Origin of the sequence: Pseudomonas mandelii (genome assembly GCF_006438925.1) — a bacterium.
In the GTDB taxonomy this organism is placed as follows: Bacteria; Pseudomonadota; Gammaproteobacteria; order Pseudomonadales; family Pseudomonadaceae; genus Aquipseudomonas; species Aquipseudomonas mandelii_C.
In genome coordinates, this window is record NZ_RCZA01000020.1 from 1 (window position 1) to 50,958 (window position 50,958).

Annotated in this window: 35 protein-coding genes and 1 pseudogene; 20 read left to right on the top strand and 16 right to left on the bottom strand. The window is 55.6% G+C overall.

Annotated features, from left to right (window positions below; all coding sequences use genetic code 11):
- Window positions 1-252, top strand: a 252-nt coding sequence (locus EAH74_RS30565; RefSeq protein WP_140683057.1) for a transposase domain-containing protein, incomplete at its 5' end; no start/stop codon positions are given.
- Window positions 253-678: 426 nt separating this feature from the next.
- On the opposite strand, the gene EAH74_RS33655 is transcribed toward EAH74_RS30565, so the two are convergent.
- The 3 genes from EAH74_RS33655 to EAH74_RS30575 form a co-directional block, all read right to left on the bottom strand.
- On the bottom strand, window positions 679-807 hold the full coding sequence (locus EAH74_RS33655) for a hypothetical protein (RefSeq protein ID WP_275671813.1): 129 nt from the start codon (window positions 805-807) through the stop codon (window positions 679-681).
- Window positions 808-1,217: 410 nt separating this feature from the next.
- The gene (locus EAH74_RS30570; RefSeq protein WP_140683921.1) at window positions 1,218-2,435 is read right to left on the bottom strand and encodes a hypothetical protein; all 1,218 of its coding nucleotides are present in this window, start codon (window positions 2,433-2,435) and stop codon (window positions 1,218-1,220) included.
- A 173-nt stretch (window positions 2,436-2,608) separates the two neighbouring features.
- On the bottom strand, window positions 2,609-3,970 hold the full coding sequence (locus EAH74_RS30575; protein WP_140683922.1) for a hypothetical protein: 1,362 nt from the start codon (window positions 3,968-3,970) through the stop codon (window positions 2,609-2,611).
- Window positions 3,971-4,260: 290 nt separating this feature from the next.
- On the opposite strand from EAH74_RS30575, the gene EAH74_RS30580 reads away from it, so the two are divergent.
- Entirely contained in the window at window positions 4,261-5,814 is a 1,554-nt protein-coding gene (locus EAH74_RS30580; RefSeq protein ID WP_140683924.1) for an LA2681 family HEPN domain-containing protein, read from the top strand.
- Between the two features lie 32 nt (window positions 5,815-5,846).
- Here the strand turns inward: EAH74_RS30580 and EAH74_RS30585 are convergent, their stop codons facing one another.
- The gene (locus tag EAH74_RS30585) at window positions 5,847-7,991 is read right to left on the bottom strand and encodes an AAA family ATPase (protein ID WP_140683925.1); all 2,145 of its coding nucleotides are present in this window, start codon (window positions 7,989-7,991) and stop codon (window positions 5,847-5,849) included.
- 130 nt (window positions 7,992-8,121) lie between these two features.
- Here EAH74_RS30585 and EAH74_RS30590 point away from each other — a divergent pair, with 130 nt between their 5' ends.
- Both EAH74_RS30590 and EAH74_RS30595 read left to right on the top strand, forming a co-directional pair.
- Window positions 8,122-9,252 carry a hypothetical protein gene (locus tag EAH74_RS30590; protein WP_140683927.1) on the top strand — a complete coding sequence of 377 codons (1,131 nt, stop codon included), beginning with the start codon at window positions 8,122-8,124 and terminating at the stop codon, window positions 9,250-9,252.
- A 774-nt stretch (window positions 9,253-10,026) separates the two neighbouring features.
- A complete protein-coding gene (locus EAH74_RS30595; protein WP_140683928.1) occupies window positions 10,027-10,860 on the top strand; it encodes a hypothetical protein in 834 nt (277 codons plus the stop codon).
- A gap of 288 nt (window positions 10,861-11,148) precedes the next feature.
- Here EAH74_RS30595 and EAH74_RS30600 read toward each other — a convergent pair whose 3' ends face one another.
- The 4 genes and pseudogenes from EAH74_RS30600 to EAH74_RS30615 form a co-directional block, all read right to left on the bottom strand.
- Complete coding sequence (locus EAH74_RS30600; RefSeq protein ID WP_161600345.1) at window positions 11,149-12,120, bottom strand: endonuclease domain-containing protein; 972 nt, start codon at window positions 12,118-12,120, stop codon at window positions 11,149-11,151.
- A gap of 342 nt (window positions 12,121-12,462) precedes the next feature.
- Window positions 12,463-12,621: pseudogene (locus EAH74_RS30605) on the bottom strand (PLP-dependent aminotransferase family protein); the annotation flags it as partial.
- Between the two features lie 67 nt (window positions 12,622-12,688).
- The gene (locus tag EAH74_RS30610; protein WP_140683931.1) at window positions 12,689-14,179 is read right to left on the bottom strand and encodes a hypothetical protein; all 1,491 of its coding nucleotides are present in this window, start codon (window positions 14,177-14,179) and stop codon (window positions 12,689-12,691) included.
- 575 nt (window positions 14,180-14,754) lie between these two features.
- Entirely contained in the window at window positions 14,755-15,777 is a 1,023-nt protein-coding gene (locus tag EAH74_RS30615; protein WP_123363954.1) for a zinc-dependent alcohol dehydrogenase family protein, read from the bottom strand.
- A gap of 267 nt (window positions 15,778-16,044) precedes the next feature.
- Between EAH74_RS30615 and EAH74_RS30620 the strand changes: the two genes are divergently transcribed.
- The 4 genes from EAH74_RS30620 (at window position 16,045) to EAH74_RS30635 (ending at window position 23,140) form a co-directional block, all read left to right on the top strand.
- On the top strand, window positions 16,045-16,962 hold the full coding sequence (locus EAH74_RS30620; protein WP_054614788.1) for a LysR family transcriptional regulator: 918 nt from the start codon (window positions 16,045-16,047) through the stop codon (window positions 16,960-16,962).
- A gap of 311 nt (window positions 16,963-17,273) precedes the next feature.
- On the top strand, window positions 17,274-18,527 hold the full coding sequence (gene mexE / locus EAH74_RS30625; RefSeq protein ID WP_008156373.1) for a multidrug efflux RND transporter periplasmic adaptor subunit MexE: 1,254 nt from the start codon (window positions 17,274-17,276) through the stop codon (window positions 18,525-18,527).
- A gap of 12 nt (window positions 18,528-18,539) precedes the next feature.
- Complete coding sequence (locus EAH74_RS30630) at window positions 18,540-21,722, top strand: efflux RND transporter permease subunit (RefSeq protein WP_140683933.1); 3,183 nt, start codon at window positions 18,540-18,542, stop codon at window positions 21,720-21,722.
- Entirely contained in the window at window positions 21,719-23,140 is a 1,422-nt protein-coding gene (locus EAH74_RS30635; protein WP_140683934.1) for an efflux transporter outer membrane subunit, read from the top strand. The genes EAH74_RS30630 and EAH74_RS30635 overlap by 4 nt, the downstream gene beginning before the upstream one ends.
- A gap of 223 nt (window positions 23,141-23,363) precedes the next feature.
- Here the strand turns inward: EAH74_RS30635 and EAH74_RS30640 are convergent, their stop codons facing one another.
- The 3 genes from EAH74_RS30640 to EAH74_RS30650 are packed head-to-tail and all read right to left on the bottom strand — an operon-like array spanning window position 23,364 to window position 26,671.
- The gene (locus EAH74_RS30640) at window positions 23,364-24,329 is read right to left on the bottom strand and encodes a biotin/lipoyl-binding protein (protein ID WP_140683936.1); all 966 of its coding nucleotides are present in this window, start codon (window positions 24,327-24,329) and stop codon (window positions 23,364-23,366) included.
- Between the two features lie 4 nt (window positions 24,330-24,333).
- On the bottom strand, window positions 24,334-24,534 hold the full coding sequence (locus EAH74_RS30645) for a DUF1656 domain-containing protein (RefSeq protein WP_008156381.1): 201 nt from the start codon (window positions 24,532-24,534) through the stop codon (window positions 24,334-24,336).
- Entirely contained in the window at window positions 24,524-26,671 is a 2,148-nt protein-coding gene (locus tag EAH74_RS30650; protein WP_140683937.1) for an FUSC family protein, read from the bottom strand. Before EAH74_RS30650 ends, EAH74_RS30645 begins: the two co-directional genes overlap by 11 nt.
- A 204-nt stretch (window positions 26,672-26,875) precedes the next feature.
- Between EAH74_RS30650 and EAH74_RS30655 the strand changes: the two genes are divergently transcribed.
- The 3 genes from EAH74_RS30655 (at window position 26,876) to EAH74_RS30665 (ending at window position 31,216) form a co-directional block, all read left to right on the top strand.
- A complete protein-coding gene (locus EAH74_RS30655) occupies window positions 26,876-27,931 on the top strand; it encodes a tetratricopeptide repeat protein (protein WP_140683938.1) in 1,056 nt (351 codons plus the stop codon).
- 115 nt (window positions 27,932-28,046) lie between these two features.
- Window positions 28,047-29,549, top strand: coding sequence for an ATPase domain-containing protein (locus tag EAH74_RS30660; RefSeq protein WP_140683940.1), 1,503 nt, complete (start codon window positions 28,047-28,049; stop codon window positions 29,547-29,549).
- Window positions 29,550-29,563: 14 nt separating this feature from the next.
- Window positions 29,564-31,216 carry an ATP-binding protein gene (locus EAH74_RS30665; protein WP_430539813.1) on the top strand — a complete coding sequence of 551 codons (1,653 nt, stop codon included), beginning with the start codon at window positions 29,564-29,566 and terminating at the stop codon, window positions 31,214-31,216.
- A gap of 31 nt (window positions 31,217-31,247) precedes the next feature.
- Here the strand turns inward: EAH74_RS30665 and EAH74_RS30670 are convergent, their stop codons facing one another.
- From EAH74_RS30670 to EAH74_RS30690, 5 genes are all read right to left on the bottom strand, one after another.
- A complete protein-coding gene (locus EAH74_RS30670) occupies window positions 31,248-31,625 on the bottom strand; it encodes a response regulator (protein WP_008146959.1) in 378 nt (125 codons plus the stop codon).
- A gap of 77 nt (window positions 31,626-31,702) precedes the next feature.
- Window positions 31,703-32,884, bottom strand: a complete 1,182-nt coding sequence (locus tag EAH74_RS30675; RefSeq protein WP_140683943.1) for a hybrid sensor histidine kinase/response regulator — start codon at window positions 32,882-32,884, stop codon at window positions 31,703-31,705.
- Window positions 32,878-33,471 (bottom strand): chemotaxis protein CheB, encoded by a 594-nt coding sequence (locus EAH74_RS30680; RefSeq protein WP_140683944.1) that lies wholly within the window; start codon window positions 33,469-33,471, stop codon window positions 32,878-32,880. Before EAH74_RS30680 ends, EAH74_RS30675 begins: the two co-directional genes overlap by 7 nt.
- Window positions 33,468-34,301, bottom strand: a complete 834-nt coding sequence (locus EAH74_RS30685; RefSeq protein ID WP_140683946.1) for a CheR family methyltransferase — start codon at window positions 34,299-34,301, stop codon at window positions 33,468-33,470. Before EAH74_RS30685 ends, EAH74_RS30680 begins: the two co-directional genes overlap by 4 nt.
- Window positions 34,301-37,792 (bottom strand): response regulator, encoded by a 3,492-nt coding sequence (locus EAH74_RS30690; RefSeq protein WP_140683948.1) that lies wholly within the window; start codon window positions 37,790-37,792, stop codon window positions 34,301-34,303. Before EAH74_RS30690 ends, EAH74_RS30685 begins: the two co-directional genes overlap by 1 nt.
- Before the next feature lie 261 nt (window positions 37,793-38,053).
- Between EAH74_RS30690 and EAH74_RS30695 the strand changes: the two genes are divergently transcribed.
- The 9 genes from EAH74_RS30695 to EAH74_RS30735 form a co-directional block, all read left to right on the top strand.
- Window positions 38,054-38,413 (top strand): response regulator, encoded by a 360-nt coding sequence (locus EAH74_RS30695; RefSeq protein ID WP_140683950.1) that lies wholly within the window; start codon window positions 38,054-38,056, stop codon window positions 38,411-38,413.
- 166 nt (window positions 38,414-38,579) lie between these two features.
- Window positions 38,580-40,085 carry a PhoPQ-activated protein PqaA family protein gene (locus EAH74_RS30700; RefSeq protein WP_140683952.1) on the top strand — a complete coding sequence of 502 codons (1,506 nt, stop codon included), beginning with the start codon at window positions 38,580-38,582 and terminating at the stop codon, window positions 40,083-40,085.
- A 338-nt stretch (window positions 40,086-40,423) separates the two neighbouring features.
- The gene (locus tag EAH74_RS30705; RefSeq protein WP_140683954.1) at window positions 40,424-44,197 is read left to right on the top strand and encodes a hypothetical protein; all 3,774 of its coding nucleotides are present in this window, start codon (window positions 40,424-40,426) and stop codon (window positions 44,195-44,197) included.
- A 108-nt stretch (window positions 44,198-44,305) separates the two neighbouring features.
- Window positions 44,306-45,601, top strand: coding sequence for a glycosyltransferase (locus EAH74_RS30710; protein ID WP_140683956.1), 1,296 nt, complete (start codon window positions 44,306-44,308; stop codon window positions 45,599-45,601).
- A gap of 150 nt (window positions 45,602-45,751) precedes the next feature.
- Window positions 45,752-46,615 (top strand): phospholipase, encoded by an 864-nt coding sequence (locus EAH74_RS30715; protein WP_140683958.1) that lies wholly within the window; start codon window positions 45,752-45,754, stop codon window positions 46,613-46,615.
- 126 nt (window positions 46,616-46,741) lie between these two features.
- Window positions 46,742-47,647, top strand: coding sequence for an AraC family transcriptional regulator (locus EAH74_RS30720; protein ID WP_140683960.1), 906 nt, complete (start codon window positions 46,742-46,744; stop codon window positions 47,645-47,647).
- Between the two features lie 320 nt (window positions 47,648-47,967).
- The gene (locus tag EAH74_RS30725) at window positions 47,968-49,278 is read left to right on the top strand and encodes an ABC transporter substrate-binding protein (RefSeq protein WP_140683962.1); all 1,311 of its coding nucleotides are present in this window, start codon (window positions 47,968-47,970) and stop codon (window positions 49,276-49,278) included.
- A gap of 159 nt (window positions 49,279-49,437) precedes the next feature.
- The gene (locus EAH74_RS30730) at window positions 49,438-50,364 is read left to right on the top strand and encodes a carbohydrate ABC transporter permease (RefSeq protein WP_140683964.1); all 927 of its coding nucleotides are present in this window, start codon (window positions 49,438-49,440) and stop codon (window positions 50,362-50,364) included.
- Between the two features lie 10 nt (window positions 50,365-50,374).
- A partial coding sequence (locus EAH74_RS30735; protein ID WP_140683966.1) for a carbohydrate ABC transporter permease occupies window positions 50,375-50,958 on the top strand: 584 nt, incomplete at its 3' end.

The following is a 50,958-nucleotide window of genomic DNA, read 5'->3' on the forward strand; positions in this document are numbered from 1 at the left end:
ATCGATAACAACAAGGCCGAGCGAGCGGTAAAACCCTTTGTGATTGGTCGCAAAAATTGGATGTTCAGCGACACGCCCAAGGGCGCGACGGCCAGTGCGCAGATCTATAGCCTGGTCGAAACTGCCAAAGCCAACGGCCAAGAGCCCTATACGTGGCTGCGCCACGTACTTGAACGCCTGCCACAAGCTACTTCGGTAGAAGACTTCGAAGCCTTGCTGCCGTGGAACTGTTCCCCGACTATCTCGCGCTAAATGCACACATCGGTTTTTTGCCATGTGTGGTTTATGGGTCGCTTACATTGCATCGGCACTGACACTCGTTTGCGTTGCACTTGCCCCACACTTAGTAACATTGATCGGCTGAGAGCTGCACATTGCTGCCGGTGGCGCCAGGCGGAAATCGGCCAAAAGCGGTCACTCAGTTTCTCCGCGAAAATAGGGGCAGTTCAGTCACTGGTAGAGTTGAAAAAAACTGTCCGCTGCGAGCCTGAAGGGCATCTAGAAAACCCGGGGTAATTTAACTCTCAGGCTATGCCGCAATGATGATATTCGATACGTCGTTATGGAGCTTTTAAAACGGCAATGATTGTCAGACAAAGCAAAATTACAGGCTATGCATTCATCCCCTAAGCTCTAATGACAAAAGCTACCATTGAAGTAGCTTCTGCCAGCGACAACCTATTTTTTTGAGGATTTGCTAGGTTTCAAATCGGGGTTATTCCCTTCCGTGCCTTTATTGTCACGACGACGCTTATCAACTTCGCCGGTGGATTTAGCAATTGGCTTTGGGCCAGGTTTAAGCGCCATAAGATTTCTCCTTGATGTTAATATTTATTTTGGTTATTGCAGAGCCATCTTATTGGTACTGGCGGATACTTTCAATAGAAATGAGATGCTTGATTTTAGCTATGTGAAAATTAAATTAGCTCTGGCAGCATCTATTGGTTATCTACCGGCAGGCTAGGTTGTTGGCTTACGTCCATTGGTTCAACGTTGCAGCTAGAACAGCACATCCAGCGTCATTCGAGTATCGCCCAGATATGTACTCGTGCACTGCGAAATTTCGCTGTCAAGCCGCTAGCTACCCGAGATTGAATGACTGCTTCTGGCCGATTTCTGCCATTCCTCAATGGCAGCTTCGGGTCGATGGCTGTCTTTCACGAACGGCGGTTGACGGCCACAAGCCGTCACTCAGCGTCTGCAACACCAGGGGCGATTCAATCAGCTGTAACCATTTCAAACAGGAATTGATCAGCGCGCTTTCCGGTTTCCAGGAGTGGCGCTGAAAGCTCAACTAGAAGTGAATTGCTGTGAGTTGTGAAGAACACACTGGCGATATCGTCCAAGTCGCCGCCGAGAGCTTGAACATGCAAATCGATAAGGGATCGACGAGTCGACAGCAAGATCATCGGCCCCCTGCCATCGCGAGAGTGGATGTCCAGTGCCCACATCCCTTTCGCCTGACTGTTAAGCTTGTCGCACAACGCTACCAGGTAGCTACGGGCTTCTTGCCGGATTTCCTGATTGAACCACAAGCCAATACCGACCGAGAGATCTGGGATTCCATCGGTGAGAGGCCCAATGTACTCGTAAACTTTTCCGGCAAGGGTGCCACTCCACAAAATGAATTGAGCGTCATGACATTTGGAGCCGTCATTGGTGAGTGTCAATCCACAAAAAGTTGGCCAGACGAAGTCCCCACCACTCCCCCCACGAGGAGCTCGAAGTTGCTCCAGACTAGTTCCCTGAACCTGGATTCTAAGGCAATTGTCCGCAACTCTACCAAGCTCTGTCAGTCCTTGCGTGAGTCTTTGATAGGCGGGGTAGGCAGTAATATCCGCTAGATCGATACGGGTTCCGTTCATACCGTTGTCTCCAAGGAATTTGGTCAATTGTTGAGTGAGGTAATTCAATGCACTGGAAGACGAGCTGTGATCCGTAAAACCGCGCAAGTACTTTTCAACAGCACGCCAGTACAGAGTCTGATGGGCCCAGTCTGATGGAGGCAAAGTAGAGTGTGTGATCAGAACAAGGCCGCCAAACGTCTCGTTCCGACTTCTCCGGTATGACTGATACATGGACAGCTGATCGACTCGCCCCAGCTCATCTTGGTATTGGGTAAATCCAGCTGCGATTTTGCTCTCAATGATCAGAAAAAAATTAGAACAACGTCCAATCAGATCCGGGCGTTTACCCTCCGCCCCGTGGTCGCCTGGGCCGATGACGTGCTGAGTTTCCCAGACAATGGAATTGAGATTATTCAATTCTCCAAGTTGGGCCGGTGCCAGTTTGAAGAGATCGGTCAGTACCTCTTCAACTCGACCGGCAAACGTCACTTGGCGCAGCCACTCAGCAAAGAGTTCGGTGAGAAAGTCCTCAAGGGGTGTCCGGAATTCACTCTGTCGGAACGCGAACAAACGGTCGAGAAAACTCATACCTTTCCTTGGCAGATGGGGGCAAGCGGAGATTCTGGCACATTCAGATGCTTATGCGCTGGCTAAATGCCGTTACGACATTCGGACGCGTGCTCGAAATGATCGCCCCCCCAAAAACCGACTTCCACGGCACAAAAACGGGCAATAGGCAGGCCCCGTTGGCCCGACATGGACTACTTCCAGTCCAAGTTCTCTGTAGAGAATTTTAACGCCTGGTTACCCGATTGATAGAAGCTCGCCTCGATGACCACCTCGTCGACCTTACGTAGCTGAGTCATAAATTTGCTGTAGTCGGAAATGAACAAGTACGTCGTGCTGTTATCGCTCGGCTCAGTGGCGGAAAACCGTTGAGGTTTCCCTTCCCCGAACCGCACGCTCACGCTGCAACCGTCGTAGCTGCTGCATAGAAACTGTCCACGTTCGATCTGAAGAATGACGTCCGATCCCCATCGAGGATGCTTACGCAGTTCGAGCGTTGCCCGCTGTGATCCTGAATATGGAAAACCGAAGGACAGGGTATTGATTGAGTCGACCTGCGCTGTCAGTACTTCTTTCTGGGTCATTTCATCTTTGTGAGTGTCGTATCGCCAAGCCAATCCCGTCTGCCGTTGATAGGCTTTGAGTGCAGCGGCCTCTTCCTCTGCCTTTTTCTTGGCAGCGGCTTGCGCGATCTGAGTATTGAGCTCCGTTAGCTGTTTTTTGTAGCCGGCATTGTCAGGAGCCAAGGCGACCAATTGCGTGTAAATTTTGGCTCGCTCAGAGATGTTGTCATCCTTGATAGAGGCGAGACTCTCGACGAGTTTGGATTTCTTGGCCTCAGTGGCAATGGTCTTATTCTTGAGCTCCACTTTCACAGCGATTGCATCGATATCGGCGTCTCCAAGCTCCCGATACTTACCTACGACACTCAGCGCCTCAGCAACCTTTCCCTGATCAATAAAAGCGTTCGCCTCGGCTTGGATCGCAGCTTTATTTGACTTGAGGTACTGAGCAGTTTGTTCACGCTCGGTTTTACGCTGTTGCTCGGCCTGTTTTTTCGCGAGCTCGCTGCGCTCCGCATTCTCATTGGAGGTGGCGGAGGAGAACATCATCATGTAGCAGATGAACAGGACAACCGAGCCCATGACCTTCCACTGTGCACCTACATCAAATCCGAGCATCGACCGGGCGCGTTGGTAAATGGGCGGAATGAGCAAAGCCGCACCCGCCAGTGCCGGTAGCGACACCAATGGATAACGCCAGACACTCATAGCAAACAGCATCATGAAACAGAGACCGAAAAACCACGCAAGGGCTTTGCTGGCGAGGCTGACGGATCTCGTCCCTAAATCTGTACTTGGGTGATTCGCGTCGGATTGGAGAACAAGGGACTGGGAAGGATCGAGCTCGACAAATACATCGTCGTGCAGCGCAAGGTCACTCGCAGTAGGCACTGTCACCGGCTCTGCGCAATGGGGGCATCGACCAAAGATACCGGCCTTATTGTCACTCAATCGAATGCTTTGCTGGCAGTGTTTGCATGCAAACTCAATCATGGCCTTCCCTGGTTGTTGGAACCTGAGCTTTAGCCTACGGCGGTGGCTCATTGCCAGTCAATCACGATTAACGCTCACGCGTTTGGACAAATGATCATCGATGAGTTTGCCTACTCCGACGTTGTCGCGAGCCAGGGCGACCTCAAGGGCGCAAAAGATCCTTCCAAACTATTCGATTGAAAAACCTTCGGACTCTAACCCAGTAATTCCTACGTGGTGACCAGACTTCATTGTGAGCTAAGGTTGGTTTGTAATCGTGAAAACTCATTCCGACGACGCGAGCGCACCCAATGCCATCAATGCCTAGCCGTTACAGCGAGCTGCACGCGCATCTCGATCACTTGTTGAATACCGATCCTGCTCTCGCGGTGACAAAAGCTCGGGAGATCGATCTTGATACTCCTGATCGACCTAATTGGATGAACCTACGGGCAAGCGTTCTAGTGGATGGAGGCGCACTGACTCAGCAACAGGAGGCTATCGAAGAAGGTCTAGCGTTATTTCGTGAGTTGCACAATTTATTCCCAACAGCGAACGTGACCTACAACCTTGCAAACGGTTTTATTGCTGCGACAGGCATGCCACCACGCGATTCTAGCTGGCTGGATCATCAGGAACGCACACGAGAGCATCGTGCGCAAGCGCGCCAATGTTTCTGGAAAGTCACTCAAGACGTGGACGCTAAATCAACATTGAGAACGCAAGCCTGGACGAATCTCGCGAATCAGTTCCGCAATAGTTTTCGTCTAGGTGAAGCTCATGATGCTCGGCTTGCTGCACTTGAAATTGATCCAAAAAATGGCGTCGCCGCATTTTGCGCAACCCGTGATTTACTGTGGCTTTTTGAGCAAGGGGGATGCTCAGACCTCACTCGCATTGAGGCGGTAATGTTGGCAAAGATCGCACATACGAATGAAGAGCGAGTCGTCGATTACGCGGGTGCGCAAGCAGCAAAAGAAATCGCCGCATTTGCTAACAAGCTTGGAGATCCACCACCGCGCTCACCACACTCAGATCCATTCATTCGGTGGGTAGAAACGGAACGGTTAACACTCTCTCCAGCCGTCGAGCTAGTCGATTCTTCGATGAGGAAGCTGGACTGGCTCATGCTTCCCGGAATTTTAGAACGTGAGCCTGAGGCAGGCGGATCACCACCTCCCGTATTCGCCATGTTCAACATGCTGAAAAGTGACTTTATCCTTGCTCGTGATTTGGCCTGGCGAGCTTTCGACGAAGGCGTTTGGCCGGTGACGGGCCGATTCTCAGACACTCTCGACTATGCCAACTACGGTCCGGATACATCTGCGCTCATACTCGCTCACCGGACGGCCCTTGATCTGCTCGATAAGGTAGCTGTAACGGCAAATCACCACTTTGAGCTAGGGCTGCCTCCCAATAAAATTTCCTTTAGCTCGTTTTGGCGCAAAGCCCCTGATAAATCCAAAAAAGTTGGCCCGCTCACCAATCCGGTCGATACGGTGATTCGCGGCGGCGCCGTTGCTCTCTACGGGCTTGTGGAGCTCGCTGACGACTATGGTGGTACAGAGGGTATCCTCCGGCCTCACAAAGATCTGCGTAACTCCAGCACGCACCGCTTCGTGATTCTTCATGATCTTGGCGATCCAGCTTCCAGCAGGCAAGCACCTGAGGTCGAGCACCATCATCGTGAGCAATTCACTCAGGAAGTGTTACGCGCCTTGCGTGTGGCCCGGTCAGCCATCCAGATGCTCGCGCTTGCAATTACTCAGCACGAAAAAGGCTTGGCGGAGCGAGAAGATGGCTTTGTTGCATCGCTGATCGTCCCTGACCACGACTGGATTCGGGGTCGTGACGGGGACGAGTAAATACGGCTGTGTCGAACACCGCGCTCGCGTTATTAGCTCATCATTTTTTCGTAATGTTCCCCAAAACCTGTTTTGACGAACACCTGCTTAAATCGCTCAATGAAATGCTCAGGGGCGATTTCACCAAAGTCAGTGAGATTAACAGCATCAGAATGAGACTCCCGGTTCACATATCGGTACAGGGCTCGGAATTCCGTGTCCTCGTCAGCCAATTCAACCAAAGCATCCTGCAGCTCATCCTGTTGGTGAACGAAGGCGAAGTAGTATTCAAGGATGTTTCGCATCATGTTCGGAATCACTGACGCAGAGGTACGCCCTTCCTTTGCATCCTTGATGGCCTGCCAGAAAGACTGATAATCGTTTTGCACATCTGTAGCCTTCATCGGCGTGATCGTGCTGTGTACCGCCTTCGTAATCCTGAAGAGAGAAAACTCGTCTGCCTTCCTCAGGTGCTTTAGCATTTCGTGGAAGAAAAACAGGTTGTGGGTGAGAATGAATACCTGCCTGAAGCGATCCTTTGGATTGAGTACACGACGATAAATCATCGAAGCGATGTCATAGATGTAGTTGTGGGACAGGCTCGATATCGGGTCGTCGATGACAATGATGCGGTTGCTTCTGAGCTTGCTTCCCTTGCCGTCCAGTTCGCCATTGCATACCTCCAGATAATAGAGAAAGGAGATGAGAGTTTTCTCACCCTCACTGAGCGTCTTGAAAACACCCGTCTGCTGATCTGGTCGTTGGAGCCGGTACCGAGGAAGTTCGCCCTCCTCCCTCACCACCGTGAAACCTTTAAGTCCCAGCATGCTGAGAGACGCGTTGATGCTGTCGATGGACTGATCAATGTTGGTAATTTTGGATTTGCTGTCAGTGATGATGTCCTTCTGTTCTTGTGCCTTTGCCCGAATGGTTTCCATGGCGATGCGCTTTTCTTCCCGCTGCAATGCGTAGTCGTTGTGAACCTTCTTGGCCGACGTTATCAGTGCATCGCAGCTCAATCGAAAACAGTTCCAGAAGCGGGTTTTTATGCTCTCCAGATGGGTTTTCTTGTCCCTTACCTTGAGGTTGATCGCATCGATTTTGCTTTGCTCGACTCTGACCAAGGCATTGAGGTCAGCCAGGATATCGGCCGTTGATGTGAGCATAATCGGGACAGATGGGCTTGCCGCTTTGGCTGACAGGCTCTGAATGTTTAGAAGCAATTTCGCTTCCAGGCTCGCAATGAGCGCTTGGAATGCAGGCAACTGGTATTCAGTGCGACGATACTGGGATTGCAGGCGGGCCACGCCAGCTTCGTATCGGCCTTTCAATGAAGCGAGTTGCCCAATTCGTTGCTCATACGTTTTATCGAATACCTTCCTGATTTCATCATAAAACCGGGCAGGTAGTGGCTGCTGGCAAAATGGGCAGCGTTCCTCCTCTTTGGGGACAAAACTGAAGGCTTGTTTGACCCAGTCAGAGTTGCCTAACTCGCCAATCAGAGCCGACAAATACGAATCACCCGATCCGGTGATGGTCTCTTGGAGTAAAGCGTGACCTTCTATCTCGCCCTCAGCAAAGCTCAATGCGGGTATTCCCGGCAGCACAGCATCGCTTGCCTGCAGTAATTGCTCTGCCTCCTCCATCAGCCCCTCGAAGGTATCAGCGGTCGGTACCGACTTCAGAGCAACAGCCTTTTCTGCCAGTTTTTCCTTGGTGTTCAGAGACGCAAAACAGTATTTCAAGGCCGCGTTGTCGAACGGCTTTTTCAATGCCCATATACGTTCTTGTAGCTCGGTCTTGTTGGCCTTCTGAGCCTCACCCAGTGCATTCCCTGACGCCACTACGTCCTGGTGTTCTTCTGTGAGCTTCTTGAGTGCAGACTCGGCAACTTCGAGCACCTTCTCAGCTTCAATATTGCCTTCGTTCAACGTAAAAACACCCGACTGAGAGCTTGCATGAAAATTGCTCTCCATAAAGATGTGGTTGTAAACCAACACCTCACGTTCAGCATCTGCGGGCAACGCGCTACAACGGTGGTACACCAGGTCTGCAGGGTCTTGGAGGTAGTTACCAATGGTGGTCTTACCCGTGCCATTGTGTCCGTAGAACACATTAACCTTTGTGAGCGGGCCGATCGTGGAGTTTGTGTCGGGGGAATAGCTCGACACGCCTCGTAGGATTATATTTTTTATCACGACGCTATCCTTGGCTGGGGATGTCCAAAGGTCATCCTATTCCTGCAACTGGCCGTTGGAAAGCACCCTTAGCTATCCTGGTCGCAAGCCCTTTCCTCGCTTTTGATCACACCCACGGACGCTGAACTTTATGGATGCTACCCAACCGCTTGGCCCACAAGTTCCCCACCTCCCTGGCTTTCTGTTTTTTATCCCCGTATCCAGCCTGATCACGCTGGTGTACGGGGCTACGGCACTTGAAAACGCGTATGAAAACTCAGGACTAAAAAAGCCTGAATGGCCCAGCTGGAAGAGCCTGGACAAATGGTTTCTCTCTTCGGGTACACACTCTCCCGTCAGACCCTCAAGTATTGCGTCTATCAATGCGATGGCAGAGGACACCACGGCGCTTGATCTCCCGACGGATACGGACTCCATTTGGCAATCAGAGCATGAGTGGAAAGGTCTTCTTCAAGCACAACTTATACGGGATCCGCGATCAATTGCTTATTGGAAGACTTGGCTAGAGCTCGATAAAGAACTTGGGTGCGAATTGCTTCCGGCCTGTGCTTCCTCTGGTGAGAAGGTACGCATCATGGTTTTTTCAAGGTTGACCAGGGAGCTGGGGTGCTCGGGTAGCGTTTTGAGAATGGCGACCTATGACTGGGGTAACAGTGAGCCTGACCAGCTCGATTCGCCGTTGTTTGAGCACAATAGAATCGCTGACACGTTCGCGGTCGTTTTTCGAGTCTGTGCTTGGGTTGTCGCAGAAATCAGCGTGCGAGACTGGGAGGCCCTACTCGGAGCCGGGCTAGTAGACGAAATTCTGCTGAAAAATCTGACACCCCAGTTCGATGAACAATCAGGTCATTGGAGCCGGCCCATCACCGAGCAGTTGCGTGCCTTGGCGGCGGACGCCGGCTATCACGGAGACGGTCGCCCGAGTAGTTTCTTGGGGGAAATTCTAGCCGGCGACGATTCAGACGTTTCTGATAAGCAGCGAACGCTAAGACGCTGGGAAGAGCCTCATCCTGGCAAACCTCGGGACTCTGTGATCACCAGCCTTCTGAAGGCACTGCAACCCTTGCTCAGCAAGCATGGAGGCTTATGGAGTAGCACTTCGGCACAGAACAGAAAATTCAGATTTGCTTGGCTGAATGTGGTGCTGCTGAGGGAGATGGAGAAAAAGAATTTGCCCTGGTGGCACATTCAGGAAGTGTTTGATACCTATGAGGACGAATTTCGAAAGGCTCGGGCTCTCCTCGGAAAGCCCCTTACGTAAAAGCGGGCAGTTCATGCCCGCGTCCCAGTGATAGCCCTTAGTTTTGCACGTTGCGATTTTCCGTCAGCTGTTTGCTTCGATTACCCTGATTTTTGTCCAAGGTAACATTCGTACCCGGTGTGCCCTTGTTTCGGTTGCTGATGTCGCCGTCGTGGTTGCTACGCTTTTTAGATTGCTTGGTCATGGGTAACTACTGCCTGCTGGTATAAGGAAGTCGCTGATTGCGACACCCCAAAGCTTGCGTGTCACTACCCTGAATTCACAGGACACAAAAAAGAAAAATATCTTCCGCTATGAAGGGCTGGGGTCGGCGAAGCACCCAGGCATTGAGTCATCGACAGCCGGTGCTCCAGTGGTTTCTCGACAAGCTCACGGTTAACCCCATCGTAGTCATCCTGGTGGACGCTCAGCTTTGTAAAAAACGCCTAACAATGAATTTCCTCCAGTTACGGTGTATCAACTGCATACTCAATAGCCATAAGCCACCAACTTAAAGAGTGAGTAAAATCAACGGTTTTTATCATCCACACAAATAAACCATCAAAAAGCCAGCTATAAAAACCCGTACACCCAGCAACAAAATATGCCAACTTGCTATCAACGATGCGCGACTTTCGCCATCTTTTTTAAAACGAACTAGTTGCGGAAGCTATTTCATTCATATACATTCCTCACCATCGAAAGCCCAACACCAACTGCAACAACATCACAGCGCAGTCCCTGCACAACCATTCGAATTATTCGAATACACACTATAAAAATTGAGCACCACTAATGCACACCCAAGAAAGCAAAGCACATAACCGTGAAAGTGGTACTGTCGGAAGGTACAGGGAGTTCTGGAAGATCACCTACTCCGCAGGAGTCGCGCTGGCCATTTGCACCGTTATTTTGACGTGGTTAACAAAAAAACCCAGCTACTTCAATGTAGGAGCAACCATTTGCATCACAGTCTTTGTGGCCGGATTCTGTGGTACTACCTATCCTAAAGTTCGAAGCTTTTGGGAGCACAAAGTCGGAACGTGGTTTCGGCGCGCCTTCCATGCGCTACTTTTTTTCATCGCCTTTGTTCCTGCTAGAACATTGGTTTCAGAAGTCATGGGGCTTCCTGGCCAAGACTTCGATGCTACCGTCGCAATACTTTCGCTTTGTATTTATCCTGCATTATGGTTTTTCGTTGTAGCGCTCATTTGCTCCGGCATTGGATTAATTCATCTTTTTATATTTCTCGCCATCCGACTCACCATGCTGCCGGTCGTGGATGACATGGTTAGATTCATGGGAACAGTCATAAAAAATGAGCGCCTCCGCCATTTCATATTCACAGAGAGAACTATCAACAGTTATTTCAGTCTGGCTCAGTGGGGAGGTGCGACTGCGACTGCCCTATTACTTGGACAATGCTTCGATAAAGCAGGAGCAGAAATTGCGAACAACGATCAAATCATCAAGTCGATCGCATACTACACAGACTATCAGATTGCTGGTAATTACCCAGGCATAATCAAACATCTTCGCTATCGTCTACACGAAAACGGAGTCGTATCTTATGCAATTAAAAGCAACAGCAGAATTACCATTCTAATAGATAAGGTTAAGGACTCCTAACGGAAAACCGGAACCCCCAACCTAAAAAACAAGAGCCCGATAGAGTTATTATTTAATCTAAAACAAAATTTTGTATTTACGCTGAGGCTCGACCTAGCAGCAGAGCCTCATTGAGTTAAAATAACAGCTACCTACAAGCATATCTTCACGCCCCGAGATGGTGCCATCTCTGATCGTAGTCTATATAGGTTAAAATAGATCTATTAGAGTGCGGAGAGGCTCGCTACGAATGATAAAACAACCATTTTTTTGGCTATAGCATTCTTGGCGACAGACCCGCCCAGATCGTTATAAAGGGATAGCAGATTGGGCACTCAGCCGCTCAACCTTCGCCAACTTACAAATTTCATCGATGCACCCGTTGAGATCTTTATAAATCTCAGAGCCGGTAAATCTCAAAACATTCCAGCCTTCACCGAAAAGCCATCGATCACGCTGGGCATCATGGGTTCGCTGGTACTTCGTTTTGTGATACTCATGTCCGTCTAATTCTATCGCTATCCGTTTGTTAGGAATCGCAAAATCGAGGCGGTATCTTCCTGCTTGGTACTGCGGAAATATGTGCAGATCTAGAAAAGCGAGCTCGAAAAACATCTCTTCAATAGGGGATCCGAAAGGATATGGCTTATAGTCATGCCGAATACTTGGGTCACGACCAAGCAGTTTCGAGAGAATCGCCTCGCCCTGAAAAATTGGCAGCACGATCTCTCCACTCGAATTAACTCCACCTTTATTTTGATCAATCATCTTCACGAGCTTGCCGGACGCCTCGATATAATGCATATCTTGAATTCGACAGCCGATGCAGGGGCAATTTTTGGCAATACACCCCCTAGCAATCACTCGTTGATCCAAGCTTAGCGAGGCGTAAGAATGAGTGTACGTTCCATCGTCCTCTGCTTTGATTAAAAGTACAGCGTCTGGAGTCTGGCACACATCTTCCAGCATCGCCCTATTCAGACGACCTCGATAACGCCTGTAGCGCTCAATCTTGAGCCCTTTCAAAAACATCTCCCCCTCTTCCGTGAAGGGAATGACAACCATGTTGTCCTCTAGCTCCTTTTGCGACTCCAGATCGAGGACAGGAATCTCCTCTTCGCAGGTGTGAATCGTAGCTTGGCCCAACACGCATCCCATACACTTGCACCCGATGTTTTTGCATTCCTTTGTGAGAACAAAGTCACCGTACACTTGTGAGAACACGACGAAAATTCTGCGTTTCTCTTCCGTATAAATCACGACGTACGCGGTTGGAACCACGAGCATTCCTTTCTGATAGTGGATTCATTCTGTGCGCCATTGGACGCAGGGGCAAATACGCCCGGAGTAGGGCCTAAGTCTCTCAGATCCAGCCAAGCTTCGAAATGGGGTCGTTCACCGCCAGCGGTTGAACCTCTACAGGCTCAGGGTCGCTTTCACAGCGCCTCAGCCAGGGACGAATTAAAAGTGTAAACAGGAGGGTTCAAATACCGAGTATTTTTACACTTTTTCAGGGGCGGTGACCCGATATGGACAAAAGCACCTCATAGGAATTAGTGAGTGCGGGGTTGAAGGCAATAAAAAATATTTTTTACAGTGTCGTTGACAATCGGGAGTATCTAAAGCGTACTGAATGGTCGAGATCGACACGCTCAGACGCTCCGCCAACTGTCGCAACGAAGGCAGACGGACTCGCGTGTCACTGACCGGTTCGTTGATCAGGTTAGTCAGATATCGGTACACCGCCTGATACGCGAAGTCAGTTTCTCGTGGCCCTTTCATGGGCGAGGGCCGAATGCCATGTGAACGTCATCATGCATCGTCAAGAAATCTGTCAAGCCGCGCACTTTCAGCGCCCCGCTGTCCATTCATCCGCCACCGCCGTGTCGTCGTCATAGTCGGCTGCTTCGACTTGCAAACCTGCGCCGCCGAGTTCCGGGGCGCCTGCCCTACCCTCATCCGCAGACACCGGGCCCATGCGGTAAAGCTTGCCGATCAAGCTGACAGGCAACCCGCTGACGTCGGTCATCCATTGCAGAACTTGCTCCGACACCGGATTGCCCTGCATTGCCCGGTGCAAATCAGGCATCGCCACGAGCATGCCGGGGTGGCACTCGCGCAGAAAGCGCTCAAGCGCCGCGCCATTTTCGACGAAAGGTGAAAAGAGCAGGCACACCAGTTGAGCCTCGCTCAGGCCAAGGTTTTTTTGAGCCTCGGCCGTTGCCAGCACGCGCTGCTCGGCCAATGTCGCCGGATTGCCGAACGCCTCTACCGCTTGCTCGCACAACCGTTCCGCCAGTTGTTTGCGCCGCATCATCACCAATGCCCGTTGCAGGTATTCGGCGACACCCGTCTCGTAGCCGCGGCCGTGCATGAAGCACGATTGCAAACCCCGCATGTGTGCAGAGATGGAAAGGCTGACGTACTCGTTGTCGCTGAGCTGTGCCGCCAGTTCGTCAGGTTGAAAACCGAGAAACTCTGTGAGCAGCGGCCAACGCTCTTCCAGATTGCTGACCAGCAAGTCGTGAATGTCGATGTACGTGGCGCGACGACAGGCCTCAAATCGTTCGGCCGGACGCCACGCAACCTGGTCATGCTCAGCATAAAACGCGCGGTAGCAGTCGCTGCCCAGTTCATCGAGCAGCGCGAAAAGCGCCTCGTAGCCGGTTTCGTGGTGATTCGAGGTCTTGAGCCCGGCCTTGGCGGCAGCACGTTTCAACCCGTCGAGAAACTGCTTCTGCTGACGAGGTGAGTCGCTGCTGATCAATGCATCGACACCGCTGTCCCAACGAGCTATTTGCCCATAGAACTCACCGGTGGCCAGATACCCGTCGTCCCATAGATCAAGCGGCCCGTTCCAGGCGCGACAATGGCCAACCATCAAAAGATTGAGCCGACTCGACTCACGGCCGCCTTCGGAAATCGGCGCCAGGTGGTTGAACGGCAGGACTTCCCGGTTATCAACCATCAACAATTCGACCCGAGGATCGTCGTAGAGGAACAAGGCGCTGTAGCTGCGATAGATGTTTTCCAGGGCCGTCGGGCTTGCGCCGTTCAAGCGCAAGGATGCCACTCGCAACTGGAATGTCGCTGGCGCCCGGCCGGCGATACTCAGCTGTGCAGCGCGCAGCAGCGCCAGGGTGTAACAACTGTCGCGGGACCCGGACTGAATCGCCAGTACCTTGTATTCGCCAATACGCTCCATGCCCCCGGCGGCCACCACCAGCCGCTGAATCATCAGCTGCAATGCCGTGCGTTCGGCGCGCGAGAAGAAACTCAGCAATCGCTGCAGCACTTGCTGATAGACATAGTTCATCGCTTGGTCATGGATATTGGTCATCTTCATTTACCTGATGCTTGTAAGTTCGATATCGCGCCAACAACGACATGCATTGCGCAATGGGTTGCTTGCCACGATTGAAGTACTGGACGTTATTGCCAAATGCTAGCACTTAAGCTTTTAGTAATTATTTGAAATAACTAGAAGTCTCCCCTGCCCTGTCAGAGGCAGGTGGCTGCGAACCCCTGTAGAACTGGCCTCTTGCAGCTGCGAGCGACTTCCTAGGAAATGTCCGACAGCGTCCCACAGACAATTAGCACAAGAAATAGAGAAAGAAGTCACCCAAGTTTTTTTGGCAACTGCGCAACGACGAACTATTGGTCGGATATGTATTAACAGTGTGTATTGAAAAGTATCAAGCCGACACCCAGCCATGACTCATTCCTTGAGATGAAAGTAATCATTCAATTATCAAGGCTTATATGATGATTAGAAGATACAGATTGAGAGCAAAAACCAGTTCAGTTGCTGAACTGACCCATTGACGGGGCAATGGGACGTCTCATTTTGGCAGGTGCTGAAAACAGAAGAGTCCGTGGGCACGGACTCTTGCAGAGGGGGCTTATTTGAAGGGCTTATGCAGGCTCGACCTGGAGGGCGACCCGTTCGCGGCATGGGCATTCGTCCATGTAGCGGTGTGCTTCTACAAACTCGGCAAACGGGAAGACCCGAGTCTTGAGCGGCAGCAGCACGCGGTCGGCGGTCATCTGGTTGATGTCGCGCAAGGCGCGTTGCAGTGCGACCTGGTCCTGAATGATGCCCAGTTCAGGCTTGCCGGTGAAGTTGCCGATGCAGTGCACAAAGAACTGGATGTTCTTCTGGAACGCTGCGCAGGCCGGGAACGGCGTCTGGTTGCCACCTTGCAGACCGTACAGCACCAGGCTGCCGCGAGGTGCAAGCACATCGCCAAGCAACGACATCTGTGGACCGCCGAGACCGTCGAACACAACGTCCACGCCACGGTTGTCGGTGATCTTGTTGATCTGCATCAGCAGATCCTGTTCTTCGGTGACGATGACTTTCTCGGCACCCAGGGACAGCAGATTCTCACGCTCTTCCGCGGTCTTGGTGGCGGCAATGACCCGGATACCCAGAGCCTTGCCCAGCTGTACAAAGGACGGACCGGCACAGTGACTGGCGTCGGTCACCAGGGCGAATTGCCCGGGTTTGACCCGTGCCAGATCGACATAAGCGAAGTAAGCGATCAGCAGCGGAGTGTAATGCACGCTGGCTTCGATCGGGGTGAGCACGTCCGGGTAACGGGTGAGTGCCGTACGCGGCAGAACGATCTGCTCGCCGTAGACCGGATAATCGTTGGGGCTTTCAGCCGGGAAGCTGGCGACCTTGTCGCCGACTGCCAGATCATCGACGCCCTCGCCAACAGCCGTCACGACGCCGGACATTTCATGGCCAAGGCCTGAAGGCAGACGAGCGTGGGACGAGGCCAGGTTCTGGCGCCAGAGAATGTCGTACCAGCTGATGCCAATCGCCTCGACGCGCACCTGCACTTCGCCCGGCGCAGGGAGAGCGGCCGCATGCTCTTCGCATTTGAGCACCTCGGCTGGACCAAACTTGTGAAAACGGATCGTGCGGGACATCGCAAACCTCGTCAAAGAAACCTCTAATGCCCTGAACTCTATCTGGGCTTTCTACCCAAGACTATCAGTGGCTATTAATAGTCGACATGCCTGTCATTGATTCCGCAGCGCCGGTGACATCATCAAATGCCGTAAAACCGAAGCAGCCATTTCAGGAAAACTGAATTACTCGGTGCAGAGTAGCAGCCTTTCCCCTTAATATTCATGCCGGCCATTGTTCTCATATGGTCGCTCTCGTCAAGCTTGATGACTCTGCCAGGACTCCAGATGAATCGTAATGACCTGCGTCGTGTCGACCTGAACCTGTTGATCGTTTTCGAAACATTGATGCACGAACGCAGCGTGACCCGCGCTGCAGAGAAACTGTTCCTCGGCCAGCCGGCCATCAGTGCGGCGCTCTCGCGCCTGCGTGGGCTGTTCGATGATCCGTTGTTCGTGCGTACCGGCCGCAGCATGGAACCGTCCGCCCGGGCGGTGGAGATTTTCGCCCTGCTCTCGCCTGCACTTGATTCGATTTCCACCGCAGTCAGCCGTGCGGCGGAATTCGACCCGGCGACCAGCACCGCGGTGTTTCGCATCGGTCTATCGGACGATGTCGAGTTCGCGCTGCTGCCGATGCTGCTCAAGCGCCTGCGCGCCGAATCACCGGGGATCGTGCTGGTGGTGCGTCGGGCCAACTACATCCTGATGCCGAGCCTGCTGGCCTCGGGCGAAATTTCCATCGGCGTCAGCTACACCGCCGACCTGCCGGCCAACGCCAAGCGCAAAGTACTGCGCCGCAGCATGCCGAAGCTGTTGCGGGCCGACACGGTGCCGGGGCCGTTGAGCCTGGATGATTTCTGCGCACGGCCTCATGCGCTGGTGTCGTTCGCCGGTGACCTGAGCGGCTTTATAGATGAAGAACTGGAAAAGCTCGGGCGCAAACGACATGTGGTGCTCGCGGTGCCGCAGTTCAACGGACTCAGCACACTCATCAGCGGGACCGATATTGTCGCGACCGTGCCCGATTACACGGCTGAAGCGTTGACGGCGGCCGGTGGTGTGCGGGCTGAAGACCCGCCGTTGCCGGTGCGCACTTTTGAATTGCACATGGCCTGGCGCGGGTCGCAGGATAATGATCCGGGCGAACGTTGGTTGCGGTCCAGGATCCAGATGTTTTTTGGGGATCCGGATAGCCTCGCTTGACCCTGATTGTTGTATCGGCACTGATGGCCTCTTCGCGAGCAGGCTCGCTCCCACATTGGTTTGCGGTGTTCACAAATCCTGTGGGAGCGAGCCTGCTCGCGAAAGCCGTGACTCGGTCCACCTTTGCATTCCCCGCAACACAGAATTGTCATCAATCCAATTGATAGCCGCCTAACGAAAGGTGCACACTAGAGAGGTTGGCTGGCGCTTATATCATTCCGAATGATAGTTACCTTTGCCTCATTCGATTCGTGCGATACAACCTCGCCGAGCATCATCCGTCCATTCTCAATACATTGGCGGATGCATCCATGGAACAATCACTCAAACATTTGCGCTTCCCGTTGGCCCTGTTGGCCGTACTGGTGATGAGCGCCTGCGGCAAGACTCCGGACACGGCCGCCACTATGCCCGCAGCCAAGGTCAGCGTGGCCAAGGTGCTGGAACAACCGGTTAACGAGTGGGACGAATTCACCGGGCGCCTCGAAGCGCCGGAAACTGTAGAAATTCGTCCACGGGTCTCTGGTCAGATCGATGAAGTGGCCTTCACTGAAGGCGCTTTGGTCAAGAAAGGCGACCTGTTGTTCCAGATTGATCCGCGTCCATTCCAGGCCGAGGTCCGCCGCCTCGAAGCCCTGGTTGCCCAGTCCCGCGCCAACGCCACCCGCAGCGAAAACGAATCCCAACGCGGTGAGCGTCTGCGCACCAGCAACGCGATTTCCGCCGAGCTGGCCGATTCGCGCACCAGCGCTGCTCAAGAAGCCCGCGCCGCCGTCGGTGCCCTCCAGGCGCAACTGGACCTGGCCAAACTGAACCTGAGCTTCACCCGCGTCACCGCCCCAATCAGTGGTCGCGTCAGCCGCGCAGAAATCACCGCCGGCAACTTGGTGACCGCCGATACCACCGCGCTGACCAGTGTGGTGTCCACCGACAAGGTCTACGCCTACTTCGACGCTGACGAGCGTGTGTTCCTCAAATACACCCAGCTCGCTCGCCAGGGCAAACGCGGTGCTACCACGCCGGTTTACCTCGGTCTCTCCAACGAAGACGGCAACCCACACCAGGGCGTGATGAACTTCGTCGACAACCAGGTCAACCCGAAAACCGGCACCATCCGTGGTCGCGCCGTGTTCGACAACAGCGACGGCGCCTACACCCCAGGCCTGTATGCCCGCCTGAAACTGGTCGGCAGCGGCACCTATTCCGCCGTGCTGATCAACGACGAAGCGGTCGGTACCGATCTGGGTAAAAAGTTCGTGCTGGTGATGGATGCCGACAACAAAACGGTTTACCGCTCGGTCGAGCTGGGTCCGAAGATCGAAGGTTTGCGTATCGTGCGCAGCGGCCTGAACAAGGACGACACCGTCATCGTCAAGGGGCTGCAACGGGTTCGCCCTGGCTCGCCGGTCACCCCTGAAGTGATCCCGATGGCCAGTGAACAAACCCTCGCCGCTCTGGCACAACAACGACAAGCGCTGGAAGCCAGCAACCTGCCCCAAGTCGCACCTGCCAAGGTCGCGCCGGGTTCGGTTGTGAAACTGGCTGCTGCGACTCCACGCGGTTAAGGGATCTCTACGATGAATTTTTCCCAATTCTTCATTTCACGGCCGATCTTTGCAGCGGTACTTTCGCTGCTGATCCTGATCGCCGGCGCCATTTCGCTGTTCCAGTTGCCGATCAGCGAATACCCGGAAGTGGTTCCGCCGACCGTTGTGGTCCGCGCCAACTTCCCGGGTGCCAACCCAAAAGTCATCGGTGAAACTGTGGCCGCTCCATTGGAGCAAGCCATCACCGGCGTCGAGAACATGCTGTACATGTCCTCGCAGTCCACCGCTGACGGCAAGATCACCCTGACCATCACCTTCGCGCTGGGCACTGACCTGGACAACGCACAGGTACAGGTGCAGAACCGCGTGACCCGGACCGAGCCAAAACTTCCCGAGGAAGTGACGCGCATCGGTATCACCGTGGACAAGGCTTCGCCCGACCTGACCATGGTTGTGCACTTGACCTCGCCGGACAAACGCTACGACATGCTCTACCTGTCCAACTACGCCTTGCTCAACATCAAGGATGAGCTGGCGCGTCTGGGCGGTGTCGGTGACGTGCAACTGTTCGGTATGGGCGACTACTCGCTGCGGGTCTGGCTCGATCCGAACAAGACCGCTTCGCGTAACCTGACCGCCACTGACGTCGTGACTGCAATCCGTGAACAGAACCGTCAGGTGGCTGCCGGTGCACTGGGTGCGCCACCCGCGCCGAATGCCACCGCGTTCCAGCTGTCGGTCAACACCCAAGGTCGTCTGGTTTCTGAAGAAGAGTTCGAGAACATCATCATTCGCTCCGGCGAAAACGGTGAAATCACTCGCCTGAAAGACATCGCTCGCATTGAGTTGGGTTCCAGCCAATATGCTTTGCGTTCGCTGCTGAACAACCAGCCGGCAGTTGCGATCCCGATCTTCCAGCGCCCTGGTTCCAACGCAATCGAAATCTCCAACGAAGTGCGCGACAAGATGGCGGAGCTGAAAAAGAGCTTCCCGGAAGGCATGGACTTCAGCATCGTCTATGACCCGACGATCTTCGTGCGCGGCTCCATCGAGGCGGTGGTTCACACCCTCTTTGAAGCGCTGATCCTCGTTGTTCTGGTGGTGATCCTGTTCCTGCAAACCTGGCGCGCCTCGATCATTCCATTGGTGGCGGTGCCGGTTTCGCTGATCGGTACGTTTGCCGTGATGCACCTGTTCGGCTTCTCGCTGAACGCCCTGTCACTGTTCGGCCTGGTATTGGCCATCGGTATCGTGGTGGACGACGCCATTGTGGTGGTGGAGAACGTCGAACGAAATATCGGACTGGGGCTCACACCGGTCGAAGCAACCAAACGTGCGATGCGTGAAGTGACCGGTCCGATCATCGCGACAGCGCTGGTGCTGTGTGCGGTGTTTATCCCGGCGGCCTTCATCTCCGGCTTGACCGGACAGTTCTACAAGCAATTCGCCCTGACCATTGCGATCTCGACCGTGATCTCGGCGTTCAACTCGCTGACGCTGTCGCCCGCCCTGGCTGCGGTGTTGCTCAAAAGCCATGACGCACCGAAGGACCGTTTCTCCAAGGTCCTCGACAAGATCTTTGGTGGCTGGCTGTTCCGTCCGTTCAACCGCTTCTTCGACAAGGCCAGCCATGGTTATGTCGGCACCGTGGGCCGGGTTATCCGCAGCAGCGGCATCGCCCTGCTGCTGTACGCAGGCCTGATGGTGCTGACCTTCTTCGGTTTCTCCAGCACCCCAACCGGTTTCGTACCCGGCCAGGACAAACAATACCTGGTGGCCTTCGCGCAACTGCCGGATGCCTCGAGCCTGGACCGTACCGAAGACGTGATCAAACGCATGTCCGACCTGGCCCTGAAACAGCCAGGCGTGGAAAGTGCCGTGGCCTTCCCGGGCCTGTCGATCAACGGTTTCACCAACAGCCCTAACGCCGGCATCGTGTTCGTGACGCTGAAACCGTTCGACGAACGTAAAGACCCAAGCATGTCCGCCGGTGCGATTGCCGGGGCATTGAACGGTCAATTCGCCGGGATTCAAGAAGCCTACATGGCGATCTTCCCGCCGCCGCCGGTACAAGGCCTGGGCACCATTGGTGGTTTCCGCCTGCAGATCGAAGACCGGGGCAACCTGGGCTACGACGAGCTATACAAAGAAACCATGAACATCATCAACAAAAGCCACAACGTGCCGGAACTGGCCGCCCTGTTCACCAGCTACACCGTGAACGTGCCACAGGTCGATGCGGCTATCGACCGGGAAAAAGCCAAGACTCACGGCGTGGCCGTCAGCGACATCTTCGACACCCTGCAGATTTACCTGGGTTCGCTGTATGCCAACGACTTCAACCGCTTCGGTCGCACCTACCAGGTCAACGTTCAGGCTGAACAGCAGTTCCGTCTCGAACCGGACCAGATCGGTCAGCTGAAAGTGCGTAACAACAAAGGCGAGATGATCCCGCTGGCGACCTTCATCAAGGTCAGCGACACCTCGGGCCCGGACCGCGTGATGCACTACAACGGCTTCATCACTGCTGAAATCAACGGTGCAGCAGCCCCCGGCTACAGCTCCGGCCAGGCCGAAAAAGCCATCGAGAAACTGCTCAAGGAAGAACTTCCGAACGGCATGACCTACGAGTGGACTGACCTGACCTACCAGCAGATTCTGTCCGGTAACACCGCACTGTTCGTGTTCCCGCTCTGCGTACTGCTGGCGTTCCTGGTACTCGCGGCTCAATACGAAAGCTGGAGCCTGCCACTGGCGGTGATCCTGATCGTACCGATGACCTTGCTGTCGGCTATTACCGGTGTGATTGCTTCGGGCGGTGACAACAACATCTTCACCCAGATCGGTCTGATCGTACTGGTGGGGCTTGCGTGTAAGAACGCGATCCTGATCGTCGAGTTCGCCAAGGACAAACAGCAGGACGAAGGCCTCAGCCCGCTCGCCGCGGTACTGGAAGCCTGCCGCCTGCGTCTGCGGCCGATCCTGATGACCTCCTTCGCGTTCATCATGGGTGTTGTGCCTCTGGTCTTCTCCAGCGGTGCCGGTGCCGAAATGCGTCATGCCATGGGTGTGGCGGTGTTCTCGGGGATGCTCGGGGTGACCTTCTTCGGTCTGTTGCTGACACCCGTGTTCTACGTATTGATTCGTAACTTTGTGGAGCGCGGTGAAAAGCGCAAAGCGGCCAAGGCCCTGAAACTGGAGGCGCAACAATGAGCCTGAAAGCCTTCCTGCCGAGCCTTCTGGTACTGGCCCTGAGTGCCTGTGCCGTCGGCCCGGACTACAAGACCCCAGCCACTGAGCCGGCCAACATTACCACCGCCACCGATGGCAGCGCCGGTCAGAAAAACTACGACCGCTCGCGTTTCGAAGGCATCTGGTGGCAGCAGTTCGAAGATCCGACCCTCAACCAGTTGGTGACTCAATCGCTGCAAGGCAACCGTGATTTGCGCGTCGCCTTCGCTCGCTGGAAAGCGGCCCGGGCGATTCGCGATGACGTCAGCAATGACGCCATGCCAACCATCACCAGCCGCGCCAGCAGTGACCTGGCCAAGGGTCAGATCCCGGGCCAGACTACCAAGCGGGTCAATAGCGAACGCTACGACCTGGGCCTGGACATGGCGTGGGAGATCGACCTGTTTGGCCGTATCCAGCGCAACCTGGAGTCCGCCGACGCCGAACAGCAAGCGCTTGAAGCCGATCTGTACCAACTGCAAGTCTCGATGATTGCTGAACTGGTGGATGCCTACGGTCAACTGCGCGGTGCGCAGCTGCGGGAAAAGATCGCCCTGGCCAACCTGAACAACCAGCAGGAATCGAGCAAGATCACCGTCAGCCTGCGTGATGCCGGCGTCGGCGATCAGCTCGATGTGGTTCGCGCCGATGCACGCCTGGCGTCCGTCGAAGCCAGCGTGCCGCAATTGCAGGCCGAACAGGTTCGGCAGAAAAACCGCATCGCTACCCTGTTGGGTGAGCGGCCGGACAAGCTGACCGTCGACCTGAGTCCAAAAGACTTGCCGGCGATCGCCAAGGCCCTGCCGATCGGCGATCCGGGTGAACTGCTGCAACGTCGCCCGGACATTCTCAGCGCGGAGCGCAAACTGGCCTCCGCCACCGCCCGTATCGGCGTGGCCAAGGCTGATTTGTTCCCACGGGTCAGCCTCAGCGGGTTCCTTGGCTTCACCGCCGGGCGCGGTTCGCAAATCGGTTCCTCGGCGGCCAACGCCTGGGCACTGGGTCCAAGCATTACCTGGGCGGCGTTCGACCTTGGCAGCGTGCGCGCCCGTCTACGTGGTGCCGATGCTGATGCCGAAGGCGCCCTGGCGACCTACGAGCAGCAAGTACTGTTGGCGTTGGAAGAATCGGAAAACGCCTTTAGCGACTACGGCAAACGTCAACAACGCTTGATCTCGCTGATCCGTCAGAGCGAATCCAGCCGCGCCGCGGCCGACCTCGCCGAAATTCGCTACCGCGAAGGCACTGCGGACTTCCTCGTCCTGCTCGACGCCCAGCGTGAGCGCCTGGCGGCTGAAGACACTCAGGCCCAGGCCGAAGTCGATCTGTATCGCGGCATTGTCGCGATTTACAAAGCCCTGGGCGGTGGCTGGCAACCAGAGACGGTCGCCAGCAAGTAAAGTTTTAACGAGCTCCTTTGGTTGGCCGCAACCAACCAATTCCTTTGCCCTGCGCCTCATTCGGTCGCGGGGCTTTTTTTTTTGCCTGCACGCTTGTTGAATCCACCACATTTCCCTGTGGGAGCGAGCTTGCTCGCGATAGCGATCTGTCAGCCGACATCAATGTTGAATCTCAGTCCGACATCGTCGGAACGCCGCCCGGAGCAAGCTCGCTCCCACAGGGTTAGTGGGTTGTGCTGCTATCGCGGGTTTCCATTATGGTTACGGTGGCGGTTGTCCCGGCACGCAGTCGGTTTTTGGCCGCGTAATCGGCATCGATCTGTATCCGCACCGGCACCCGCTGCGCCAGTTTGACCCAGGTGTAACTGGGGTTGATGTTGGCCAGCAGGCGACCGCCGGGCAGGTTCTCCCGGTCGGAAATGGCGAAGGCAATGCTTTGCACCGTGCCGCCGAAGGTTTCGCCGCTCATCAGTTCAATCCTGACCCGGTCGCCCTCCTCGATTCGCGGCAGCTTGGTTTCTTCAAAGTAACCGCTGACATAAAACGAGTCGCTGTCCACCAGCGCCAACAGCGCGCCACCGGCCGCGGCATAGTCACCCTGACGGGTCAGAAGGTTGGTGACGTAACCACTGACGGGCGCTTCGACCCGCGTGCGTTGCAAGTCCAGTTCGGCCTGGGTCAATGCGGCGATGGCCAATTGCACGTTGGCCTGGGCCAAACCGAGGTTGGCCTGGTTGCGCAGCAACTCGGCCTGCGCCACCGCCACTTCCGTACTGGACTTTTCCCATTCTTCGCCAGAAATGGCGAGCCGCTGCTTCAGCGTGCGCCGTCGGCGTTCTTCACTCTGACGCTGACGGAGCAGCGCTTCACTGGCGACAATCGTTGCCTCGGACTGACCAAGGGTGGCTTTCGCCACTTCCACCGAGCGCTTGGCATGCTCAACTGCCAGGACATAGCGCGCCGGGTCGATCTCCAGCAGCAACTGGCCTTTCTCCACATGCTGGTTGTCCTGCACGCCCAGACCAACGATGCGCCCCGAGACATCGGCGGACAAAGTCACCACATCGGCACGCACCCGTGCATCGCGGGTCCAGGGAGCGCGAGTGTAATGTTCCCAGGCAAACCAGCCGAGAACAAAGGCCAGCAACACCACCGCCACCGTCGCAAGTCGGGCAAGGATCTTCTTCAAAGCATCAAGCTCCCATCACCAGAATCAGCGTTGCGCAAACGCAGGCGTACAACGCGCCTTCGAACAAGGCTTCATGCCAGACGAACCGCAGCACGCCAATGCGGCGCAAGATCCAGTCCAGCAACAGGTAGATCGGCAGGGCCAGCAATAAGGCCTGGGCAATCGGCGGCAAGTAGACGCCACCCAATTCAAAATCAATGGGCAAGGGCCTGCACTCCTTCCGTTTCTGCGGGTTGAAAGTGTTTGCGATGTCGCTCCAGAAACGACACCACGATCAACAGCGCCACGCGCATCCTGAAGACCGACCACAGGTGTTCATGAACGTCTAAATGGAGGTCGTCCATTTCATCGCCCAAGACACGCAAGTCTCCTAGTAGCTGCTCAAGGTCAATTCCGGGCCGCCCGGCGATCAATCGTCCTGTCTGACGGACAGCAGCGAGCAAACGGTTTTGCTGTTCAGTACTGAGCAGCGTGTTGTTTTGCCCCTGTTGCCTGAGCTGGTTCAACGCCACACCCAGTGCCATGCACCCGAGACTGACTTCGAACAACTCGCTGGATTGCTTGTCGTTGGTGGCCGGCAACAGTCCCAACATCATGGTCAGGCGATCGACCATGCGGCTTTCAAACGCAAATTGCTGCTCATCGGTGGCCGGTGTCTTCAGCAAAGCGTAGACCTGCTCACAGTTCTCATTGAACAGTCGGCGCATCCGCAAAACGGGCCTGAACGGGAAGATCAATGCGTAGACACTGAGCGCCAGCGCGGCTGCGCAGATATAGGAACCGGCAAACTCGAACCACTGAATGGCACTGTTTTGGCCGATTTCCGTGTTTTGCGGGCCCAACAACAGCATTGTCGTTAGTCCAAGACCAATGCCTGTGCCCGTGGTTGGCGGACTGGACAACCCCACCGCGACGGCATATAGCAATGGGGTTAACAACAAGGCAAGTAACTCGAAGTCACTGATCATCGGAATCAGCAGGAACAGATACAGCGCCGATACCACCAAAGCCAGACCCAGCCCCCTGGCAAAGCTTTGGCTGGCCAGCAACGGTCGGGGAAAAGTCGCCATCAGCGAACAGAGAATCCCCGCCACGATCATCCCGCCACGCGCCCCGTCCCAACCGGTCTCGATCCAGATCAGGCCGGCCACCAGCAACGCGGTAAATGCGCGGATCGCGTTCATTGCCGCCAACGTGAAATCCAGATGGAGCGGATTGTCCTGGCCGCGGAACACGCAACTGGCTTCACGGCCTTCCTGGATCGCATCGCTCAGTTCCAGAATCTGCCCCAGTTGCTCCAGCATCCGAGCCTGCTCCCAGCGCAGTGCCCAGGCCAGTGAACGCAACGTGGCTGGCATCGTCTCGGTGAGTTGTTCGGCCTTATAGGCTTGATCATCGAAACGCTGTTGCAGCGCCACAAAATGGTGCCGCGCTTCGGTCGACAGTGAGCGCCCTTGCAGGGCCAATTCATCGAGAAACGCCAGTTCTTCGCCACGCAAACGTTGTATCTCTTCGGGTAACGCTCCTTTCCAGCGCTCGGCCAGCAGTTGCCGCTGGTGGCGTAGCGCCGTCAGCCGCGAGGTCAGCAGCACAAGCTGATTGCCCAGTAATTGCACCAAACCATTGGCGCTGCGCAACCGGGGTGCATCGAAATACAAATGCCGCCTTACGCCTTCCAGGGCGCTGATCGCGCCGAGCAGTTGCATCTGCCGCCGATGGAAATCGGCCTCGCTTTCCTCGGTTCGAATGACGGCAGCAGCGTGGGTCGCGAGCAGCTTGATGACCTGATCGATCTTGGTGAAGTAATCCCGGGCCACAGCTTCCGGTCGCGCGGTGAGCAGGCTGACCACGCACACGCAAGCCACCGCCAATAGCGTCTCGGTCACGCGGGTGACGGCGAGAAGGAACGTGCCGTCCTGATCGGGCACCGCCAGCAGTGCCACGACCACCGCCGTGTACCCGCTCAAAACAAACGCCTGGGAACTGGTGTAGCGCAACAAGGTGCCGCCGGCGGTACACAGCGCCAGCCACAAGGCCAGGGTGAGGATGAAAGGCATGGGTGCCTGGGGAAAGATCGCCATGATCAACACTGCCACGACCGCCCCGAGCGTGGTGCCGATGACCTGGCCGAAACTTCGGGCCAGGGCCATGCCGCCCAATGGCTGGCTGACGATGACCACCGCCATGATCGACCACTTGGGCTGCTCAAGGTCGAACAGGAACGCCAGATACAACGTCAGCAGCCCGGCCGCGATGGTCCGCAGGGCGAACAACGCCACTCCGGGCCCGGGGTTGAGTATCGCTTTGAAGTACTGAAGCAGCGGTTGCATGGGAGTGCTCATCGAGTCATCTCCAGCAAGCGTAGTCACTGCTACGGCGCCTCGATGGGTTTCAATGTCGACGCAACCTGTAGGCAAAATCATTGAAAGGCCAGCCTGCCTCGAATTGACTGACTAACGAATTGAACTGACTCTGGGTTTGACTCACAGCCTTGCCTGACCGAAGCTGGCAACTTTGCAACAGCTTGCCAGCTCCCGGATTCCTGCATGCCCCAGTCCCGCCGCTTCCTGCTCATCAGCCTCTGCGTCCTGTTTGCCATCGGCGTTGCCTGGCTTTTCCTGCGCAGTACAACCCCCGCCGTGCCGGAGGCGATCAAGCGTGGCTACAGCGAGGCGCTGAACCAGGCTCGCGCAGGCCAACCGGGCGCAGCGCGGGTCCTCTACCAGCAACTGGGTCGCTCTGATATATCAGCCAAACGCCGCGTCTGGTTGCATGCCGAACTGCCCAACTACCCCAGCTCCGTGGCCCTGAAACTGGCGGATGCGGACTTGCAGCATGAATCGCCGGACGTGCGCATCGCGGCGATCAAAAGCATCAGCGGTCTGGTGCCCAGCGGTCAGCGCAGCCTGCTGCTGGGTCCGTTGCTCGATGACAGCGAACAGCGCGTCCGCTATACCGCCGTGAACGCCTTGCTGGGGCTATCGCCGGACGATCTCGGTTTGTACTTCGGGCCTCTGGAGCAAGCCATCGATGCCTGGGAACAGGACCTGAAGAGTCAACCGGAAAGCGCCGACAACCAATATCAACTGGCTCGGCTGCATCTTCACAACGCAGAATGGAAAGAGGCGCAGCAGGCGCTGGAGAACACTTTGCGTCTTGCGCCCGGCAACCTGCCCGCTCTGGTGATGCAAATCGACGTGCTGGATCGCCTGGGCCAAAACGATGCTGCCCGGCAACTGTTGGCCAAGCAGCTGAAGGCTCAGCCCGACTCGGCCTACCTGCAACATGCCCTGGGACTCTGGCTGCTGCATCACGGGCAAAGTGAGTTCGCCCTGCTCGGCCTTTCCAAAGCCGTGGAGCTGGAGCCGGACAACAAGGATTACCGCTACGACCTGGCCACCACACTTCACGATGAACAGGAGCTGGAAGCGGCGCAGAAACAGTTGCAGGAGATCGTCCAGCGCCACCCGGCTGACCGAAGAGCCCGGGTATTGTTGATCAACTACTGGAAAGAAAGCGGCCAGTTGCAGAACGTACAGATTCTGTTGGCGCAACTTGAACAACTCAATCCCGACGACCCTGCCTTACAGCAAGGGCTTTAACAACAGCAAAAATTTCGTTGAACTCGTCGTCTCGGCCAAGGGTCAAGAGAACAGGCAGTCCATTCAGGCACTTACGGCCTGCTGCCTCGTTCCCCTAGTCAAGAGAGGGCATTTTTTGTCTACATCTAACGAGTTGATCAGTGCAAAAGCCGCCACCGGCATCGAAGGTCTGGATGACATCCTGGCCGGTGGATTGTCCCGCGGGCATGTGTTTTTACTGGAGGGTGAACCCGGTACTGGCAAAACCACCGTCGCTTTGCATTTCCTGTTGGCCGGCGCCCGAGCCGGCGAGCGCTCGTTGTATATCACCCTGTCCGAGACCGAACGCGAATTGCGCCAAGGGGCCTTGTCCCATGGTTGGGAGCTGGACGAGAACATCCACATCTTCGAGCTGACGCCCCCGGAAAGCCTGCTCAATGCCGAGCATCAGCAGAGCTTGTTGTATTCCTCGGACCTTGAACTGGGCGAAGCCACCAAGCAGATTTTCGAAGTGGTCGAACGGGTAAAGCCGACCCGCGTGGTGCTCGACAGTCTTTCCGAGATCCGTCTGCTGGCCCAAAGCTCATTGCGCTACCGTCGCCAGATCCTCGCGATCAAACATTACTTCGTGCGCTATGACGCCACGGTGGTGTTGCTGGACGACCTGACCACCGAATCCCTCGACAAAACCGTGCACAGTGTGGCCCACGGCGTCATTCGTCTTGAGGAACTGACCCCCAACTATGGCGCCGAGCGTCGGCGGATCCGTGTGGTGAAATACCGTGGCCAGAAGTACCGAGGCGGGTTTCACGACTTCACCATCATGGGCGATGGCGTTCATGTGTTTCCGCGCCTGGTGGCCGCCGAGCATCGCGGTCGCTATATCCGTCAGCAGTTGACCAGCGGCATCAAGGAAATGGACGCCCTGCTCGGTGGCGGGATCGAGACCGGTTCCAGCACGTTGATCCTCGGCCCGGCCGGTACCGGCAAATCGCTGATCTCGATGATCTTCGCCGCTGCCGCCGTGGCCCGTGGCGAAAAAGCCGCGCTGTTCATTTTCGATGAAGAGCTCGGGTTGCTGTTCGAGCGCATGAAGAACATCGGCATCGACCTCAAGGCGCTGCAAGACACCGGCAACCTGCTGATCGAGCAAGTGGACGCGGCCGAGTTGTCTCCCGGAGAGTTTTCCTACCGGGTTCGTCGCTGTGTCGATGAGGGCAATATCAAGACCGTGGTGATCGACAGCATCAACGGCTATCAGGCGGCGATGCCCGAGGAGAACGCGCTGGTACTGCACATGCACGAGTTGCTGCTGTACCTCAATCGCCAGGGGGCCGCGACCTTCATGACCGTCGCCCAGCATGGACTGGTCGGTGACATGCAGGCCCCCGTGGACATCACCTATCTGGCCGATACAGTCATTCTGCTGCGCTACTTCGAGGCAGTGGGCAAGGTGCGCCGGGCAATCTCGATCATCAAGAAACGCACGGGCAGCCATGAGTCAACCATTCGTGAGTACCGCATCAGCGCTCAGGGCATGACCATTGGTGAACCGCTGGATGCATTTCAAGGTGTGTTGCGCGGCGTCCCGACCTATCTGGGTGCCAGCAACCCCTTGCTTGAGGAACAAAGCCCGTGATTGCCCAGGAAGCGATGTCCGAGCGCGCGATCATTCTCGCGCCGCTGGGTCGCGACAGCCAGATTGCGTTGATGATGCTCAATGAAGCGGGTTACGACGGGGTGATTACGCGGGACCTGGTGGCGTTGTGCAGCGAACTGCAGCAAGGGGCAGGATTGCTGCTGATCTCTTCCGAGGCTTTGTTGGGCGGTGATCTTGAACCGCTGCTCGATCTGATCGAGCAACAACCGGCCTGGTCGGACCTTCCGATTGTATTGATGACCTACCATGGCGGCCCGGAACAAAACCCGGCGTCGCGCTACGGTCCACAGCTGGGGAACGTGACCTTCCTTGAGCGTCCTTTTCACCCTGTCACGTTGATCAGCCTGGTGACCACCGCGTTGCGCGGACGTCGACGACAGTACGAAGCCAGGGACCGGCTGATCGATCTGAGTCAAAGCGAACTGCGGTTGCAAAACACCCTCGAAACCCTCGAACAGCAGGTCGAGGAACGCACCGCACAGCTGCGACACAATGAAGAAGCCCTGCGCCAATCGCAGAAGATGGAAGCGGTCGGCCAGCTCACCGGCGGTATTGCCCACGACTTCAACAACATGCTGACCGGCATCATCGGCAGCCTGGAGCTGCTGCGCCGACGCCTGGCCCGTGGGCGCACCGACGATCTGGACAGCCTTATCGACCTGGGCGTGACCTCAGCCAACCGCGCGGCAGGCCTGACCCACCGTCTGCTGGCGTTCTCCCGGCGTCAGTCGCTGGACTCCAAACCCGTGGAGATGAACACCCTGGTGGTCTCCATGGGCGAATTGCTTCAGCGCAGCATCAACGAAACCATTCAGCTGGACATGCAGCTGAACGAGCAACTCTGGGTGGCCGAGGCCGATCCCAATCAACTGGAAAGCGCCCTGCTCAATCTGGTGATCAATGCTCGGGATGCGATGCCCGATGGCGGCAGACTGGTGGTGAAAACCAGCAATCAGCATCTGGACATTGGCTTGACCGAAGCCCAAAGCAACCTTCAACCGGGTGATTACGTGGTGCTGAGCGTCACCGACACCGGGTGTGGGATGCCGCAAAGCATCATCAACCGGGCCTTTGATCCGTTCTTTACCACCAAACCCATCGGCCAGGGCACAGGCCTTGGGCTGTCAATGATTTATGGTTTCAGCAAACAATCACACGGCCACGTCGCCATTCACAGTGAAGTGGGCAAAGGCACCACGGTGAGTCTGTTTCTCCCGAGATTCGCCGGTGACATGCCTCAGGACAGTCCGGTGGACGTCCAGCACGCTCCGTTCGCGCAAAATGGCGAAACGGTACTGATCGTCGAGGACGATCCGGCGGTACGGGTGTTGGTCAGTACGGTGTTGAGTGATCTGGGTTATGCCTTCGTCGAGGCTGGCGATGCGGACAGCGCAGTGCCGATTCTCGATTCCGGGCAGCGTATCGATCTGTTGATCAGCGACGTGGGATTGCCTGGCATGAATGGCCGGCAACTGGCGGAAATCGGCCGGCAATACCGGCCTGATCTGAAGGTGTTGTTCATCACCGGCTACGCCGAACACGCGGCGGTGCGCGGTGGCTTCCTTGATCCTGGCATGCAGATGATCACCAAACCGTTCACCTTCGACCTGTTGACGGCGAAGGTGCGGGAGATGATCAGGATCTGAAGATCACTTGTGTACGATAGTCCGCGGGATATCAGGAAAGCATTTCCTGCATAAGCTCTTGCAGTACATCCAGATCAAACGGCTTGGCCAGAATCGGTGCTTTACGGGTGATCGGGCTGTCCGTCTCGCGGATCTCCTGCGGATAACCGCTGATAAAGATCACCTTGAGTTCCGGTCGCAGCTTCACGGCAGGTTCGGCGATCTGGACACCAGAGATTCCGCCCGGCAGGCGGAAGTCGGTGATCATCATGTCCAGGTGCGGCTTGCTCGACAGAATTTCGAAGGCCTGCTCGCCGTTTTCGGCCTGCAGCACCCGGTAACCCTCACCCGACAGATAGGCCGACAGCACCATCAAAATCGAAGGGTCATCTTCGACGATCAATACGACGTCTTGTGCATCTTCACTCATGGGAAGCCTTTGTTCGGTCAATAGCTGCTGATACGACCGTGGGGTCGATCAGAGGTTGCGTTTATCTGGCTGTTTTCCTACAGCGGCAGACAAACGCGAAACAAGGCGCCTTCGCCAATCCGGCTTTCGACGGTAATGGAACCGCCATGGGCGGCCACAATCTGCTCGGAAATAAACAATCCCAGGCCCAACCCCGCGACAGCGTGTTTGGCCGTGACGCGTTCGAACTGCTGAAAAATACGCATCTGGTTCTCCTCGCTGATACCAATCCCTAGATCGCGCACTTCCACCCGAGCCTGACCGCTCTCACTGTACACCTTAACGGTGATCGGACTCTTGGCGCCGTAGCGCAAAGCATTGGTCAGCAGATTGGAAATCACCTGTTCAACACGAAACTCGTCCCAGCTGCCCACCACCGGTTGCTCGGCCTCCAGGGTGACCGAGGACTCGGCAGCATCGATCTGCGGTGCAAAGTTCTGCAACAAACCGCGAACCAGCGCCGACAGATCGAAGCGCGTTGTTCGGATCGACAACTTGCCGATGCGAATGCGCGACACATCGAGCATGTCCTCAATCAAGCGGATCAGGCTTTTGATCTGCCGCTCGTCGCGATCGACCATCGCGTGCATTTTGTCCAGGGTGAACGCCGCAGCGTTGTCCCGGGCCAGGTGCATCTTGCGCAACTGGGTTTCGAGGATCAGGCCATTGAGCGGCGTGCGGAGTTCATGGGCAACGATGGACATGAAGTCATCGCGCATGCGCACCGCTTGCTCCAGTTCCAGCTGGGTACTCTGTAACTGCTTGAGTAGCGCTTCCTGCTCACGGCGACTCTGCTCCAGCTCTTCGACCTGCTGTTTCATCGCCTTGCGTTGGCGATACAGTTCGACGAACACGTTGACCTTGCTCTTGACCGCGTGGATATCCAGCGGCTTGTAGAGGAAATCCACAGCGCCGCTTTCGTAGCCCTTGAACGCGTAGTTCAGCTCACGACCGGCCGCACTGACGAACACGATCGGAATGTTCTTGGTCTTTTCCGTGCCGCGCATCAGCTCGGCCAGTTCGAAGCCGTTCATGCCGGGCATCTGCACGTCGAGAATGGCCATGGCGAACTCGTGTTGCAGCAACAGCGACAAGGCTTCGTCGGCGGACAAGGCTTTGTAGACGATACGGTCTTCGCGCCTGATCAACGCTTCGAGCGCCAACAAGTTCTCCGGTAGATCGTCGACGATCAGCAATTTGGCCAGGATAGTACTTAGCATGCGATTCGTTCCAGCTCGACAAGCAGACGGCCGATGCCGCGAATAGGGAGAATATGGTCCGGCTGGTGTATATCAAGCGCCGCCTGAGGCATGGTCGCGACCTGGGCTTCGTCCGGGTCCTGAACGATGGTCATGCCACCACGGCGCTTGACCTGGGCCAGGCCGCGGGCGCCATCACGGTTGGCGCCGGTCAACAACACCGCGGCCAGGGCGCAACCGTAGGCATCGGCGGCCGACTCGAACAGGTAGTCGATGGCCGGTCGCGAATAATTCACGCGGGCTTCCAGGCTCAAGGAAAAACTGCGGTCCTGCTCCACCGACAAGTGATAACCCGGAGTCGCGAAATACAGCGTTCCCGCTTGAACCAGCGTCTTGTCGCGTGCTTCCAGTACAGGCATGGCTACTCGCCGTGCGAACACCTCGGCCAGAAGACTGCGACGTTCGTCCGGCAAATGCAAAACCACGATGATCGGCAGTTTGAAGCCTTCTCGCAATGGGCTGAGGATATTCAGCAACGCCTCCACACCGCCGGCCGAGGCGCCGATCACGATAGCCTCTATAGAAGGCAAATCCGCTGCACTGTTCATGATTTGCGGTAAATCCGTTCTTGTTTGACCAACGGTTCGAACTGGTTACCGTACGCCGAAAAATCCAGGGTTTCCTTGCTGCCCAGCACCAGAAATCCTCGATGACAAAGGGATTCATGGAACAAACCGAAAGCACGATCCTGAAGCTTTTTATTGAAGTAAATCAAAACATTACGACACGAAATTAATTGAGTTTCTGAAAAGACACTGTCAGTCGCCAGACTGTGATCGGCGAAGGTCACGTTCTCACACAGCGTTTTGTCGAAAATGGCGTAACCGTAGGCCGCCGTGTAGTAGTCGGCGAACGAACGCTGGCCACCTGCCTGCTGGTAGTTATGAGTGTAGGCGCGGACATTCTCCATGGAGAAAATCCCTTGCTTGGCCTTGTCCAGCGAGCGCGGATTGATGTCGGTGGCGTAGATGATGGTGCGATCGAGCAAGCCTTCTTCGCGCAGCAGAATGGCCATCGAATAGACCTCTTCACCGGTGCTGCAACCGGCGATCCAGATCTTGATCGAGGGGTAAGTCTTGAGCAGCGGCACCACTTCCTTGCGGATCGCCAGGAAATGCGAAGGGTCGCGGAACATTTCGCTGATCGGGATCGTCAGCAGTTGCAGCAACTGCATGAACGCCGTCGGGTCGTGAAGGACCTTTTCCTGCAACGCTGAAATGGTCGTGCACTCGAACTGGCTCAACGCGTGATTGACCCGGCGCTTGATCGAAGCGCCGGAGTAGTCGCGAAAGTCATAGCTGTATTTGAGGTAGATCGCTTCGATCAACAAGCGAATTTCGATTTCGCTATTTCGCTCCACTGAAAAATTGCGTTCCACTAAATGCGTTCCATTTTCGGTAACCACACGCGAATCAACGAGAACAGGCGATCCAGGTCGATGGGCTTGGCCAGGTAATCATTGGAGCCGGCTTGCAAGCAGCGCTCCTGATCGTCCTTCATGGCCTTGGCCGTCACCGCAATGATCGGCAGCTTGCGCCAGCGCGGGTCCTTGCGGATCTCGATGGTGGCTTCGTAACCGTCCATCTCCGGCATCATCACGTCCATCAACACCAGATCGATGTCCTCGACTTCATTCAGTCTTTCAATCGCTTCACGGCCGTTCCGGCCGATGACCACGACTGCCCCCTTTTGCTCCAGGGCACTGGTGAGGGCGAAGATATTGCGTACATCGTCGTCCACCAGCAGCACTTTGCGACCCTCGAAAACCTTGTCGCGACTGCGCGCGGTCTTGAGCATCCTCTGGCGTTCATGGGACAACCTGGATTCGACTTTGTGCAAAAAGAGTGTCACCTCATCCAGCAAACGCTCTGGCGAGCGCGCGCCCTTGATGATGATCGAGCGCGAATACTTGCGCAGCTCGGCCTCTTCGTCCCGGGTCAGGTTGCGCCCGGTGTAGACGATCACTGGCGGGAACGAGCAGATATCTTCCATGGACATGCGCTTGAGCAGGTCGTTGCCGAGCATGTCCGGCAGCTTCAGGTCGATGATCATGCAGTCGAAAATCGTCGTGCGCAGCAGATCCAGCGCATCCTGCGCCAGGCCAACGGCAGTGATTTCAATGTCATCATCGCCGATCAATCGGGCAATGCTGTCGCGCTGCACATCGTCGTCTTCGACCAGAAGCACGCGTTTGACCTTCTGGGTCAGCTTGGCTTCAAGTCGGGCAAACACGTCCTTCAGCTCTTCGCGGGTGGTCGGTTTGACCGCGTAACCAATCGCGCCCATGTGCATCGCGGCTTCTACCCGGTCTTCGACGGAGATCACATGAACCGGAATGTGCCGGGTTCCAGCGTGCTCTTTCAGACGTTGCAACACGGTCAGCCCGGAATGATCCGGCAGACGCATGTCCAGCAGAATGGCGTCCGGGATGAACTCCCTGGCCAGGTCGTAACCCTCGTCCGCCCCGTGCGCCACCAGGCACTGATAACCCAGCTCATGCGCCAGGTCGTAAAGGATATTGGCGAAGTTCGGCTCGTCTTCCACCACCAGAATGCAGCGAGTGGCGAATGGCACCTTGGTGCGATCGTCGTCGAAACGCGGAATATCGACTTCGGCAATCAACGGCACCAGCGGGGCGGTCGCCACTCTCGGTGTAATGGCGACCGGCGTGGCTCTCATCGGTTCGACAGGCTCTTCGCCTGGTTCAACGTATTGCTGCGGTAAAACCAGGGTGAACACACTGCCCTGCCCCGGCTCGCTGGTGACACTGATGGAACCGCCGAGCAAGGCCGCCAGATCACGGGAAATCGACAAGCCCAGGCCGGTTCCGCCGTAACGGCGATTGGTGGTGCCATCGGCCTGGCGGAAGGCTTCGAAAATGCTTTCCTGCTGATCCGCGGCAATGCCAATCCCCGAATCGCGAATGATAAAGGCGATACCGTCGCCTGGCTGGCTGGCGACCGTCAGGCTGACAGTGCCTTTCTCGGTGAATTTCACCGCATTGGACAGCAGGTTCTTGATCACCTGCTCCAGACGCTGGCGGTCGGTGAAGATCATCATCGGCGCACCGGCCTGCACCTCGACCTGGAAATCCAGTTTCTTGTCGGTCGCCAGGGGTTGGAACATCCCGCGCAAGCCATCCACCAGACGCGCGACGCTGGTGTTCTCCGGTCGCATCTCAAGCTTGCCGGCCTCGACCTTGGAAATGTCGAGAATGTCGTTGATCAAGTTAAGCAAATCATTGCCGGCAGAGTAGATTGACTCGGCAAACTTGACCTGCTCGGCGCTGAGGTTTTCCTGAGGGTTTTCCGCCAGCAACTTGGCCAGGATCAGCGAGCTGTTCAGCGGCGTGCGCAACTCGTGGGACATGTTGGCAAGGAATTCAGACTTGTACTTGCTCGAGCGCTGCAACTCTTCGGCGCGTTCTTCGAGCTGGGTCTGGGCCTGATTGAGCTCGGTGTTCTTCAGGTCCAAGGCGTCGCGCTGCTCGGCCAGGATCTGCGCCTGTTCGGCGAGCTGCTCATTGGTTTGTTCAAGCTCGACCTGCTGGGTCTCCAGATGCGCCTGAGATTCCTTGAGAATCCGCGACTGCTCTTCCAGCTCTTCGTTGGCGGTCTTGAGTTCTTCCTGCTGGACTTGCAGCTCTTCATTGAGCTGCTGGGTTTCGGCCAGCACTTCCTGCAGGCGGTGGCGATAGCGAGCAGCCTCGATGGACGTGCCAATGTTTCCGGCAATCAGTTCAAGCAATTCGACATCGCGGTCCGTCAGCGGGCGCAGGAAGCCCAGTTCGATCACACCGTTGACCCGATCATCGTCACTGGTCGGCACGACCAGCACGCTATGCGGCAGGCCTTCGCCCAGGCCAGAGCTGACTTTGAAGTAATCGCTCGGTACGTCATCGAGACGAATCAAGCGAGCCTGGTTCGCCACCTGGCCGACGATACCTTCATCGCTGTAAATCTGTTGTTCGCGCGCTTCCTGCTCGCGGGAGAAACCATAAGTGGCAATGCGCTTGAGTCCACCGTGCTCTTCACGGACATAAATGGCTGCTACGGCGGTGCCCAGGTACTGCGCACAGAACTGCAGAATGTTGCGCCCCAGCAGGTTAAGCGACAGTTGCCCCAGCACTTGCTCGGCCAGTTCGGTCTGGCCATTGCGCAGCCAGGCCTGCTGTTCCAGACGCTGGGCGCTGGCCTGTTGCTTGGCGAGGTTGGCGCTGTAACTTTGTGAAAGGTTGAGCAAGTCCCGACGGCCAATGTAGGCCAGCAAGGCGCTGATCCCGGCGATGAACAACAGATAAAGGCTGATGCTCCAGATCGTGGTGCGGCGCACTTCCTCGTTGCGCGTGGTGCGCAACTGTTGCTCCATGTCGATCACGTCTTCGAATTGCTTGCGGATCTCATCGGTCAGCCGCTTGCCGCGCCCGGCCTTGACCGCGCTGCGGTAATCGCCGCTGGCGCGCTGCAAATCGATCATTGTCTGCGCGTAAGTGGTCCACTCATTCTGCAAGGCCTGGAGCCGGTGCAGGCGGTCGGTCTGCACCGGGTTGTCCGCGGTCAGTTCGAGCAAGGTATTGAGGGCGACAGCGATTCGCGGCTTGGCCGTTTCGTAGGGTTCAAGGAAGTGCTCGTCGCCAGTGAGCAGGAAGCCGCGCATACCGGTTTCCAGATCGATAGTCAGCTTGATCGATTCATTGGCGTTATTGATCACCCGGTCGGTGTGCTCGACCCACTGGATCACCGACAGCAGGTAAGTGATCAGCAAGACAAAGAACACTGCACTGAGTATGCCGACACCCAACGGCAGGCTAACGTTGCGGCTCAGGAGTTTACGAAATCGTTGCTCATCAACCGAAGACGCGGAGGTCATGGGGGAAACCTTGTCGAACTGTTGAAAACCAAGGAGTTTGCCCCAAAAGCGCCGGTTTGATCCATTTTTCTGAAACCTTTTCGCGCAAAATCCTACATTCCACTGCTCCACCGCAAAGGAGCGGTTATCCTTGCCAGCACTTGTGCGGCTATTCTTTTTTCTACCGCGTGGGAACTTGTCGCGTTCCGTCACTTACTCAAGCAAGAGCCCGGCGATTTCGATCGACCGACAACCGCGAACTCAACCTCTGAGAACCCCACTATGTCCGCCACCGCGTCCATCATCCTTGTCGTCGAAGACGACGCCATCGTGCGCATGCTGATTGTCGATGTGCTGGAGGAACTCGAGTTCAAGGTGCTCGAGGCTGATGGCAGCGAACAGGCGCTGGAGTTTCTCAACGATGAAGATCAGTACATCGACTTGATGATGACCGATGTGGGGCTGCCGGTGATGGACGGCCGTGAACTGGCCACCCAGGCCCGGATGCTGCGCCCCGAGCTGCCCATCCTGTTTGCTAGCGGTTATGCCGAAAGTATTGATGTGCCCGAAGGTATGCACGTGATTGGTAAACCGTTTTCCATTGATCAGTTGCGCGACAAGGTCAAAGGCATGCTGGTCTGAGGCAGCTTGCTGGGGCTCCTGGCCCCTCCACGTTTGTGCATAAACCGACGTAAGGCTGCATTTTTCGGCGTTTTTGGGCGCTGACCTGTCAACTCTGACAGTAGAAAAGGCCGCCCGCCTGGCGTTTGATTGGACCGGTGATTCCCACTCATAAGGAACCGAGTCCATGCCGAATCGAACCGAACGCTACGCACGTTATTTGAAAATCAGCGGATTATTGCTGATGCTCGTCGCCGGATATGGTTGCCAGTCAGCCTCTTCCGACAATCCCCAGCACTGCTTTGAACAGAGCGGACAGGCGTTCAGCGAGGTATTGAGCTGCTATCGCAAAGCCGAAGCGACGCAACCGCTGCGCTACATCAGTAAAGGACAAGAGCAACAGCCCGGCGTCAACATCCAACGCTTCGAGCTGACGTCGCAGTCCTGGGGCCAGGGCGGTCAAGTCGCCCCGGCAGACTGGATTCATGGCGTCGACCTGTACATTCCCGACAACGTCAAGGGTACGCGCGCTGTGCTGGTCGCCAACGACGGCGTCAACAATCCTTTGCCCGGAGAGTCTCCGGGAGCACCCAACAACTTTTCGCAGCAAACACTGCTCAACATTGCCCGGCAAACCGGTTTGATCGTCGTGGCTGTCAGCAATGTCCCTAACCAGTATTTGACCTACAGCGATGACGGCGTGCCGCGCACAGAAGATGGCAGTGTTGCCCACAGCTGGAAACTTTTCATGCAGGCCCCGGAACAACAGCCCTTTATGTCGCTGCATGTGCCGATGATGGAAGCGCTGGTCAAGGCCATGGACCTGGCGCAAAAGGAAACGCAGCCAGGCCAGGTGGTGAGTTTTCTTGCCACCGGCGCATCGAAACGCGGCTGGGCGGTATGGCTGTCCGCCCTTGCGGACTCACGCGTCGATAGCATCGTGCCGTTTGTCATCGACGTCTTGAACACAGAAAAAGTGTTCGAGCAGACGTTTCTGGCCTACGGCCGTAACTGGCCACTGGCGTACATCGACTACTACATGCAAGGTGTGATCGCCCAACGCGAGACCGAGCCGTTCAAGAAGCTGATGCAGGTCGAAGATCCGATGACCTATCGGAATCTGTCCGGCTACACCGACCGCTTGAAGATCCCGAAATACATCGTCAACGCCAGTGGCGATGACTTCTTCATCCCGGATGCTTCACGCCAGTATCTTGTGGACCTGCCGGGTGACAATACACTTCGGGTCATTCCCAATTCCGCCCACGATGTGCGGGCGTTTGTTGAAGCGAACCTGATTCCTTATATCAAGCGGCGGCAGACCGGCAATACCGCACCAAGGTTAAAGACACAGGAACAGCGCCTGGACGCCGCATCGACCCAGTTGCACCTGACCTTGTCCGAAATACCGATCAGGATGACCCGGTGGACAGCCCACAACCCGAAGGCTCGGGACTTCCGGTACAACTGCGGCGTGCGCTACACCGCAGCACAATTGCCGGCCTCAACGGACGTCCAGACGACTCTCCGTGCTCCGAAGGTGGGTTGGAGCGCAGAGTTCTTCGAAGCTGAGTACGCGGACGGCGTTGTCGAAACGACGATGGTCAAGGTTCTTCCGGATACGTATCCGAATCAGGCACCACCCGCCGATGAGGCGTTTTGCAGAACGCTACCTGCCACCCCGGGTCAGTAAATCAAGACACGACAATCTCAACCCTTTTGCTCTGTGGGGTTGTCGTGTTTCCTAGACTGTTCTCGGTCATCCATTTTCTTGCGCCTGACGGCATGCACGTGATCGGCAAGCCGTTTTCCATTGATCACTGCGGAATAAAGTGGAAAGCATTATTTAAAATCACCTGAGCTATTGCTAGTTACAGCGAAAAAATTTGCACACTGACAACATGAAAACCAACTAAAGCCATAATTATTTTCAGACAAATGCAACACACACTTACATACGCCAACTTGCCATCACTCAAACATTAAAAGAGGATGCCTCAAACATACCACCCAGAGATAAATGGATTTACCATGACCAATAGAAACACAACCAATACCTTTCAACGACACTTATCACGACCTTCATCTTATATCCCGCCACAAGATCACAACAGTCAAAAAGACAATATCGAACGCCTGGAGCTTCTCAGCAAATTAAAGCGTCGCGCGCAAGACTATAGTGATTCCAAGGAAATCAGTCTGGAGGGTGCTTCCATCTCCCTGGAGTCTGGTTCATCGCTAGAAGAAGCTCTCCAGCCCGCAAGAGTCATGTTGCGAAACATGGTCGAAAAATCCTCTTTCAAAAATCTTTTGATGAAACTCCAGCTGTCTGAACATTCACTGATTGAAGTCACCGCTAATGGTCAGGTTCAGGCACACTACGCAGGCAGAACCCTGAGTTTCGAGAGTGCCTTCAAACTGGCTCCGGATCTGAACGATGACTTTGTTGTATTGGTTGAAATGGCGCAATTGACCGGTGGCGTCGTCACCCTTGATGATCAAGTCAGCATGACTCAATGGTTGAGATTCCATCGTTACCTCCTCCCTCGGACGCTCATCGATGCCCAGAACCTGATTGCATTCCTGGAACAGCAACATCCCGTCAGTCCGCCATTCGGTAACTATTGGGAAATGATACAGGTCGGGGAAAACAATTCGCTCACTATGTCATCAGCACAGTGCAGCCGACTTCGAGCACTTATCAAGGAACACACCAAAGGCAAGTCATTACTGGAGCATCTGTCAGACACTATTCTGGGTGGACGATCCACTCCCTTCAAACGAGCGGGTGCGGAGTATTATCTGAAAACACTTGTTTCCAGCTCCATTGCTCTAATCTGGGCAAAAAGTTTTGTACGGGACCTGGATTGGTATGGTGCGCAAGATCATCAGCCCTTATCGGATGAGTCTCTTCAGCAAATACTTTTGACCGCGCTACTGTTAGATCTCCATCCGATGGTCGGGGAGCAAGAGCCGCGCAATCAAGTGGCCGGTTTCGATCTCTATGCAGCCCAACACATAGAGAAGTCTTTCGCCAGTGTTCAAACGGAATTCGAAAGACACCTGATCGATAACCACGGGATCACTGAACATAACGCGGCACTGGCCTCGCATTTATTGCTGGCCGGCACCGCGCCGGAGTTCCTGGTCAAGGACTTGCCGCCTACTCTGCTATTAGGCACCCCGCAATGGGTTGATTACTGCCGGACCATCGCGGTGCAGGAAATCATTTCACCGGGATCGTCGCGCTCAATGACCCATGCGCAAATACAACACCTGATGAAGTCCGACCCAGTCACCGAGTCGCAACAGGCACTCAATGCCTTGGCTGCTGTAGATCCAGTGATCGACTGGGCGTTGCTCAACGGTATCGTCACCCATGATGAAGTGAACCGGTCGGTCAAGGATTCGCTTGAAGTGGCAGTGGCCGCTTACGCCCGCCATGCGAAAACCTTTGCTGAAACGGCTGAAACGTTGTCTCGCCCCTTGCCGACCCGCAAGAGCGTCGCCCTGGACATCCTCCAGCAAGTCGCCAAGGGATGCACCTATCTTGAAGATGACGTCCTTCACCAAAAGCGCAATCGAACGCTGGAAGACGCCTATGCCAAACCGTTCCTCATATCCCCTGTAGACCTGCTCATGTCCAACGACCTGCAGACAGGTGATTGGGACTTGAAGCATGGAGAGAGTATTTATAAAGCGTTTCCAAAGATGCTCCCCAATCTGATTTCTCCGGATGGAGAGTTTTACCGCCAATTCAATCGAAACTATGTACCGCATACACAGGCCATGAGCACGCATTTGAAACTGGCCCTTACATCCTTGCCACTTCCTGATCGGGCTCGGCTGCTGCACGGACAGGTGACGATATTCTCTATAAGGCCTTCAGTCGCCACTCTTCATCCAATCACCCGCCCCCCCATGAATCCAATATCGTCAACCCTTGATGTCATACTGAAAGTGCCGAATCGGGTTCCCATGGAGAGTCAGAAAGACAAAGAGCAGGCCACCGGTCGTTACGGTGTGGTGATGTGTACCTTATTCGAAGGACGACTGAGTTGTTATGAGCTGTTCACCTTGCACGGAGTCTGCCGTGAAAACACGAAACTGACTGAGCTGGTCGAAAGGGAGAACCTGTTACATACAAGCCCCCGCACCATTAAAGAAAACCACTTCCACCCGGCACCGGTGCATCAACTGCCCACGGACATCGAGTGCTACACCCATGGAGTTACACCTGGCCTCGTCAATACCAGTCGTGGCGTTATTGAAAAAATCGGTGAGCTATCAGCGACACCCCTGCCTTCGAACATTGAAAGCAAAGGCTATTACCAAAGTTTCTATTCAAGTGAATTCGACCCGCTCGTGAACTTCGTGCTCAAGCACCGGCCAATCGCAACCTACGATGAGTTGGTAAAAGAATGTTGGGGACAAACCCGGCTGGAAGCATTGCGCGCAGAACGCGAACAAGGGTTGAACACGTTTCTCAATATTATCGTACCGTTCAAATCATGCATTGAAGACATCAGTTCAGACGATCCGGATCGACAGTTCCAAGGAGTAGCTGCCTGCACCCTGGAAGCGGCGATGACACTTCTGTTGGTGGTCGGGGTCATCGCTAAGGTAGCCAGTCTTGCCGTCAGGAGCATGACCCTTGCAACGAAAGCCAGCGCCATGGCCAAGACTGGCCTGGGCCTGGTGAGCAGCTTGCTAAATCCGCTGGATGGCGTCACGGATTTGCTTATAGGTGGCGCAAAACTGTTGCGCAAAGGTTTTAACGGGAGTGTTGCGGCCTTGGAAAACGCCATTTCCGATCTTCGCCAGTTGACGGGTCAGCCTCCATTCAAGCAATTGGCCAAAGCCGTCGATCCAGACATCATTCGTCTGGGAACCTGGCGCCCCGCGCAAACTTCCCTGGATACCTTCCAGGTATGGGGTATACGCCACAATGACGAATGGTACGCTCTGAACCGATTTGGCGAACCTTGGGGTGCCAAACTGAAGGGTTTTGATTTCAAACTTAAACTGCCCACCCCACGCTGGCATAAAGTCATGCCTAATAGCTACGCTCGTACAGTGATCAAAGAAGGTTTACCACTCGCCAGCAGAAAAGTAGACGATGCCATCAACGTATTGAATGACCCAACGCTGGTTCAGGAATCGAATGCGGCTCTTGACCTTCTGCTTGCGAATGACTCTTCTGCTGCCCGAAGTACTTACCGCGACTACCTGATTGCAGTTAAAGAGGATCTTTCAACTATCAAACCCGGCAACTTCATCTTCGACAGCGGTAAAGAAAGCGACGCAGTAGCCGAGCTGCATTGGGGGCTCTACAACGATTGGAAGACCGGCAACAAGGCGCAAAATGCCAATAACGAATTCTTCCGGGTCCACAGCAACAACTTCAACGAGGCTTATCGCAGGGATCATTTCAACCCGGGCGTCACTGCCGATACTTTCGTTCATGAAATTTTCCACGGCACGCCGAAAACCAAAGATTTCGCCTACGCTGAAGACAGCGGAATATTTCAGCGTGGTTCTCAGCAATTGGACGTAAGTCCACTCCTGAATCTCGCCAACGGCAAGACATCCATGGGCCTGCCGAGTTTTCCAAATACTAACTACAACCGCGGCACGGCGTTTAAAAATGCCGACTCGTTTGCATTGACGACATCGCTGCTAAGCCAATTAAAGACCAACAAGCAAGCGTATCAGCAGAATATAGCGACCATGAAAGCGGCACTCAAAAATGCCAACCATGGATACATCAGTGGGCAGACACTGGTAAAAATCAACATTCTCTGAGTTCCAGACATACCGAGTTACTGAAACCAGGCGCATGCGACCACTACTGTACTGTGGTTTAATTGCGCCCTTTTTTGCCCCCTCGCTTGCTGCAAAGGATCACTGTTCATGACCCAGCCCCACGCAACCAAAGTCCTGGTCATTGGTTATGTCTGGCCCGAGCCCCGCTCTTCAGCGGCCGGTGGGCACATGATGCAAATTCTCGAGACCTTCTTGCAGCAAGGCTGGGACATTACGTTCAGTAGCCCGGCCGGCACCGGCGAACACCGGGCAGACCTGACGGTCCTGGGCATTCGCGAAGTCCCGATCGAATTGAACAACAGCAGTTTCGACACGTTCATCAGCGAACTGGCCCCGGATATCGTTCTGTTCGATCGGTTCATGATGGAAGAACAGTTCGGCTGGCGCGTCGAGAAGCACTGCCCCGATGCCTTGCGCGTGCTTGAGACCTCCGACCTGCAAAGCCTGCGGGATGCCCGCCATCAACGCCTCAAGGAGCGTTTGAAGGCTAGTGACGACGCCAATGACTTCAATGAACTGTTCGCGCCGGCGTTACGTGAAGAGTTTGAGCTCATGGCCGAGACCGATCTGGCCAAACGGGAAATCGCAGCGATTTATCGTTGCGACTTGAATCTGATGATTTCCGAAATAGAGATCGAGTTGCTGGTCGAGCAATTCAAGATGCCGCGCCACTTGCTGCACTGGTGCCCGCTGATGGTCGATCTACCGAGCGTGCCACCGGTTTCTTTTGAAGACCGCGCGCACTTTCTCAGCATCGGCAACTTCCGTCATGCGCCCAACTGGGATGCGGTGCTCTGGATGAAAACCACGATCTGGCCGCTGATCCGCGAGCAGCTGCCCAGCGCTCAGTTACATATATATGGCGCTTACACACCGCCCAAGGCGACTGCGCTGCACAACGCCAGCCAGGGTTTTCATGTAATGAACTGGGCGGAAGACGCGTTAGAAGTCATGTCTGGTGCACGGATTTGCCTGGCACCTTTACGCTTCGGTGCCGGCATCAAAGGCAAGATTGTCGACGCCATGTTGTGTGGCACGCCCACGATCACAACACCAATCGGCGCAGAAGCGATGCATGGCGAACATCTCTGGCCGGGGGCTGTGACCCGAACAGCACAGGCGTTCGCCGATTGCGCGGTTCAGCTGTACAAGGACGAGGCTCTGTGGACGAACGCCCAATCCCAAGGGAAGACATTGCTGGCCGATCGTTATCGGCAGTCCGAACATGGCCCGGCATTGATCGAAAAGCTGGTGTACTGCCAACAACACCTGACGCAACTTAGAAGTGATAATTTTACGGGTAGCATGTTGCGTCATCACCATCACAAAAGTACGCAATACATGGCGCAATGGATTGAGGCAAAGAATCGAAATCCACTATAGCACTTACCCCAACAACAAACATTTCGCATTACCACTATTATTGACCAAGCTTAATACCCTCCTTTATAAATACTCGACCGAACTTTAACTTGTTTAGTTAAGTTCGGCACAACGACCTACTCATAATAAATCAATGCAAGGATGCATCAAATGGACAACTTTGTTCAGAACAACCACGCACTTAACAACTGGATGGCCGCTACTCCGGCAATTGATACATTGTCGCTCAGCGAATTGACGCTGCCAGGCACCCATAACGCGGGCAGCGACTGGAAAGCATCCTGGCCGCTGATTCCAGGCGCCCACTGGCTCGCCTGTCAGCACCAATCGTTTTATGCCCAGCTGAAGCACGGCTCTCGAGCACTCGATATCCGTTTAATGTATGACGCTGGCGCGCCGGGACTCGGGAAATTCTGCATTCATCACAACAGTTACCGCAATGGTCGTACCTTGGGGCACCTTGTAACCGACGTGGAAGACTTTCTTCAGGAGAACCCCAACGAATTCATCATCCTGGACTTTCATGACCTGAAGGGGGATCAGTTTGATTTCGCTTACTTCAACAGAATGATGATGCACTTTCTCGGCCATCGCATAATCCCTACCCAAAACCGGTCTCTGAGTCTTCGTCAACTCAAACAAATCAGCTCTGAACAAAGAATTTTGGTCGCGGCCCCATGGCACAGTGCGCTTGATCGAAATGTATTTCACGAGCAGATCGGGCACAAATGGTCTGGCAGCGGTATTACCAGTACCGCGAACTTGGAAAAGCACATTATTAATGTGCTGAAATACCCGCCGGGCACATGGACGCCGTGGTCGCTTTCCGCCACCAGTTACAGCGCTCTCGGTGGCCCCGTGGATATTCATGACAAGCTTAATTCCTGGTTCGATCCGAAGAAAAGCGACTGGGCGTCAAAGTGCAACATCATCAACGTCGATTTTATTGAAGAGTCCAACATTGTCTCTTATTGCCGAACTGTAAACCTGACGAAAGCGAGCAAGCGAAATTAACAATTTTCGCGCCCGGTTACGGAGACAGGCTGCACGAGCAGGCCTAAGCGAAAGTCGTGGCAGGCTGGCACAGCAGGCGCCAAAAGAGGCATGATCGAATAGCGATAACAAGAAAAGCACCCTGACATGACCCGAACAGCCCGCGTGACAGACCCCTCCTACGAACTGATGGACGACCATAACGGGTTGTCCATCATCTATCGCCAGCACGGATTTCCCTGCCCGTTGGTGCGTTGGCATTTTCACAAGGAATACGAACTGCACCTGATCGTCGCCAGCTCCGGCAAAGTGTTCATCGGCGACTACATCGGTAACTTCTATCCGGAATCGCTGTTCCTCACCGGCCCCAACCTGCCCCACAACTGGATCAGCCAGGTGGCCGAAGACGAAGTGGTGCCCAAGCGCGACATGCTGGTCAACTTCACGGATGAGTTATTCGACAGCGGCCACTTGGTGTTTGCCGAGCTCAAAACGCTTGCACCGCTGTTGGAGCGCGCCCAGTACGGCATCGAGTTTCGCTGCAAGCGCACCATCCGCCAGGCCATGACCTTGATGCAGCGCATCGCCGATACCAAAGGTGTGACACGCCTCGGGCACTTTTTCATTCTGCTGGAGTTGCTGGCCGCCTCTGACGACTTTCAGTTGCTGTCTGGGGCCACGACGCCGCAATTGGCCGACGAGCACAATATCGATCGCACTAACCGGGCGGTGGATTACATCTTCGCGCATTACGCTCGGGAACTGCCGCTGGAGGAAGTCGCCGAGCACTTGGGCATGAAGCCGACTTATTTCAGTCGAGTGTTCAAGCAAGCCACCGGCCGGTGCTTCATCGAGTTCGTCAATCGGCTGCGCATCAGCAAATCCTGTGAGCTGTTGGCCGACGGTGACAAACCGGTAACCGATGTGTGTTTCGAATCGGGTTTCAACAATATTTCCAATTTCAATCGGCGCTTTCAGCAACTCAAGGGCATGACGCCATCGCACTACCGGCGGCTGGCGGTGCAGCGGTTGACCGAACAAAACCTCGGTTAAAGAAAGATCAAAAGATCGCAGGCTGCGCCAGCTCCTTCAGGGGATCGCATTCCAATGTAGGAGCTGGCGAAGCCTGCGATCTTTTGATCTTGGGGCCCGAAAACCTGTACAGAATCAATACTGATTAACGGCAAAAAAGCCGTTCCCTGCACCTCTCCCTCCAAACACCAGTGCAAAATAGTATCGATTCAAGTGCGATGGATGATTTGTCACGTCATCAATAGAAGGCTGTAATCAGTGCACATTCTTCCTGCCGTCGGAAGACACAAAAACAATAACTGTCCTTCTGTAACCCGCCGGGTGCAGAAAAGGAGTGCACGATGCAACCTTCTGTAAAAGCTCTGCTTGCCCTCACCTGCATGACCCTCAGCAGCGTCAGCCTCGGCGCCCAGACCCTGACCATCGCCACCGTCAACAACAGCGACATGATCCGCATGCAAAAACTCTCGAAAACCTTCGAGGCCGAGCATCCGGACATCAAGCTAAATTGGGTGGTGCTGGAAGAAAATGTGCTGCGCCAACGCCTGACCACCGACATCGCTACTCAGGGCGGGCAGTTCGATGTGTTGACCATCGGCATGTACGAAGCCGCACTCTGGGGCGCCAAAGGTTGGCTGGAGCCGATGAAGGACTTGCCGGCCAGTTACGCCCTCGACGACGTGTTCCCATCGGTGCGTGAAGGCTTGTCGGTCAAGGGTTCGCTGTATGCCTTGCCCTTCTACGCCGAGAGCTCCATCACCTATTACCGTACCGACCTGTTCAAGGACGCCGGGCTGACCATGCCCGAGCATCCGACCTGGACCCAGATCAGCGAATTCGCCAGCAAACTCACCAATAAGGATAAAGAACAGTACGGTATCTGCCTGCGCGGCAAAGCCGGTTGGGGCGAGAACATGGCGCTGATCACCACCGTCGCCAATGCCTATGGTGCGCGCTGGTTCGATGAGCAGTGGAAGCCGGAATTCACCGGCCCCGAGTGGAAAAACGCGCTCAACTTCTACGTTGATACCATGAAGAAATCCGGCCCGCCGGGTGCGTCGAGCAACGGTTTCAACGAAAACCTCGCGCTGTTCAACAGCGGCAAATGCGCGATCTGGGTCGATGCCAGTGTTGCCGGTTCGTTCGTCACCGACAAGACCCAAAGCAAGGTCAGCGACCACGTCGGCTTCACCTACGCACCGCACGAGACCACCGACAAGGGCTCGGCCTGGTTGTATTCCTGGGCGCTGGCGATTCCGACCAGTTCCAAGGCCAAGGACGCCGCGAAAACCTTCAGCGCCTGGGCTACTTCCAAGGAATACGGTGCTTTGGTTGCAGAGAAAGACGGCATTGCCAACGTGCCGCCAGGTACCCGCGCCTCGACGTACAGCGATGAGTACATGAAGGCTGCGCCATTCGCCAAGGTGACTCTGGAGTCGCTGAAAGCCGCGGACCCGAGCAAACCGACCCTCAAACCCGTGCCCTATATCGGCATTCAGTTGGTGACCATTCCTGAGTTCCAGGCCGTGGGTACCCAGGTCGGCAAGCTGTTCTCGGCGGCACTGATCGGCCAGACCACGGTTGACCAGGCCCTGACCGCTGCCCAACAAACCACCGAACGTGAAATGAAGCGCGCCGGTTACCCCAAGTAACCCGCAACCTATTGTGGGAGCGAGCCTGCTCGCGAAAGCGATGTTCCAATCGCCAAAGAGGCATCGGATGTACCGACCTCTTCGCGAGCAGGTCGGATCGCCGCACCGTCGCTCCCACATTTGATCTTCATGCACCTGTTCTTAATTGGTTCTATCGCCATGAATATTTCAACTGCCAAAGCTCACATGGACATTCCCCAACCGGTGCGTAAAAGCCGGTTGGCCAACCCCGGCTGGTTCCTGGTCAGCCCCTCGGTGGCGTTGTTGCTGCTGTGGATGATCGTGCCGCTGGGCATGACCGTGTACTTCTCGCTGATCCGCTACAACCTGCTCTACCCCGGCGAGAACGCGTTCGTCGGGCTGGAGAACTTCAGCTACTTCCTCAGCGACTCGGGGTTCCTGCCCGGCGCCACCAATACCTTGTTGCTGGTCGGCAGTGTGCTAGTGATCAGCGTGGTGTTCGGCGTGTTGATCAGTGCGCTGCTGGAGGCCAGTGAGTTTCTCGGTCGCGGCATCGTCCGGGTGATGCTGATCTCGCCGTTTTTCATCATGCCCACCGTCGGTGCGCTGATCTGGAAGAACCTGATTTTCCATCCGGTGTCGGGGATCCTCGCCTACGTCTGGAAGCTGTTCGGCGCGCAGCCGGTGGACTGGCTGGCGCACTACCCGTTGCTGTCGATCATCATCATTGTGTCCTGGCAATGGCTGCCGTTCGCCATCCTGATTCTGATGACCGCCATGCAGTCCCTCGACCAGGAACAGAAAGAAGCCGCGCGCCTCGACGGTGCCGGGCCGATCGCGATTTTCTGGCACCTGACCCTGCCGCACCTGGCCCGGCCGATTGCCGTCGTGGTGATGATCGAAACCATCTTCCTGCTCTCGGTGTTCGCCGAAATCTTCACCACCACCAACGGAGGTCCCGGCTACGCCTCGACCAACCTCGCCTACCTGATCTACAACCAGGCGCTGGTGCAGTTCGACGTCGGCATGGCGTCCGCCGGTGGTTTGATCGCGGTGGTGATCGCCAACATCGCCGCCATCGTGCTGGTGCGCATGATCGGCAAAAACCTGACAGACAAAGCCTGAGGCCTGCGCCATGACCCTTCAACAATCCCGCCGTCTGCAAAGCCTGCTGCTCGGCACCCTGGCCTGGGCCATCGCGATCCTGATCTTCTTCCCGATCTTCTGGATGGTGATGACCAGTTTCAAAACCGAAATCGATGCCTTCGCCACGCCGCCGCAGTTCCTCTTCACGCCCACGCTGGAGAACTACCTGCACATCAACGAGCGCAGCGATTACTTCAGTTTCGCCTGGAACTCGGTGGTGATTTCGTTCAGCGCCACGGCCCTGTGCCTGCTGATCGCGGTGCCGGCGGCCTACTCGATGGCGTTCTACGAAACCAAGCGCACCAAAGGCACGTTGCTGTGGATGCTCTCCACCAAGATGCTGCCGCCGGTGGGCGTACTGATGCCGATCTACCTGCTGGCCAAAAGTTTCGGCCTGCTCGATACGCGCATCGCGCTGATCGTGATCTACACGCTGATCAACCTGCCGATCGTGGTCTGGATGATTTACACCTACTTCAAAGACATCCCCAAGGACATCCTCGAAGCCGCGCGCCTCGACGGTGCCACGCTGTGGCAGGAAATGGTCCGGGTGCTGCTGCCGATCGCCAAGGG

Excerpts from the sequence above, each read along its gene's own strand:
- EAH74_RS30720 (WP_140683960.1), top strand. The coding sequence starts at position 46,742 with ATGACCCGAACAGCCCGCGTGACAGACCCCTCCTACGAACTGATGGAC.
- EAH74_RS30570 (WP_140683921.1), bottom strand. The coding sequence starts at position 2,435 with ATGAGTTTTCTCGACCGTTTGTTCGCGTTCCGACAGAGTGAATTCCGG.
- EAH74_RS30575 (WP_140683922.1), bottom strand. The coding sequence starts at position 3,970 with ATGATTGAGTTTGCATGCAAACACTGCCAGCAAAGCATTCGATTGAGT.
- EAH74_RS30715 (WP_140683958.1), top strand. The coding sequence starts at position 45,752 with ATGGACAACTTTGTTCAGAACAACCACGCACTTAACAACTGGATGGCC.
- EAH74_RS33655 (WP_275671813.1), bottom strand. The coding sequence starts at position 807 with ATGGCGCTTAAACCTGGCCCAAAGCCAATTGCTAAATCCACCGGCGAA.
- EAH74_RS30730 (WP_140683964.1), top strand. The coding sequence starts at position 49,438 with ATGAATATTTCAACTGCCAAAGCTCACATGGACATTCCCCAACCGGTG.
- EAH74_RS30670 (WP_008146959.1), bottom strand. The coding sequence starts at position 31,625 with ATGAGTGAAGATGCACAAGACGTCGTATTGATCGTCGAAGATGACCCT.
- EAH74_RS30700 (WP_140683952.1), top strand. The coding sequence starts at position 38,580 with ATGCCGAATCGAACCGAACGCTACGCACGTTATTTGAAAATCAGCGGA.
- EAH74_RS30705 (WP_140683954.1), top strand. The coding sequence starts at position 40,424 with ATGACCAATAGAAACACAACCAATACCTTTCAACGACACTTATCACGA.
- EAH74_RS30580 (WP_140683924.1), top strand. The coding sequence starts at position 4,261 with ATGCCATCAATGCCTAGCCGTTACAGCGAGCTGCACGCGCATCTCGAT.
- EAH74_RS30615 (WP_123363954.1), bottom strand. The coding sequence starts at position 15,777 with ATGTCCCGCACGATCCGTTTTCACAAGTTTGGTCCAGCCGAGGTGCTC.
- EAH74_RS30680 (WP_140683944.1), bottom strand. The coding sequence starts at position 33,471 with ATGAACAGTGCAGCGGATTTGCCTTCTATAGAGGCTATCGTGATCGGC.
- EAH74_RS30665 (WP_430539813.1), top strand. The coding sequence starts at position 29,564 with ATGTCCGAGCGCGCGATCATTCTCGCGCCGCTGGGTCGCGACAGCCAG.
- EAH74_RS30675 (WP_140683943.1), bottom strand. The coding sequence starts at position 32,884 with ATGCTAAGTACTATCCTGGCCAAATTGCTGATCGTCGACGATCTACCG.
- EAH74_RS30690 (WP_140683948.1), bottom strand. The coding sequence starts at position 37,792 with ATGACCTCCGCGTCTTCGGTTGATGAGCAACGATTTCGTAAACTCCTG.
- EAH74_RS30710 (WP_140683956.1), top strand. The coding sequence starts at position 44,306 with ATGACCCAGCCCCACGCAACCAAAGTCCTGGTCATTGGTTATGTCTGG.
- EAH74_RS30695 (WP_140683950.1), top strand. The coding sequence starts at position 38,054 with ATGTCCGCCACCGCGTCCATCATCCTTGTCGTCGAAGACGACGCCATC.
- EAH74_RS30595 (WP_140683928.1), top strand. The coding sequence starts at position 10,027 with ATGCACACCCAAGAAAGCAAAGCACATAACCGTGAAAGTGGTACTGTC.
- EAH74_RS30610 (WP_140683931.1), bottom strand. The coding sequence starts at position 14,179 with ATGACCAATATCCATGACCAAGCGATGAACTATGTCTATCAGCAAGTG.
- EAH74_RS30655 (WP_140683938.1), top strand. The coding sequence starts at position 26,876 with ATGCCCCAGTCCCGCCGCTTCCTGCTCATCAGCCTCTGCGTCCTGTTT.
- EAH74_RS30620 (WP_054614788.1), top strand. The coding sequence starts at position 16,045 with ATGAATCGTAATGACCTGCGTCGTGTCGACCTGAACCTGTTGATCGTT.
- EAH74_RS30635 (WP_140683934.1), top strand. The coding sequence starts at position 21,719 with ATGAGCCTGAAAGCCTTCCTGCCGAGCCTTCTGGTACTGGCCCTGAGT.
- EAH74_RS30725 (WP_140683962.1), top strand. The coding sequence starts at position 47,968 with ATGCAACCTTCTGTAAAAGCTCTGCTTGCCCTCACCTGCATGACCCTC.
- mexE (WP_008156373.1), top strand. The coding sequence starts at position 17,274 with ATGGAACAATCACTCAAACATTTGCGCTTCCCGTTGGCCCTGTTGGCC.
- EAH74_RS30590 (WP_140683927.1), top strand. The coding sequence starts at position 8,122 with ATGGATGCTACCCAACCGCTTGGCCCACAAGTTCCCCACCTCCCTGGC.
- EAH74_RS30650 (WP_140683937.1), bottom strand. The coding sequence starts at position 26,671 with ATGAGCACTCCCATGCAACCGCTGCTTCAGTACTTCAAAGCGATACTC.
- EAH74_RS30630 (WP_140683933.1), top strand. The coding sequence starts at position 18,540 with ATGAATTTTTCCCAATTCTTCATTTCACGGCCGATCTTTGCAGCGGTA.